Origin of the sequence: Bradyrhizobium sp. MOS001, from assembly GCF_004634465.1 — a bacterium.
Taxonomy (GTDB): Bacteria; Pseudomonadota; Alphaproteobacteria; order Rhizobiales; family Xanthobacteraceae; genus Bradyrhizobium; species Bradyrhizobium barranii.
Map to the genome: position 1 here is coordinate 446901 of NZ_SPVJ01000001.1, position 55502 is coordinate 502402.

The 55502-nt window shown below is 64.0% G+C and carries 57 protein-coding genes (2 of these 57 cut by a window edge); 35 read left to right on the forward strand and 22 right to left on the reverse strand.

From position 1 onward, the window contains the following. The 5 genes from solA to CT676_RS02175 form a co-directional block, all read left to right on the forward strand. Positions 1 to 829 carry the 3' portion of an N-methyl-L-tryptophan oxidase gene (solA, locus tag CT676_RS02155; RefSeq protein WP_135213697.1) on the forward strand. Its footprint begins 341 nt before the window's first position, so 829 of the gene's 1170 nt are visible here — the last part of the coding sequence; the start codon falls outside the window, past its left edge; its stop codon occupies positions 827 to 829. 76 nt (positions 830 to 905) lie between these two features. Continuing rightward, positions 906 to 1718 (forward strand): transporter substrate-binding domain-containing protein, encoded by an 813-nt coding sequence (locus tag CT676_RS02160; RefSeq protein WP_135213698.1) that lies wholly within the window; start codon positions 906 to 908, stop codon positions 1716 to 1718. Between the two features lie 98 nt (positions 1719 to 1816). Continuing rightward, positions 1817 to 2560: an amino acid ABC transporter permease gene (locus CT676_RS02165; protein WP_085404709.1), complete on the forward strand. Its 744-nt coding sequence runs from the start codon at positions 1817 to 1819 to the stop codon at positions 2558 to 2560. Further along, positions 2557 to 3399 (forward strand): ABC transporter permease subunit, encoded by an 843-nt coding sequence (locus CT676_RS02170; protein ID WP_085404708.1) that lies wholly within the window; start codon positions 2557 to 2559, stop codon positions 3397 to 3399. The genes CT676_RS02165 and CT676_RS02170 overlap by 4 nt, the downstream gene beginning before the upstream one ends. 11 nt (positions 3400 to 3410) lie before the next feature. Continuing rightward, positions 3411 to 4163: an amino acid ABC transporter ATP-binding protein gene (locus tag CT676_RS02175; protein ID WP_085404707.1), complete on the forward strand. Its 753-nt coding sequence runs from the start codon at positions 3411 to 3413 to the stop codon at positions 4161 to 4163. A 42-nt stretch (positions 4164 to 4205) separates the two neighbouring features. On the opposite strand, the gene CT676_RS02180 is transcribed toward CT676_RS02175, so the two are convergent. Both CT676_RS02180 and cysK read right to left on the reverse strand, forming a co-directional pair. Then, complete coding sequence (locus CT676_RS02180) at positions 4206 to 4445, reverse strand: BrnA antitoxin family protein (RefSeq protein ID WP_028152108.1); 240 nt, start codon at positions 4443 to 4445, stop codon at positions 4206 to 4208. 3 nt (positions 4446 to 4448) lie between these two features. Next, positions 4449 to 5426, reverse strand: coding sequence for a cysteine synthase A (cysK, locus tag CT676_RS02185; protein ID WP_085404706.1), 978 nt, complete (start codon positions 5424 to 5426; stop codon positions 4449 to 4451). Between the two features lie 224 nt (positions 5427 to 5650). Here cysK and CT676_RS02190 point away from each other — a divergent pair, with 224 nt between their 5' ends. Next, complete coding sequence (locus CT676_RS02190; protein ID WP_085404705.1) at positions 5651 to 5869, forward strand: hypothetical protein; 219 nt, start codon at positions 5651 to 5653, stop codon at positions 5867 to 5869. Here the strand turns inward: CT676_RS02190 and tgt are convergent, their stop codons facing one another. Next, a complete protein-coding gene (tgt, locus tag CT676_RS02195) occupies positions 5870 to 7018 on the reverse strand; it encodes a tRNA guanosine(34) transglycosylase Tgt (protein WP_085404704.1) in 1149 nt (382 codons plus the stop codon). Positions 7019 to 7261: 243 nt separating this feature from the next. Between tgt and CT676_RS02200 the strand changes: the two genes are divergently transcribed. The 4 genes from CT676_RS02200 to CT676_RS02215 all read left to right on the forward strand — a co-directional run bounded on the left by CT676_RS02200 (position 7262) and on the right by CT676_RS02215 (position 11408). Continuing rightward, positions 7262 to 8416 carry a patatin-like phospholipase family protein gene (locus CT676_RS02200; RefSeq protein WP_167767903.1) on the forward strand — a complete coding sequence of 385 codons (1155 nt, stop codon included), beginning with the start codon at positions 7262 to 7264 and terminating at the stop codon, positions 8414 to 8416. Positions 8417 to 8551: 135 nt separating this feature from the next. Continuing rightward, positions 8552 to 9298, forward strand: coding sequence for a TetR/AcrR family transcriptional regulator (locus CT676_RS02205; protein WP_135213700.1), 747 nt, complete (start codon positions 8552 to 8554; stop codon positions 9296 to 9298). Between the two features lie 251 nt (positions 9299 to 9549). Next, a complete protein-coding gene (locus CT676_RS02210) occupies positions 9550 to 10152 on the forward strand; it encodes a PepSY domain-containing protein (RefSeq protein WP_167767904.1) in 603 nt (200 codons plus the stop codon). A gap of 218 nt (positions 10153 to 10370) precedes the next feature. Beyond that, entirely contained in the window at positions 10371 to 11408 is a 1038-nt protein-coding gene (locus CT676_RS02215; protein ID WP_135213702.1) for an aspartate-semialdehyde dehydrogenase, read from the forward strand. Between the two features lie 114 nt (positions 11409 to 11522). Here the strand turns inward: CT676_RS02215 and queA are convergent, their stop codons facing one another. The 5 genes from queA to coaD form a co-directional block, all read right to left on the reverse strand. Next, positions 11523 to 12596 carry a tRNA preQ1(34) S-adenosylmethionine ribosyltransferase-isomerase QueA gene (queA, locus tag CT676_RS02220; RefSeq protein ID WP_135213703.1) on the reverse strand — a complete coding sequence of 358 codons (1074 nt, stop codon included), beginning with the start codon at positions 12594 to 12596 and terminating at the stop codon, positions 11523 to 11525. 143 nt (positions 12597 to 12739) lie between these two features. Continuing rightward, complete coding sequence (locus tag CT676_RS02225) at positions 12740 to 13204, reverse strand: peptidylprolyl isomerase (protein WP_129271760.1); 465 nt, start codon at positions 13202 to 13204, stop codon at positions 12740 to 12742. Beyond that, positions 13201 to 13611, reverse strand: coding sequence for a hypothetical protein (locus CT676_RS02230; protein WP_135213704.1), 411 nt, complete (start codon positions 13609 to 13611; stop codon positions 13201 to 13203). Before CT676_RS02230 ends, CT676_RS02225 begins: the two co-directional genes overlap by 4 nt. A gap of 9 nt (positions 13612 to 13620) precedes the next feature. Next, entirely contained in the window at positions 13621 to 14196 is a 576-nt protein-coding gene (locus tag CT676_RS02235) for a peptidylprolyl isomerase (RefSeq protein ID WP_135213705.1), read from the reverse strand. A 37-nt stretch (positions 14197 to 14233) separates the two neighbouring features. Beyond that, on the reverse strand, positions 14234 to 14731 hold the full coding sequence (gene coaD / locus CT676_RS02240; RefSeq protein WP_085404698.1) for a pantetheine-phosphate adenylyltransferase: 498 nt from the start codon (positions 14729 to 14731) through the stop codon (positions 14234 to 14236). Between the two features lie 249 nt (positions 14732 to 14980). Between coaD and CT676_RS02245 the strand changes: the two genes are divergently transcribed. From CT676_RS02245 to CT676_RS02265, 5 genes are all read left to right on the forward strand, one after another. Next, positions 14981 to 15238 carry a hypothetical protein gene (locus CT676_RS02245; protein ID WP_135213706.1) on the forward strand — a complete coding sequence of 86 codons (258 nt, stop codon included), beginning with the start codon at positions 14981 to 14983 and terminating at the stop codon, positions 15236 to 15238. 192 nt (positions 15239 to 15430) lie between these two features. Continuing rightward, positions 15431 to 17284, forward strand: coding sequence for a KUP/HAK/KT family potassium transporter (locus CT676_RS02250; RefSeq protein WP_135213707.1), 1854 nt, complete (start codon positions 15431 to 15433; stop codon positions 17282 to 17284). A 468-nt stretch (positions 17285 to 17752) separates the two neighbouring features. Further along, entirely contained in the window at positions 17753 to 20056 is a 2304-nt protein-coding gene (locus CT676_RS02255; RefSeq protein WP_167767905.1) for a TonB-dependent siderophore receptor, read from the forward strand. 4 nt (positions 20057 to 20060) lie between these two features. After that, a complete protein-coding gene (locus tag CT676_RS02260) occupies positions 20061 to 21224 on the forward strand; it encodes a PepSY-associated TM helix domain-containing protein (RefSeq protein ID WP_135213709.1) in 1164 nt (387 codons plus the stop codon). Further along, on the forward strand, positions 21221 to 21415 hold the full coding sequence (locus tag CT676_RS02265; RefSeq protein ID WP_071913707.1) for a hypothetical protein: 195 nt from the start codon (positions 21221 to 21223) through the stop codon (positions 21413 to 21415). Before CT676_RS02260 ends, CT676_RS02265 begins: the two co-directional genes overlap by 4 nt. A gap of 88 nt (positions 21416 to 21503) precedes the next feature. On the opposite strand, the gene gyrA is transcribed toward CT676_RS02265, so the two are convergent. The 3 genes from gyrA to CT676_RS02280 form a co-directional block, all read right to left on the reverse strand. After that, on the reverse strand, positions 21504 to 24245 hold the full coding sequence (gene gyrA / locus CT676_RS02270) for a DNA gyrase subunit A (RefSeq protein WP_135213710.1): 2742 nt from the start codon (positions 24243 to 24245) through the stop codon (positions 21504 to 21506). A 168-nt stretch (positions 24246 to 24413) separates the two neighbouring features. After that, complete coding sequence (locus CT676_RS02275; RefSeq protein WP_085404692.1) at positions 24414 to 24812, reverse strand: DUF2306 domain-containing protein; 399 nt, start codon at positions 24810 to 24812, stop codon at positions 24414 to 24416. A 201-nt stretch (positions 24813 to 25013) separates the two neighbouring features. Next, positions 25014 to 25511, reverse strand: coding sequence for a single-stranded DNA-binding protein (locus CT676_RS02280; protein ID WP_028153432.1), 498 nt, complete (start codon positions 25509 to 25511; stop codon positions 25014 to 25016). Positions 25512 to 25961: 450 nt separating this feature from the next. Here CT676_RS02280 and CT676_RS02285 point away from each other — a divergent pair, with 450 nt between their 5' ends. The 9 genes from CT676_RS02285 (at position 25962) to CT676_RS02325 (ending at position 35888) form a co-directional block, all read left to right on the forward strand. Continuing rightward, the gene (locus CT676_RS02285; protein ID WP_085404690.1) at positions 25962 to 26723 is read left to right on the forward strand and encodes an outer membrane beta-barrel protein; all 762 of its coding nucleotides are present in this window, start codon (positions 25962 to 25964) and stop codon (positions 26721 to 26723) included. A 233-nt stretch (positions 26724 to 26956) separates the two neighbouring features. Beyond that, positions 26957 to 27646: an outer membrane protein gene (locus tag CT676_RS02290; RefSeq protein WP_085404689.1), complete on the forward strand. Its 690-nt coding sequence runs from the start codon at positions 26957 to 26959 to the stop codon at positions 27644 to 27646. 223 nt (positions 27647 to 27869) lie between these two features. Beyond that, positions 27870 to 28616 carry an outer membrane beta-barrel protein gene (locus CT676_RS02295; protein WP_085404688.1) on the forward strand — a complete coding sequence of 249 codons (747 nt, stop codon included), beginning with the start codon at positions 27870 to 27872 and terminating at the stop codon, positions 28614 to 28616. A gap of 188 nt (positions 28617 to 28804) precedes the next feature. Continuing rightward, the gene (locus tag CT676_RS02300; RefSeq protein WP_085404687.1) at positions 28805 to 29569 is read left to right on the forward strand and encodes an outer membrane beta-barrel protein; all 765 of its coding nucleotides are present in this window, start codon (positions 28805 to 28807) and stop codon (positions 29567 to 29569) included. Positions 29570 to 29714: 145 nt separating this feature from the next. Continuing rightward, complete coding sequence (locus CT676_RS02305; protein ID WP_085404686.1) at positions 29715 to 30470, forward strand: outer membrane beta-barrel protein; 756 nt, start codon at positions 29715 to 29717, stop codon at positions 30468 to 30470. Positions 30471 to 30773: 303 nt separating this feature from the next. Further along, positions 30774 to 33752 carry an excinuclease ABC subunit UvrA gene (gene uvrA / locus CT676_RS02310; protein ID WP_135213711.1) on the forward strand — a complete coding sequence of 993 codons (2979 nt, stop codon included), beginning with the start codon at positions 30774 to 30776 and terminating at the stop codon, positions 33750 to 33752. A gap of 45 nt (positions 33753 to 33797) precedes the next feature. Continuing rightward, entirely contained in the window at positions 33798 to 34130 is a 333-nt protein-coding gene (locus CT676_RS02315; RefSeq protein ID WP_135213712.1) for a hypothetical protein, read from the forward strand. A gap of 144 nt (positions 34131 to 34274) precedes the next feature. Then, positions 34275 to 34916: an HAD-IA family hydrolase gene (locus CT676_RS02320; protein WP_135213713.1), complete on the forward strand. Its 642-nt coding sequence runs from the start codon at positions 34275 to 34277 to the stop codon at positions 34914 to 34916. A gap of 36 nt (positions 34917 to 34952) precedes the next feature. After that, positions 34953 to 35888, forward strand: a complete 936-nt coding sequence (locus CT676_RS02325) for a nucleoside hydrolase (RefSeq protein ID WP_135213714.1) — start codon at positions 34953 to 34955, stop codon at positions 35886 to 35888. 82 nt (positions 35889 to 35970) lie between these two features. Here CT676_RS02325 and CT676_RS02330 read toward each other — a convergent pair whose 3' ends face one another. The 3 genes from CT676_RS02330 to CT676_RS02350 all read right to left on the reverse strand — a co-directional run bounded on the left by CT676_RS02330 (position 35971) and on the right by CT676_RS02350 (position 39218). Continuing rightward, positions 35971 to 36924, reverse strand: a complete 954-nt coding sequence (locus CT676_RS02330) for a cytochrome D1 domain-containing protein (protein ID WP_135213715.1) — start codon at positions 36922 to 36924, stop codon at positions 35971 to 35973. 2 nt (positions 36925 to 36926) lie between these two features. Beyond that, positions 36927 to 37496 (reverse strand): SRPBCC family protein, encoded by a 570-nt coding sequence (locus tag CT676_RS02335; protein WP_063983150.1) that lies wholly within the window; start codon positions 37494 to 37496, stop codon positions 36927 to 36929. Between the two features lie 954 nt (positions 37497 to 38450). After that, on the reverse strand, positions 38451 to 39218 hold the full coding sequence (locus tag CT676_RS02350) for an AAA family ATPase (RefSeq protein WP_135213716.1): 768 nt from the start codon (positions 39216 to 39218) through the stop codon (positions 38451 to 38453). A 265-nt stretch (positions 39219 to 39483) separates the two neighbouring features. Between CT676_RS02350 and CT676_RS02355 the strand changes: the two genes are divergently transcribed. Next, positions 39484 to 41556: a DUF1217 domain-containing protein gene (locus CT676_RS02355; protein WP_135213717.1), complete on the forward strand. Its 2073-nt coding sequence runs from the start codon at positions 39484 to 39486 to the stop codon at positions 41554 to 41556. Between the two features lie 16 nt (positions 41557 to 41572). Here the strand turns inward: CT676_RS02355 and CT676_RS02360 are convergent, their stop codons facing one another. The 3 genes from CT676_RS02360 to CT676_RS02370 form a co-directional block, all read right to left on the reverse strand. Beyond that, the gene (locus CT676_RS02360; protein ID WP_135213718.1) at positions 41573 to 42433 is read right to left on the reverse strand and encodes a DUF296 domain-containing protein; all 861 of its coding nucleotides are present in this window, start codon (positions 42431 to 42433) and stop codon (positions 41573 to 41575) included. A gap of 9 nt (positions 42434 to 42442) precedes the next feature. Further along, on the reverse strand, positions 42443 to 44050 hold the full coding sequence (locus tag CT676_RS02365; protein ID WP_167767906.1) for an acyl-CoA synthetase: 1608 nt from the start codon (positions 44048 to 44050) through the stop codon (positions 42443 to 42445). Between the two features lie 105 nt (positions 44051 to 44155). Then, positions 44156 to 44653 carry a hypothetical protein gene (locus CT676_RS02370; RefSeq protein WP_135213720.1) on the reverse strand — a complete coding sequence of 166 codons (498 nt, stop codon included), beginning with the start codon at positions 44651 to 44653 and terminating at the stop codon, positions 44156 to 44158. 94 nt (positions 44654 to 44747) lie between these two features. On the opposite strand from CT676_RS02370, the gene CT676_RS02375 reads away from it, so the two are divergent. The 3 genes from CT676_RS02375 (at position 44748) to CT676_RS02385 (ending at position 46005) form a co-directional block, all read left to right on the forward strand. Then, positions 44748 to 45110 (forward strand): hypothetical protein, encoded by a 363-nt coding sequence (locus CT676_RS02375; RefSeq protein ID WP_135213721.1) that lies wholly within the window; start codon positions 44748 to 44750, stop codon positions 45108 to 45110. Positions 45111 to 45202: 92 nt separating this feature from the next. Next, on the forward strand, positions 45203 to 45718 hold the full coding sequence (locus tag CT676_RS02380; protein ID WP_135213722.1) for a DUF3828 domain-containing protein: 516 nt from the start codon (positions 45203 to 45205) through the stop codon (positions 45716 to 45718). Between the two features lie 11 nt (positions 45719 to 45729). Next, entirely contained in the window at positions 45730 to 46005 is a 276-nt protein-coding gene (locus tag CT676_RS02385) for a GNAT family N-acetyltransferase (RefSeq protein WP_135213723.1), read from the forward strand. A gap of 47 nt (positions 46006 to 46052) precedes the next feature. Here the strand turns inward: CT676_RS02385 and CT676_RS02390 are convergent, their stop codons facing one another. Both CT676_RS02390 and CT676_RS02395 read right to left on the reverse strand, forming a co-directional pair. Beyond that, positions 46053 to 46451, reverse strand: a complete 399-nt coding sequence (locus tag CT676_RS02390) for an SPW repeat protein (protein ID WP_135213724.1) — start codon at positions 46449 to 46451, stop codon at positions 46053 to 46055. A gap of 202 nt (positions 46452 to 46653) precedes the next feature. Beyond that, on the reverse strand, positions 46654 to 47589 hold the full coding sequence (locus CT676_RS02395; protein WP_135213725.1) for a tetratricopeptide repeat protein: 936 nt from the start codon (positions 47587 to 47589) through the stop codon (positions 46654 to 46656). A gap of 104 nt (positions 47590 to 47693) precedes the next feature. On the opposite strand from CT676_RS02395, the gene CT676_RS02400 reads away from it, so the two are divergent. After that, positions 47694 to 47963, forward strand: a complete 270-nt coding sequence (locus CT676_RS02400) for a GNAT family N-acetyltransferase (RefSeq protein ID WP_135213726.1) — start codon at positions 47694 to 47696, stop codon at positions 47961 to 47963. A 53-nt stretch (positions 47964 to 48016) separates the two neighbouring features. Here CT676_RS02400 and CT676_RS02405 read toward each other — a convergent pair whose 3' ends face one another. After that, the gene (locus CT676_RS02405) at positions 48017 to 48415 is read right to left on the reverse strand and encodes a DUF3597 domain-containing protein (protein ID WP_028156132.1); all 399 of its coding nucleotides are present in this window, start codon (positions 48413 to 48415) and stop codon (positions 48017 to 48019) included. 332 nt (positions 48416 to 48747) lie between these two features. Here CT676_RS02405 and CT676_RS02410 point away from each other — a divergent pair, with 332 nt between their 5' ends. Together CT676_RS02410 and CT676_RS02415 are read left to right on the forward strand one after the other, a co-directional pair. Beyond that, a complete protein-coding gene (locus tag CT676_RS02410; RefSeq protein ID WP_166341915.1) occupies positions 48748 to 49656 on the forward strand; it encodes a DUF2189 domain-containing protein in 909 nt (302 codons plus the stop codon). A gap of 135 nt (positions 49657 to 49791) precedes the next feature. Continuing rightward, positions 49792 to 50616 carry a lytic murein transglycosylase gene (locus tag CT676_RS02415; protein ID WP_063983140.1) on the forward strand — a complete coding sequence of 275 codons (825 nt, stop codon included), beginning with the start codon at positions 49792 to 49794 and terminating at the stop codon, positions 50614 to 50616. A gap of 60 nt (positions 50617 to 50676) precedes the next feature. Here the strand turns inward: CT676_RS02415 and CT676_RS02420 are convergent, their stop codons facing one another. Next, positions 50677 to 51003 (reverse strand): hypothetical protein, encoded by a 327-nt coding sequence (locus CT676_RS02420; RefSeq protein WP_028152352.1) that lies wholly within the window; start codon positions 51001 to 51003, stop codon positions 50677 to 50679. Positions 51004 to 51643: 640 nt separating this feature from the next. Between CT676_RS02420 and CT676_RS02425 the strand changes: the two genes are divergently transcribed. The 4 genes from CT676_RS02425 to CT676_RS02440 all read left to right on the forward strand — a co-directional run bounded on the left by CT676_RS02425 (position 51644) and on the right by CT676_RS02440 (position 55108). Next, complete coding sequence (locus CT676_RS02425) at positions 51644 to 51796, forward strand: DUF1127 domain-containing protein (RefSeq protein ID WP_007590701.1); 153 nt, start codon at positions 51644 to 51646, stop codon at positions 51794 to 51796. Between the two features lie 126 nt (positions 51797 to 51922). Next, on the forward strand, positions 51923 to 53350 hold the full coding sequence (trmFO, locus tag CT676_RS02430; RefSeq protein WP_135213730.1) for a methylenetetrahydrofolate--tRNA-(uracil(54)-C(5))-methyltransferase (FADH(2)-oxidizing) TrmFO: 1428 nt from the start codon (positions 51923 to 51925) through the stop codon (positions 53348 to 53350). Between the two features lie 8 nt (positions 53351 to 53358). After that, complete coding sequence (locus CT676_RS02435) at positions 53359 to 54453, forward strand: serine/threonine protein kinase (protein WP_135213731.1); 1095 nt, start codon at positions 53359 to 53361, stop codon at positions 54451 to 54453. A gap of 91 nt (positions 54454 to 54544) precedes the next feature. After that, entirely contained in the window at positions 54545 to 55108 is a 564-nt protein-coding gene (locus CT676_RS02440) for a CAP domain-containing protein (RefSeq protein WP_135213865.1), read from the forward strand. A gap of 12 nt (positions 55109 to 55120) precedes the next feature. Here the strand turns inward: CT676_RS02440 and CT676_RS02445 are convergent, their stop codons facing one another. After that, a protein-coding gene (locus tag CT676_RS02445) for a VOC family protein (protein ID WP_038933037.1) crosses the window boundary here: on the reverse strand, positions 55121 to 55502 show its 3' portion. It continues 92 nt past the right edge of the window; 382 of the gene's 474 nt are visible here — the last part of the coding sequence; its start codon lies beyond the right edge, outside the window — the gene reads right to left on this strand; the stop codon is at positions 55121 to 55123.

Sequence of the window (55502 nt, forward strand, 5' to 3'; positions counted from 1 at the left end):
GGCCGCGCGTGACTTCGGCATCGCGCATGAAGTGATCGACGGGCGAGAGGTGGCTCATCGCTTCCCGCAGTTCCTGAATCTCCAGGGCAACGAGAAGGCCTATTACGAACCCGGCGGAGGGTACGTTTTTCCGGAGCGCTGCATCAAGGCGCAGCTGACGCGCGCGGAGCAGCTCGGCGCAACGATCCGCACGGGAGTCGAGGTTCTCTCGATCGCGCAGCGCGGCCCCGCCGTTCGGGTGGAAACGTCCTCGGGCACATTCGAGGCGGACCAGGTGGTGGTGTCGGCAGGCGGCTGGAATTCCCACCTGCTCGGCGCGCCGTTTGATCGCGTGCTCACGGTGAAGCGGCAGGTGCTGCATTGGTACGAGCTCGACGATACCAGCGCGTATCGCGCCGACGCCCCTGTGTTCATCTGGATGCATGGCGCGACGGATGTCGACTACCTCTACGGCTTCCCGCCGCTGCCTGGCGATCGTCGTCTCAAGGTCGCGACCGAGCAGTACGAGACCAACACGACGGCCGACGCCATCGACCGCACCGTCGATCCCGCGGAATCGGTTGAAATGTACCGGAAGCACGTCGCGGGGCGGCTCGCCGGCGCCACGCCGCGCGTCGCGCAGGCGGCTGCCTGCATCTACACGGTGACGCCCGATCGGGGCTTCATCATCGACCGCCATCCCGACCAGGACCGGATTTGTGTCGTCTCGGCGTGCTCGGGCCACGGCTTCAAGCACTCGGCAGGTATCGGCAACGTCGTCGCCGGGATGGTGACCGGCGGTCGAAGCGCGATCGACCTCAGCCCATTCTCCATCTCCCGTTTTTCGTGACGTTTGGCACGAGCCTTGTATCTTGAACAAGCGCGCTCAACGCGCGTCGTGATCACAATCCTGGAGGCGTCATCCGATGAGAGACATTGTCCGTTCCATGATGACAGGCATCGCGGCGCTGCTGATGCTTGGCAGTGCCCAAGCCGCCGATGGCGTCGATGCCATCAAGCAGCGCGGCACGTTGAATGTCGGCGTCAAGGCTGACTACAAGCCCTTCGGCTTCCGCGATCCCACGGGAAACGTGGTCGGCATCGAGCCGGATCTCGCCGCAGACATTGCCAAACGCCTCGGCGTCAAACTCGAACTCGTTCCGGTCGCGGCCTCCAACAGGATCGAATTTCTTCAGCAGGGAAAGGTCGACCTGCTGATCGCGACCATGTCGGACAGGCCGGAACGCCGTCGCGTGGTTCAAGCCATCGAGCCGCTGTACTATTCGGACTATGTGAACATCCTTCTCAACAAGAAGTCCGGCATCAAGGACTGGGCCGAGCTCAAGGGAAAACCCGTCTGTGCAACGTCGGGGGCCTGGTACAACAAGGACGTTGCCAAATCCTACGGCCCCGAAATCGTTGCGTTTGACGGCTCGGAGAAGCCTCTGTTCGCCATGAAGCAGGGCAACTGCATCGGCTATGTCTACGATCAGACCTTCCTGCAAGGCAAGCTGCTCGAGGACGAGTGGAAGGCGGACTACGACTTGCCCCTGAAAGGTATTTTGCCATCGCCATGGATGATCGCTGTCGCGCTCGATAATTCCAGCCTTCAGAAGCTGCTCGAAGATATGACAAAGGACTGGATGAAGACCGGCTTCATCGTGGCAGCGGAAAAGAAGTGGGGCATTACGCCGACCGAGTATTCGCTGCTCATGCACGAGCAATACAAGGACAAATAGACGCGCAGAGCGGAGCGCCAGATCCGTCTTGCGCTCCGAACAGGTCGAGCCAATGCACTGATACGAGGCATCGCCTCAACAGTTTGGTGTCGCGCAAAATGCACGAAATCGGCGACTGGTTTCAACGGCTCTACGAAACGACGGGGCTGAATTTCTCCGTATTCTACGATGCCTACGATTGGGACCGCTATTTCGGCGGGCTCAAGATGACGTTGCTTCTGAGCGTCACGACCATCCTGCTGAGCCTCATCATCGGCGCGGTCGGCGCCTTGCTGCAGGGCAGTCCGTCCATGCTGCTGCGGTTGCCCGTCAACGCTTTCGTGGTGGTGTTCCGCAACACGCCGCCGCTGGTCCAGATCTTCTTTTTCTATTTCGGCCTCGGCACCATGCTCCCGGCGGTCGAGGCGGCGGGCATGCGCGTTCCGCTGCTGAGCAACGTCCAATGGGCCATCATTTCGCTGTCGCTGTTCGCGGGCGCCTTCAACGTCGAAATCTTCCGCTCCGGCATCGAGGCGGTGCCGAGGACGACGCTGGAAGCCGCGGAGGCGCTCGGATACACGCGCCTCAAGGCTTACGTCCATATCGTCCTTCCGCTGGCCATTCGCGTCTGCCTTCCCGCACTGAACAACAACCTCGTCAACCTGCTCAAGACGACCACCCTCGCCTACGCGATCGCCGTTCCCGAGACGCTGTATGCGGTCAAGCAGATCTGGTCGGAATCGCAGAACGTCTTCGAAATGATGGTCGTATTGCTGGCGACCTACGGCATCCTTGTCGGCGTCCTCGTCTGGCTGATGCATCGCTGGGAGCGGGCGATGCGCATCCCGGGATACGCCCGATGAAAGGCGCCCAGCCCGAGCACAGGCTTGCCGTCCTTCTGCCGTATCGTCCCGTGCCGACCCGGATGTCCGTTCGGATCGGCCCGCTGGCCGCCGCGATCCTCGGTTTCTGCGCCATCATGGCCGCGTCCACCGCGTGGGCGCAGACCGGACCGGCGGTGCTGTCCCCGCTGCAAGTCATTGTGAAGTGGTCGCCGCTGCTGCTGCGCGGGTTCGCCTTCAACATCCTGATCTCCCTGCTGGCCATGCTGCTGGGGACCGTCGCCGGGCTTGGCCTGGGTCTGGGGTTGTTGTCGGAGTTTCGACCGCTCGCCGCCGTCAGCTGGCTCCTGACTCAATTCTTCCGCAACGCGCCCTGGCTGGTGCTGCTGTTCTTCGTCATGTTTCTGGTGCCCTTCCAGGTCACCCTCTTCAAGACCACCATCCCGTTACCGGACTGGATCAAGGCAACGGTCGGCTTCGCATTGCCTGTCATGGCGAATGTCGCCGAGGTCGTGCGCGGTGCCGTCCGCTCCATTCCGTCGACGCAATGGGAGGCGGCGGAATCGCTCTCGTTCACACGGCGCCAGACGATGTGGCTGATCATGCTGCCACAGTGCATCAAGCGCATGCTGCCGCCCTGGATGAACGTCTATGCGCTGGTCGCGATGTCGACGGTGCTGGCATCGATCGTCGGTGTTTCGGAAATGCTCACCCTGACTGCGCAGGTGCATGCCGCCGAAGGCGGCAGGCCGGAGCTGTTCGCGCCGCTCTACGGTTTCGCGCTGCTGTGTTTCTTTCTCTACTGTTATCCGATCAACCTCTGGACCGCGCGTCTCGAGCGTCGGTTCCGCATACGCTGAGGAAGCAGTGCATGGCCACGAGCTGGACTCCGGATCAGCCCATCGTCCAATGCGTCGACGTCAGAAAGTCGTTCGGAGCTCTCGAGGTCCTGAAAGGCATCAGCCTGTCGGTCAAAAAGAGCGAGGTGATCTGTATCATCGGCCCGTCCGGATCAGGGAAATCCACGCTGATCCGCTGCATTAATGCGCTCCAGCCGATCACGTCCGGCAGCATTCAGATCGAAGGCATCGAGGTGTCCGATCCCAGGCTCGACAAGCTGGCGCTGCGCCGCAAGGTCGGGATGGTGTTTCAGCAGTACAATCTTTTCCCGCACAAGACCGCGCTCCAGAACGTGATGATGGCGCCGATCCATGTTCTCGGCCAGAAACGTGCCGAGGTCGAAGCGCGCGCCCGGGCGCTGCTTGCCAAGGTTCGGCTCGCGGGGAAGGAGGATACCTATCCCGGTGAGCTCTCCGGCGGACAGCAGCAGCGCGTGGCCATCGCCCGCTCGCTGGCGATGCGACCGGACATCATGCTGTTCGACGAAGTTACGGCCGCCCTCGATCCGGAAACGGTCAAGGAGGTCCTGGTCACCATCCGGGAGCTGGCCGAGGATGGCATGACATGCCTCCTCGTCACCCATGAGATGAACTTCGCGCGTGAGGTCGCCGATCACGTCTACTTCACCGACCGCGGTGTGATCGTCGAGCACGGGCCGCCGGAAGCCTTGTTTACGGCGGCCAAGGACGAACGAACGCAGCGGTTTCTGTCGCAGGTCCTCTGAGTTCGCCGGCGCGCCGCCCTTCGGCGCCCCCGGCAGGAGGCGCTACTTCCCCGCCGCCTTGCGCAGCGCCTCGTTGATGCGGTCCTGCCAGCCGGGACCGCCCTGCTGGAAGAACTCCAGCACGTCCTGGTCGATGCGCAGCGTGACCTGCTCCTTGATTCCCGGCGCCACGTTCGGCTTCGGTGGCGCCACGGCGACCTTGGCGGTCACCTTCTTGAACGCCGCTTCGGCCTCCGACCGCGCATCGCCAAGCGTGCGCGGCCGCCTCGGTTGATCCGTCATGTCCTAGATTCCCTCAAACAGAGCCGTCGAAAGATACCGCTCGGAGAAGGACGGCACTATAGCCAGAATGGTTTTTCCCGCAGCTTCCGGCCGCTTGCCGATCTGGAGCGCCGCCGCGATCGCCGCGCCCGAGGAGATGCCGCCGGGAATGCCCTCATGCCGCGCCAGCGCCCGGGTGGTCTCGATTGCGGTCGTCGAGTTGATCTTCACGATCTCGTCAATCACCGAGCGGTCGAGGATGTCGGGCACGAAGCCGGCGCCGATGCCCTGGATCTTGTGCGGCGTGTGCTGGCCGCCTGAGAGCACCGGGCTTTCCTCCGGCTCGACCGCCACGACCCGCAGGGACGGCTTGCGCGGCTTGAGCACCTGGCCGACGCCGGTGATGGTGCCGCCGGTACCGACGCCGGCGACGAAGAAATCGACGTTGCCGCCGGTGTCGTTCCAGATCTCCTCGGCGGTGGTGCGGCGGTGCACCTCGGGATTGGCGAGGTTCTTGAACTGCTGCGGCATGACCGAATTCGGCGTCGTCTTCAGGAGCTCCTCGGCGGTCGCGATCGCGCCCTTCATGCCCTGCGCTGCCGGCGTCAGCACCAGCTCTGCGCCGAGAAAGGCCAGCATCTTGCGCCGCTCGATCGACATCGATTCCGGCATCACCAGCTTGAGCCGGTAACCACGCGAGGCCGCGACGAAGGCGAGCGCGATGCCGGTGTTGCCCGAGGTCGGCTCGATCAGCACGGTGTCAGGCTTGACGATGCCGGCCTTCTCCATCGCGATGATCATGGCCGCGCCGATGCGGTCCTTCACGCTCGCGGCGGGATTGAAATATTCAAGTTTTGCCAAAATCGTCGCGTTGACGCCGTGCATGCCCGGCAGCCGCTGCAAGCGCACGATCGGCGTGTCGCCAAAGGCCTCGACGATCGAAGAGTAGATCCGGCCGCGGCCGGGCTGGTGCGCTGCACCCGTGTTGGACGATGCGTCCATGATGAACTCCCTGTGACGACAATTTCTGTTTCTGCAGCGTCTCTTGTGCAGTAACGGACAGCTTGGGACGACACGCAAGCGACAATGCGGCACATGTTAAATACGCTGCATCGCAAAATCGCGTGAGCTGTAATTATCAGAAAACCAACGCATTTGTGTTGCGACCTCGTCAACTGATTCGGTCTATGTTAGGCTTAGGTCTCAAAGCCAGAGAGGTCACCACGATGTCAGCAGTCGCTGAAGTGTTGTCGACCGTCGCACATCACCGCGCCCCGCGTTGCAGCGAGTTGCCGACCTGCCCGGTCTGCGCCGACTCGATGGTCGCCGCCGAAGCATCCGCCTACATCTCTGACCATATGATCAGCTATCTCTGGACCTGCGACAATTGCGGCTATGGCTTCGTGACCAAGCACGCCGTCAAGCAGCGGATCGTCTGCAACTGACTAGCGCGGGGCGATGTCGCCCCTCGCCCAGTCTTGGCGCGTACGCTGGTAGAACTCGTCGAACGTCCCGTGTGCGATCGCGTCCCTGATGCCCTGCATCAGGAACTGGTAGTAGGCGATATTGATCTCGGAGAGCAGCATGGCGCCCAGCGTCTCGCCCGCCTTGACGAGATGATGCAGGTAGGCGCGCGCGTAGTTGCGCGCCGACGGCCAGGAACTCGCTTCGTCGAGCGGACGCGGATCGTCGGCGTGGCGCGCGTTGCGCAAATTGACCTGGCCGAAGCGCGTGAAGGCAACGCCATGACGGCCATTGCGCGTCGGCATCACGCAATCGAACATGTCGATGCCGCGCTTGACCGCTTCGAGGATGTCGTCGGGCGTGCCGACGCCCATCAGGTAGCGCGGCCGCTCTCTCGGCAGCATCGGTGCGGTCTCGTCGATCATCGCCAGCATCACCGCCTGCGGCTCGCCGACGGCAAGTCCGCCGATCGCATAGCCGTGGAAGCCGATTGCGACGAGGCCTTCGGCGCTGGCGTGACGAAGCTGCGGCACGTCGCCGCCCTGCACGATGCCGAACAGCATGTAACCGTCGGGCGCACTCTCGAATGCGCGCTTGCTTCGCTCGGCCCAGCGCAGCGACAGCCGCATCGCCCGTTCGATGTCGTCCCGCTCGGCCGGCAGCCGTACGCATTCGTCCATCTGCATGGCAATGTCGGAGCCTAGGAAGCGCTGCACCTCGATCGAGCGCTCCGGTGACAGCTCGACCTTGGCGCCGTCGATATGCGAACGGAATGTGACGGCGTTCTCGGTGACCTTGCGCAGGTCCGACAGCGACATCACCTGGAAGCCGCCGGAATCCGTCAGCATCGGCCCGTTCCAGCCGGTGAACCGCTGCAGGCCGCCGAGCGCCGAGATCCGCTCGGCGCCGGGACGCAGCATCAGATGATAGGTGTTGCCGAGCACGATGTCGGCGCCGGCCTCGCGCACCTCGCGCCAGTGCATGCCCTTCATGGCGCCGGCGGTTCCGACCGGCATGAAGGCCGGCGTCCGCACCACGCCATGCGGCGTGGTCAGGCGCCCGGTGCGCGCGGCGCCATCGGTGGCGAGCAGCTCGAAGTGATTGGGTAGACCGGTGTCAGGAAGATTCATGGTCGTGCTTATTGCGTGTCGGAAGAGGCTGATCAACCCGCTCGGACCACGCCAGAGCCGGCTTGTGGCTCAGAGCGGGACACATTTGACGCCGACTTGATCGCCCGGCGCGCTTGCCAAACAAAACGATACAGTGTAGTTTTTGCGCGGGGCTGGACGAGATGCCGCGGTGAATTTTGCCGGCGGCAGTATTTGTGTGATCGCCAGCCACCGACAATGCCCTCCGCTTCATGTTCGACCGAAATGTCCGGCCCCTCGCGCGGCTGGATCAGACAGACAGGCGTCCGCCTGACCGGATTCCTGGTTCTGGTATGCAGCTTGGCACTCGGCGCCTGCACCTCCCTGCCCCGCACGCCCTATACGGCCGCTGAGGCCAGCACGTCGCGCGTGCTCGATATCGACGGCTTGCGCCGCTACGCCGACGAGCCCGTCACGAAATTCAGCTTCGAGAAGGACACCAGCACCGCGACGAAGTCCTATCTGGCGCTTTCCGGCGGCGGCGCCGATGGCGCCTATGGCGTCGGCGTGCTGAGCGGCTGGACCGCTGCCAGAACCCGTCCCACCTTCTCGGTCGTCTCGGGCGTGAGCACCGGCGGCCTGATCGCGCCCTTTGCGTTCCTCGGCTCGCAGTATGATGACACGCTGAGGGAGGTCTACACCAGCGGCATCGCGGAGAGCCTCCTGAACGATCCCAGCATCATGCGTGTGCTGTTCGGGTCCGGCCTGTTCGGCAACACGCGGCTGCGCGAGCTCGTCGCCCGCTATGTCGGGCCGGAGATCATGGCGCAGGTCGCGCGTGAAAATGCCAAGGGCCGAAAGCTGCTGGTGGTGACCACCGATCTCGACACCCAGCGGACCGCCATCTGGGACATGGGCAAGATCGCAGCGGTCGGAACACCCGAGGCGCTAAAACTGTTTCGCGACGTGATGGCGGCTTCCGCCAGCATTCCCCTGGTGTTTCCGCCCATCATGATCGACGCCGAAGGCCAGGGCCGCAGATTTCAGGAGATGCATGTCGACGGCGGCGTGACCGCGCCGGTGCTGACGCTGCCGGAAGCCCTGCTCTCCCAGGACCGCCTGCCCGGCAACGCGCGGATGAACATCTACATCCTCGTCAACAAGAAGATCGAACGCAATTTCGAGCTCGTGTCCAACAGCACCATCGACGTCGCCTCGCGCAGCCTGTCGTCGATCACCCAGTCGCAGACGCGCTCGATCATCTTCTCGACCTATGATTTCGCCAAGCGCAACAATCTCGGCTTCCACCTCTCCTACATCGCGCGCGATTACCCCGCGCCGCCTTCGGAAGGGTTCGACACCGCCTATATGCGGGCGCTGTATCAGTACGGATACGAGAAGGCTGCCTCCGGCCAGGCCTGGACTTCGAAGCTGCCGTGATCTCTCGTGACGGAACGAGACCGTGCCGAAACCGTTGACGATACGGCCAATTCGGCCAGATTCGCGATGACGCCCCCGCTCCTGCGCGATATAGAGCGAATGACGACGATTAGAAGCGCGCAGGAATCATTGGGCATGGGATTGACTGCGACCAGGACAAAGCCGGCAACGCCACGGCGCGAGGTGCCGAAATCACGCGGCGGCCGCCCGACGAAAACCGCTGCGATCGAGCGCGATCAGCGGCTGATCGAGGTCGCCACCCGCCTGTTCCTGGATCGCGGCTTCGACGCGACCTCGCTCGACGCGGTCGCGGAAGCCGCTCGGGTCAGCAAACCCACCGTCTATTCCCGTTACGGGGACAAGCGCGGCCTGTTTGCCGCCGTGCTGAGGCGCGAAATCGCGCGCTGGCTTGCGCCGCTATCGGCAGCCGCCGAGACGCAGCTCTCCAGCGCCTCGGACATTTCCGTCGAGCAGCGGCTGGTCGAGATCGGGCGCGAGATGCTGACCTTCACCTGCGGGCCCGATGCCGTCGCATTCAGCCGTATGATGACGTCGCAGGCCATCAACTTCCCCGACATCGCCAAGCTCGGCAAGGAGGAAGGCTGGCTGAAGGCCGTCGCCACCACGGCCCGCTTCTTCGACCGTCTGGTGGCGCAGGGCGCACTCGACGTCGACGACACCACGATCGCGGCAGAGGTGTTCCTCGACGTCGTCGTCGGTCACACCCACCGCCTGGCGACGTTCGGCACGGCGCTGGAATTGAAGGCCGCCGAGAAGCGCATGCGCGCGGCGATCAAGCTGTTCCTGGCCGGCGCGCTGGGACCCGCGGACCGCATCCAGAGCGCCGCAAAGGGCACACAGCGGCGGCGCCCGTCCCGCTGACAATTCCGTGAGGTTGCGACGTTTCCCCCTGGAGGTTACGCCCGCGTCGTTGACCAAAACAAAACGATACGGTATGGTTTAGTTATAAGCGATACGGACCGCTTTTTCACCAGCCCCAAAGGGGTCCGTACCGCCCAAGATCGCCGTGCCGGGTCCAGCCCGCTGCGACGCTCCGCGGCCGGCCGATGCCCAAGGTCGGCCGCGAATTCTTTACGATCATCCGGCACACTCGCTGGCCGAGGGTTTCGAGCATGACGACAGCCAAACGATTGACCTTGCGATTACTTGCGATCGCCTTGCCCGCGCTGCTTCTTGCCGCGCCGGCGCGGGCCATCGTCACCACGGGCACGCCGACCGCGCTTCACGGCGACACAGATGGTGATGCCGAGGCAGACCGCCAAGCGGTCAGCCGCGAAATCGAACGATTCCGCAGCTCGTCGATCTCGATCAGCCAGGCCATGGCGATTGCGGAAGCCCGTCATGCCGGCGCCACGACGGCGGATGTGAGTTTCGACGGAGCCTCCGGCGTGCCGGTTTACCGGGTGAAGACCCTGCACAACGACCGCATCTGGCGCCACACCATCAACGCCGCAACCGGCGAGCTCGTCGGCGGCGAAGCCGCCCTCCCCCTCGCCGAACTCGATCTCGACGACCGCAGCAACCTCGCAGCGCTCGGTGCCATCAAGCACCGCCTTGCGGATGCCGTGCACGTCGCCGAACGTGCGGCCTCGGGCAAGGCGATCAGCGGCGGACTGGTGCGCGAACGCGGCCGGCTGAATTTCGCGATCGTCGTCATCAGCGGCGACAACCTCAAGGAGGTCATCCTGGAGCCGCCGGGCGCCCGGACGAAATAGCGGCGGCCACAATCCCGCCGAAAAGCCATTGACGGGCGCGAAACTCTCCCGCATAAGTCGCCGCCATGTTCACGACCACCAAACGCACGACTAAAACCACCACGGCCTTCGGGGCCCGGGGAGGCGTGCGCGCGTAGGTCGTCGACTTAAACGCAATCCACTCTACCGAAGCTCCGACCTCTGGTCCGGGGCTTTTTTGTTGTCTTCAGCTCAATGCAATGGAGGAGAATGTGAGTAACGATCCCGTCGTCGCGATTGTCGGCGTCACCGGTGCGGTGGGCGCCGAATTCATCGCCACCATGGACAAGCGCGGCTTTCGCGTCGGCAAGCTCAAGGCGCTCGCAAGCGCCCGCTCGGCCGGCAAGACGGTGTCGTTCCGCGGGCAGGACGTCGTCATCGAGGAATTGACCGAGCGCGCTTTCGAGGGCGTCGACATCGCGCTGTTCTCCGCCGGCGGCAGCATCTCCAAGAAGTTCGCGCCTGTAGCGGTCAAGGCCGGCGCCGTCGTGGTCGACAACTCGTCGGCCTTCCGCATGGACCCCAACGTGCCGCTGGTGATCCCCGAGATCAACGCCAACCGCATCCGCGACCACAAGGGCATCATCGCGAACCCGAACTGCGCCGCCATCACCGCGCTGGTGCCGCTCTGGCCGATCCACCAGAAGAACGGCATCAAGCGCGTCATCATCTCGACCTACCAGGCGGCCTCCGGCGCCGGCGCCGCCGCGATGGACGAGCTCGTCGAGTCCACCCGCGCCAATCTCAACGGGCAGGTCTATACGCCCAAGGTCATGCCGCACCCCTACGCCTTCAATCTCTTCAACCACAACACGGCCGTCGATCCTGAAACCGGCTACAACGACGAAGAGACCAAGGTCATCAAGGAAACCCGCAAGATCTTCGAGGACGAGAAGATCGCGATCGGCGTCACCTGCGTCCGCGTGCCGGTGCTGCGCGCCCATTGCGAGGCCATCACCTTCGAATGCGAGAAGCCGATCAGCGAGGACCAGGTCCGTGCCATCATGGCGCAGGCGCCCGGCGTGAAGCTCGTCGACGACCGCGTGAAGAACTACTTCCCGATGCCGATCGACGCTTCGGGCCAAGACGACGTCCTGGTCGGCCGCATCCGCAAGGATCTCAGCGATCCCTCAGGGCATTCGATCTCGATGTTCGTGGCGGCGGACCAGCTGCTCAAGGGCGCCGCGCTGAACGCAGTGCAGATCGCGGAGCTCTTGCCGCAGCGCGTGATGGCGTAACGCAAGGTGCCGTAGGGTGGGCAAAGGCGCGCAAGCGCCGTGCCCACCACTTCTCTCGCGCATTTAAGAAAGATGGTGGGCACGCTTCGCTTTGCCCACCCTACGGCGCCGAAATTAGTCGCGCGCCCGAAACAACAAGCACGCATCCCCGTACGAATAGAACCGGTATCCTTTCGCGATCGCGTGCGCGTAAGCCCGCTGCATCGCCTCGAGCCCGGAGAACGCCGACACCAGCATGAACAGCGTCGACTTCGGCAAATGGAAATTGGTCAGCAGGATATCGACGGCACGGAAGCGATAGCCGGGGGTGATGAAGATCGACGTCTCGGCCGCGAACGGCTGGATGGTGCCGTCCTCGCCGGCCGCGCTTTCGAGCAGCCGTAGTGACGTCGTGCCGACGGCGATGATGCGCCCGCCATTCTGCCGTGCGGTGTTGAGCCGCTCCGCCGTCTCGGCCGAGATCGTCCCCCACTCAGCATGCATCTTGTGGCCTTCGGTGTCGTCCACCTTCACCGGCAGAAACGTTCCGGCACCGACGTGCAGCGTGACGCGGTTGATGCCGACGCCGCGGTCGCGCAGCGCCTGCTCCAGCGCCGGGGTGAAATGCAGGCCCGCGGTAGGCGCGGCGACGGCGCCTTCGTTCGCAGCAAACATGGTCTGGTAGTCCGCGAGATCCTGATCGTCGGGCGTGCGCTTCGAAGCGATATAGGGCGGCAGCGGCGGGCTGCCGAGATCTTCGATCGCCTGATCCAGCGCCGGGCCGTGAAACGAGAATGACAGTGTCACTTCACCATCGGTGCCCTTGGCCTCGACCTCGGCGTCGAGATGGCCGAGCAGGCAAACCTTGCCCTCGTTGCCGAAGCGGATGCGGTCGCCTGCCACGAGCTTTTTTGCCGGCTTGACCAGTGCCTGCCAGCGCGAGCCGTCGAGGCGCTTGATCAGCGTCGCCTCGATCTTGGGCTCGGTCTCGCGGCCGATGCGGCGGCCCTTGAGCTGCGCCGCGATCACCTTGGTGTCGTTGACGACGAGCTGGTCGCCCGCCTTCAGCCATTGCGGCAGCTCGGAAATGAGCTGGTCGCGCAGCGCGCCACCTTCCACGACCAGCATCTTCGCGGAGTCGCGTGGGCTCGCCGGGCGCAACGCGATGCGCTCGGCGGGCAGATCGAAATCGAAGAGATCAGTGCGCATGTCGGGCTCAGCGCCACGCAGTCAGACCCTCATGGTGAGGAGGCGCGTAGCGCCGTCTCGAACCATGAAGGCCGAGCCGCAACAGCGGGGCCTTCATCCTTCGAGGCGCGCGTTCCGCGCTCCTCAGGATGAGGGTTGAGCGGTTACTCCGCGTCCGCGGCCATCCGCGCCTTGACGATCTTGTCGGGGTTCTGGACGGGCTCGCCGCGCTTGATCTTGTCGACGTTCTCCATGCCCTCGGTGACCTTGCCCCACACCGTGTACTGGTTGTCGAGGAAGCGGGCGTCGTCGAAGACGATGAAGAACTGGCTGTCGCCGGAATCGGGGCTGGCGGCGCGGGCCATCGAGGTGACGCCGCGCACGTGCGGTTCCTTGTTGAACTCGGCCTTCAGCTTCTTGCCGGAGCCGCCGGTGCCGGTGCCCTGCGGGCAGCCGGTCTGCGCCATGAAGCCCTCGATCACGCGGTGGAACACGATGCCGTCGTAAAAGCCCTCGCGGACCAGTTCCTTGATGCGCGCGACGTGGCCAGGCGCGAGATCGGGCCGCATCTCGATGGTAACGGGGCCCTGCGTGGTCTCGAGGATCAGGGTGTTTTCGGTGACGCTCATGCTCGTCTCTCTTGCGTTGGGGGTGAAGTCTTCCGGTTACGGAACTGGATCGCGAATGGACGTCCCGCGGCGGCGCCAGCCATTGCATCGGTAAATGGCATCGGCGTGCAGCGTTGCAGCGCCTCCATCACCGCGACCCGGTATTGCAGCCGGTCATTGTCGGAGGCCTCCGCGGATTCATAGGTAATCCTCGGATGGCCCAGAATGTTTCCGGCCCGGTTAAAGCTCACGACGACGGTGATGTCGATAGGGCGAGCCTTGCTGGGCGGCGGCGGCTTCCAGCAGGTCCGCAAGTGCAGGAAGATGTCCTGGATGGTGTTGACCTCTGCGTCTCCGGCGGCCGCGCCGGAAACGCCTGAAAGCAGCAGCGCGGCAGCCAGCAGAAGCCTATTGCCACAGCGCGCCATGGCCCCATCCTATTTGATGTCGGAAGCGACTTGGACCTTCACCATCTTGTCGGGATCGGTGACGGCACCGCCGGCCGAACCGGGCGGTGCCTTCTTCAGCTTGTCGACGACGTCCATGCCCTGCACGACCTCGCCGATCACGGTGTACTGGTTATCCAGGCTGCCGCCGTCCGCGAACATGATGAAGAACTGCGAGTTGGCGCTGTCGACGCTGTCGCCGCGCCGCGCCATCCCGACGATACCGCGGGCGAAATGAACCTTGGAGAATTCCTGCTTCAGGTTCGGATATTTCGAGCCGCCGGTGCCGTTGAATTTCTCGCCATCGCCGGTCTGGGCCATGAAGCCGTCCATCACGCGATGGAAGGGCACGTTGTTGTAATAGCCCTCGCGCGCGAGCTGCTTGATGCGCTCGGCATGCTGGGGCGCAATGTCGTTCCGCAGCTTGATGACGATGCGGCCCTTGGTGGTATCGATGACGATGGCGTTGGCCTTGTCGAGGTTCGCTGGCAGCTGCTGCGCCACCGCCGGGACCGCACTGAAGAGCGCGGCAAAGATCGTGGCAAGAATTGCGAGACGACGGATCATGAGAACTCCGGATCAGGTAGGACGAAGAATTGCGCCGTTATCCGGCGAATTTGGCCTTGAGCAGGTTGGCGACGAGCGGCGGCACGAAGGTCGAGATATCTCCGCCCATGGCCGCGATTTGACGCACCAACGTGCCGGTAATTGGGCGGACGGCCGGAGAGGCCGGCAGGAACACGGTTTGGACGTCGGGCGCCATGGCGCCGTTCATCCCGGCGAGTTGCATCTCGTAGTCGAGGTCGGTGCCATCGCGCAGACCCCGAATCATGACAGTCGCGCCGTGCCTGCGTGCCGCGGTGACCGCAAGATCGTCGTAGGTCACGGCCTCGAGCGTGCAGCCGACCTGGGCCGCAACCGGCCCGCAGACGTCATGGAGCATCTTGAGCCGCTCCTCGGTTGAGAACAGCGGCTTCTTGCCGGGATGGACCCCGATCGCGACCACGAGCCGATCGCACAGGGGGACACTGTTCCGGACCACGTCCAGATGGCCGTTGGTGATGGGGTCAAAGGAACCCGGATAGAAGGCGATACGCGGCATGTCCCCGTCCTACCGCGCCCGGCCCGGCCCGGCAAGCCAGACGGGTTCCCTGCCGGTTTTTCGGCGGCGCCGAGTCGGAATTCCCCGAATTGTTTCGTCCTCGGGACGGCCATGAAACAAAACGAAGTGCGAACGAAACCATTTCGGGCGTCCGCGAAGACGTCCGGAAACTGGCCATGGTTACTAATCCACCCAACGAATGACGGGCCGCACAACTGGGCGTAGCGGCCGCATCACAGGGGACCGTCAATGATCAAGACCATCTCGGCCGTCGCTATTGCTGCGTTTGTTGCCGCCGCTCTCACCGTCCTTCCCGGTTTCGCTCCGTCCGTCGAAGCGAGCGTCCCGCAGCCGCTGGCCAAGAGCGACCGCCTCGATATCCGCACCGTCGGCAAGGACTGCTCGCAGCAGGCCTGGCCGAACTTCGAGGCGTCCTGCCTGCGCCAGGCCGGCACCAAGGCCAACATCCGCGAGGCCCGCCTCGTGACCGCCGACCGGACCCCGTAGTCGAACCTGTCAGCTTCGCGTCATATAAACCCCGAGATAAATCCCATGGATATTTGCGACGTCCCGTCGCAGACTGTCTGATATTCGCGCCCGTCGGAATGGCCCGGCGGGCGCGATCCCATCGGGGGGTCGACCTTGTCCAGTACGCCCGCAGTCGTTTCCGGCCATCACCCTGACCCTCTGCCAATTGCCATGACCATGGGCGCCCTCGGGGTGGTCTATGGCGATATCGGCACCAGCCCCCTCTACGCCCTGAAGGAAGCCGCCAAGGCGGCCGCCCATGGCGCTACGCTGACTCCCGAAGCTGTCCTGGGCGTTGCCTCGCTGATCCTCTGGGCCCTGCTGCTGATCATCTCGCTGAAATATGCGCTTCTGATCCTGCGCGCGGACAATCGCGGCGAAGGCGGCATCGTCGCGCTGCTGGCGCTGCTCCACGCCCGCCACGCCCAGTCCGGCACCTGGCGCGCGCATCTCCTGGTGGTCGGCCTCGTCGGCGCCGCCCTACTCTATGGCGACGGCGCGATCACCCCGGCCATCTCGGTGCTCTCAGCCATCGAAGGCCTCAAGGTCGATGCGCCCTCGCTCGCGCCGGTCGTCGTGCCCATCACCGTCGCCATCCTGATCGGGCTGTTCATGATCCAGAAGCAGGGCACGGGCTTCATCGGCCGCATCTTCGGGCCGGTGATGCTGGCCTGGTTCTTCGTGCTGGCCGCGCTCGGCGTCCACGGCATCGTCAAGGCCCCGGCCGTGCTCGCGGCACTGAGCCCGCTCTATGCCTTCAACTTCCTGATCCACCAGGACTTCCACATCTCCTTCGCGATCCTCGGCGCCGCCTTCCTGGCGGTGACCGGCGGCGAAGCCATGTACGCCGACATGGGGCATTTCGGCCGCTTCCCGATCCGGCTCGCCTGGTTCGCGATCTGCCTGCCCGCGTTGGTGCTGAACTATTTTGGGCAGGCCGCGCTGCTGATCACCGATCCCGCGATGATCGAGAACCCCTTCTTTCAGCTCTGCCCGGACGCCCTGCACTATCCGCTGGTCGCCTTCTCGGCGCTCGCGACCGTGATCGCCTCGCAGGCGATCATCTCCGGCGTGTTCTCGCTGACCCAGCAATCGATCCAGCTCGGCTTCCTGCCGCGCATGCAGATCCGCCACACCACGAGCCATGCGATGGGCCAGATCTACGTGCCGCTGGTGAACTGGCTGCTCGCTGCCGCAACGCTCGGCGCGGTCCTGAGCTTCGGCACCTCGGAAGCGCTCGCCGGCGCCTACGGCATCGCGGTGTCGCTGCTGATGGCGATCACCACGCTGCTCGCGGCCCTGGTCGCGATCCAGTGGGGCTATTCGCCGTGGATCGTGGTCGCCGTCAACGGCTTCTTCTTCGTGATCGACGTGATCTTCTTCTCCGCCAATTCGATCAAGCTGTTCGAGGGCGGCTGGTTTCCGCTGCTGCTCGCGGCCCTCGTCGCCTTCATGATGCTGACCTGGCGCAGCGGCGTGAAGCTGGTCGAAGCGGCGCGCGCGAAGCTGCGCCAGCCCGAGGAGGACCTGATCGAGACCGCGGTCAACAAGTGCCGCGCCAGACTGCCCGGGACCGCCGTCTTCCTGGCATCCGCGCCGCGCGGCGTGCCGCTGGCGCTGACGCAATTCGTCAAGCACAACCACGTGCTGCATGAGCGCATCGTCCTCGTCACCGTGCTGATCGAGGAATCCCCGCACATCACCGATGAAGACCGCGCCGAGGTGATCGAGATCATCCCCGGTATCACTCGCGTGGTCCTGCATTACGGTTTCATGCAGAATCCGACGATCTATGCCGGCCTGACGCTCGCCTGCCGCCAGGGCAAGCTGCCCGGCATCGACCTCTCCGACATCACCTACTATGTCGGCCGCGAGACCATTATCCCTAGCGAGGACATCCCGGGCATGTGGGTCTGGCGCGAAGGCCTGTTCGCCTTCCTCCAGCGCAACGCCGAACGCTCCGCCGCGTTCTTCGGCGTGCCGACCAGGCAGGTGGTGGAGTTCGGGACCGAGCTGGAGATCTGATCGTCGTGCGGATCGCCCGTTCAGGGCAAGGCAGGCTTCGCACCACGCGTCTCGATGAGATGCCGATCACCGACAGGTAGAGCTCGTCACGCCCGCTTACCCGGGAGTGTGCGACATTCGCGCGCACCTCAATCTTGTCTGGCCCATCACCAGACATACGCAGCAACAAATTCCAATGTTTTGTCGATCAGTTAGCTTCGCTTTTTTAGAAGTTCTAAGAATGCCTCCAATTATGACGTTTCGAGTGATTCAAAATTTGTCCAACTCGACGCTCGCAATCTCGCCATCTAACACGCGCGAGGGTGCGAAGTCGCGTGAGGTCAGAAGGATCATCCCGCCGGCGCGGCGATCGCCGGATGGGGCGCTGACATGGAATGCGATGGACACGGCCTGCGTGGTCGTGCGGACTATTTTTTAAGGAACACTTTCAAGAGCACAGCCAGCGCACTCACACTGGGCTGCTTGCTGATGGCCGTCACGCCGGTGAACGCGCAGAACACTGGCCAATCCGGTGCATCCGCGTTGCCGCCGGTGACGGTCGACGCACCCGTTCAGCGCGCGCAACGTCCGGTCCAGGTCCGGCGCAACGCATCGGCGCGGCGCAGTGCGAGCCAGCGGTCCGCTCAACAGGCCAACCGTTCGACAGTACAGCCGGAGCCCCAAGCGCTGGTGGGAACAGCAGCGCGCGTCAACGCCGGCACCAACGGGTTCGTCGCCACCCGCGCCTCCGGCGCCACCAAGACGGATGCGCCGATCATGTCGACGCCGGCATCGATCGCCGTCATCACTCGCGACGAAATGAATGTGCGGCGCGCCCAGAGCGTCCGCGACCTCTTGCGCTACGCGCCAGGAATCTATTTCAGCAACGATACCGATTTCCGCTTTCAGAACGTCAGCGCGCGCGGCTTCAGCCTCGAAACATATCTGGACGGGCTGCGGCTCCAGGGCGGACCGTTCGGTGCGCCGCGGGTCGATCCCTATTTGCTCGAGCGCGCCGAGGTGATCACCGGGCCGGCATCAATTCTCTACGGCGCCGCCTCGCCCGGCGGCATCCTCAACCTCGTCAGCAAGCGCCCGACTGAAAATCCGTTCGGAGAAGTCTCCCTGCAAACCGGCTCGTTCAACCGGATCCAGGGCGCCTTCGATGTCGGCGGCCCCGTCGACAAGGACAAGACGCTGCTCTACCGCGTCACCGGTATCGGCCTCAACGCCGACACCCAGGTCGACAATATCGGCGAGCAAAGATTTTCGATCGCGCCGGCCTGGACGTGGCGTCCGAGTATCGACACCACCATCACCTTCCTGACGAGCTACCGGCAGGACCCGAAGGGTGGTGCCTTCGCGCTCTTGCCGATCCAGGGCACGCTGGTGCCGGGGACGTTCGGGCAGATCCCGCGCAATTTCTTTGCCGGCGATCTCAACTACGAGACTCTCAAATACAAGCAGGCAACCGCCGGCTACGAGTTCGAGCATCGTTTCGACGACGTCTTCACGGTGCGCCAGAACGTACGCTACCTGCACAATGAGCTCAGCTATGTCGAAGTGCAGCCCGGCGGGTTCACGACGACGGGCGCGGGCGGCACGCTCCGGCTGGTCGACGGCCGCACGATCAACCGGAGCTACTTCTCGACCAACGAGAACCTCGACACATTCGCTGCCGACAACCAGCTCCAGGCCAAGTTCAACATGGGACCGTTGCAGCACACGGTGCTTGCCGGCCTCGACTACCAGCGGTTCGACTTCAACAATCTCGCCCGTTTCGCGGCCACCAACACGCTCGACATCCTGGCGCCGAATTACACGCAGAACATCGCCGTCCCCACGGCGCTCTTCCAGAACCTCGACCAGCACCTGTCGCAGCGCGGCCTCTACGTCCAGGACGAGGCCAGGCTCGGCCGGCTCACCGTCCTCGGCGGAGTCCGCTACGACTGGGCCGAGGGTAATACCTTGGCGCAGAACACCGGCGTTCGCGTCCTGAACGACGACCAGAAGCCAACCGGCCGCATTGGCGCGATCTACAATTTCGACAACGGCATTGCGCCCTATGTCAGCTACTCGACCTCGTTCCAGCCGACCTCGGTCGGCACGCTGCTGAACGGCCAACCGTTCAAGCCGACCACCGGCGAGCAGTATGAAGGCGGCGTGAAGTATCAGCCGGTCGGGACCAATCTGATGTTCACTGCCGCGGTCTACGATCTCAAGCAGCAGAACGTGGCAACGGTCATCAGCGGCCCCGGCATTCCCGCCAACACCACGGCGCAGGTTGGCGAGGTCAGCTCGCGCGGGTTCGAAGGATCCGTCGTCGGCAGCCCCCTGCCCGGCCTGAGCCTGCGCGGGCAGTACTCCTATCTCGACAACCGGATCAGCTCGCCCCAGGACGTGAATTTCGGCAAGCGGCTCGCCAACGTCCCGATGCACACCGCCTCGCTCTGGGCCAACTATCTGGTGCAGGGCGGTCCGGCGACCGGTTTCGGCTTCGGCGGCGGCGTCCGCTACGTCCACGACATGTACACGACCAACGCCAACAATCTGACGGTTCCGACCATCGTGCCGGGCGTCTTCCTGCCCGCCGCCACCGTTCCGTCCAGCACGGTGTTCGATGCGGTGCTGTCCTATGATTTCGGGATGCGGTATCAGCAGTGGAAGGGCCTCAGTGCGGCGGTGAACGTCAACAACGTGTTCGACAAGACCTATGTCTCGTTATGCACGGCCGGCGGCTGCCGCTGGGCGCTGGGGCGCACGGTGCTGGCGACGCTGACCTACCGGTGGTGAGGGGATGACAGCACAGTCAGTCAAATGGTGTTCGCTGGTCCACAAATGGACCAGCCTGGTCTGCACGCTATTCCTCCTGATGCTTTGCATCACCGGGCTCCCACTGATCTTTCATGACGAGATCGACGAGCTCTTCAAGTCAGAAGCCTCGGCCCGAGAGCTCCCGGCGGATACTCCGCAGGCTCCGCTAAGCCGGCTGGTCGACGCCGCCAAGGCGCGCTATCCGCAGCGCTATCTCCAGGTGCTCGGCTGGGACGACGATCGCGCTAACGTCGTCAACGTATTCCTCTCGGCTACGCCCGAAGCTCCCCCCGGCCAACGTTTCCTGAAGCTGTCATTCGATTCCAGAACCGCCGAATTGATCGGCGAAGACACGCAGCAGGGCGGCCTGATGAGCGCCATCCGCATGTTCCACCGCGACATGTTCTTGGGGTTGCCGGGTGAACTGTTTCTCGGCGTCATGGGCCTGCTGTTTGTCATCGCGATCGTTTCCGGCATCATGCTCTACGCGCCCTTCATGCGCCGGCTCAACTTCGGCACGGTGCGTCGTATCGGCGCGTCGCGGGTCAAATGGCTCGACCTGCACAATCTGATCGGCGGAGTGACTCTCATATGGCTGCTTGCCGTCGGCGTCACCGGTGTCATCAACACGATATCGTTGCCGCTGTTCTCCGCCTGGCGCGCGGACGTGATGCCGGAGCTGATCGCGCCGCACTTGGGCAAGCCGCCGCTTGCGAAATGGGCCGACGTCGACGACGTCACGGCCGCAGCACGTCGGGCGCTCGACGGCAACACGCCGGCCAGCATCATCTTTCCGACGGTCGCACGGTTCGGGACACCACGGCACTTCATCGTCTGGACCAAGGGCACGACGCCGATCACCTCGCGCCTGTTCACGCCCGCGATGCTCGACGCCGAAACCGGGCAGCTCGTCACCGCGCGTGGCCTGCCGTGGTATCTCAGGGCGTTGCAGGTATCGCGCCCGCTTCATTTCGGGGACTACGGCAGCCTGCCGCTGAAGATCATCTGGGCGCTGTTCGATCTTGCCGCCATCGTCGTGCTTGCCAGCGGCGTCTATCTCTGGCTCGGCAAGCGCAAATCACCTCGCTTCACCACGCGCGCGCAGGACGGGCCGCCTGTCGTAGCGACATCCGGGATCCGTCCATGAAGCGCGAGCGCCACACCATGGACGAGATCTTTCGCTGGCCGCTCCTGCTCGGGGGGCTCATCCTTGTCGGGCTGGCGTCGGCGCTGTTCGGCGACGATGGCTGGGACGCGCTGTCCTGGGCAGCACTGGCAATTCCGCTGGCCGTGCTCGGCTGGAAGGCATCGCGCCAGCCGCATCTTCCAGGATCATAGGCCGGACACCGGCGCGTTGTGCCGTGCCGGACCTATCCGGTTGATTGCAACCGTCAACGGAGACGACACCTGACGGGATCGGCTCGATCTACGAACCGTTCCCATTCTCGCCGTTCCCGCTATCGGCCTCTTCCGTGATGTGCTCGACCGAGACGACGTGCTCGTCCTCGGCGGTGTCGAACACGATCACGCCCTGGGTCGAGCGGCCGGCGACGCGGATGCCTTCGACCGGGCAGCGGATCAGCTGGCCCTTGTCCGTGACCAGCATGATCTGGTCGGCGTCTTCCACCGGGAACGAGGCCACCAGGTTGCCGTTGCGGTTGTTGACGCTCATGGCGACGATGCCTTTGCCGCCGCGGCCAGTGGTGCGGTACTCGTAGGACGAGGTCCGCTTGCCGTAGCCGTTGACGGAGACGGTGAGCACGACCTGCTCGGCCGCCGACATCTCGACATAGCGCTCCTGCGGGAGCTGGAAGCTGCCGGAGGTCGTCTCTTCGGCCTCGGCATCCGCCGGAGCCTCGTCGACCACGGCTTCGCCGGCCACCGCACGGCGCATCTTCAAATAGGCCGAACGTTCGTCCGAGGTGGTCTCCATGTGGCGCAAGATGGCCAGCGAGATCACCTTGTCGCCCTCGGCAAGCGCAATGCCGCGCACGCCCATGGAAGTGCGGCCGGTAAACACGCGCACGTCGGGCACGGGGAAGCGGATGCACTGGCCGCCGGCGCCGGTCAAAAGCACGTCGTCGCGCTCGGTGCAGATCTGCACGTCCACGATCGCTTCATTCTCGTCCAGCTTCATGGCGATGATGCCGGAGCGGCGGACGTCGACGAAGTCGGACAGCTTGTTGCGCCGGACGTTGCCGCCGGTGGTGGCGAACATCACGTCGAGGTTGCCCCAGGTCGATTCATCCTCCGGCAGCGGCATGATGGTGGTGATGCGCTCGCCCTGCTCCAGCGGCAGGATGTTGATCAGCGCCTTGCCGCGCGCGTTCGGCGCGGCCATCGGCAGGCGCCACACCTTCTCCTTGTAGACCTGGCCGCGCGACGAGAAGAACAGCACCGGTGTGTGCGTCGACGCCACGAACAGGCGGCTGACGAAATCCTCGTCGCGGGTCTGCATGCCGGCGCGACCCTTGCCGCCGCGGCGCTGCGCCCGGTAGGCCGACAGCGGCACGCGCTTGACGTAGCCGGCGTGGGAGACGGTGACGACCATATCCTCGCGCTGGATCAGGTCCTCGTCCTCGACCTCGCCCTCCTGCTCGATGATCACGGTGCGGCGCGGGGTCGCGAACTCGGCCTTCACCTCGGCGAGCTCGGTCTTGATGATGCCCAGCACGCGGGCGCGCGAGCGCAGGATGTCGAGATAGTCGGCGATCTCGCCGGCGAGCTTGTCGAGCTCGTCGCGGATTTCGTCGCGGCCGAGCGCGGTGAGGCGCTGAAGGCGCAGGTCGAGAATGGCCCTCGCCTGCTCCATCGACAGCCGGATCGTGCCGTCCTCGCTGATGCGGTGACGCGGATCGTCGATCAGCGTCAGCATGTCCTCGACGTCCCGTGCCGGCCAGTCGCGCGCCATCAGGGTGTCGCGGGCAGTGGTCGGGTCGGGCGAGGTCCGGATGACGCGGATCATCTCGTCGATATTGGCGACCGCGATCGCCAGACCGACCAGGATGTGGGCGCGATCGCGCGCCTTGGCGAGCAGGAACTTGGTGCGCCGCGTGACGACCCGCTCGCGGAAATCGACGAAGATCGCCAGCAGGTCCTTCAGATGCATGATCCGCGGACGTCCGCTGTCGAGCGCCACCATGTTGACGCCGAAGCTCGTCTGCAGCGGCGTGAACCTGTACAGCTGGTTCAGCACCACATCCGGCACGGCGTCGCGCTTCAATTCGATGACGACACGGTAGCCGTCGCGGTCGGATTCATCGCGCAGGTCGCCGATGCCCTCGATCTTCTTTTCCTTGACCAGCTCGGCGATGCGCTCGACCATCGTCGCCTTGTTCACCTGGTAGGGAATCTCGGTGATGATGATCGCCTCGCGCTCCTTGCGGATGGTCTCGATCGCGACCTTGCCGCGCATGACGATGGAGCCGCGGCCGAGGTGGTAGGCGGCGCGGATGCCCGCGCGTCCGAGAATGACGCCGCCGGTCGGGAAATCCGGTCCCGGAACGATGTTGATGAGTTCCTCGATGGTGAGCGCAGGATTATCGATCAACGCGACGCAGGCGTCGATGACCTCACCGAGATTGTGCGGCGGGATGTTGGTGGCCATGCCGACCGCGATGCCGCCCGCCCCGTTGACCAGGAGGTTCGGGAACTTGGCCGGCAGGACCGACGGCTCGGTTTCGTTGTTGTCGTAGTTCGGCTGGAAGTCGACGGTGTCCTTGTCGATGTCGGCCAGCAGAGCCAACGCCACCTTCGTCAGTCGCGCTTCGGTGTACCGATAGGCGGCCGGGGGATCGCCGTCGACCGAGCCGAAATTGCCCTGGCCGTCGATGAGCGGCACGCGCATCGAGAAGTCCTGCGCCATCCGGACCATGGCGTCGTAGATCGACTGGTCGCCATGCGGATGATATTTACCGATGACGTCACCGACCACGCGCGCCGACTTGACGTACTTCTTGTCGGGCGTGTGCCCCTGCTCGTTCATCGAGTAGAGGATGCGACGATGAACCGGCTTCAACCCGTCGCGCGCATCGGGCAGCGCACGCGCCACGATCACGCTCATCGCGTAATCGAGGTAGGACTTCTTCATCTCCTCGTAGATGGAAACGGGACGAATGTCCGAGGGTTGCGCCGGCTGGTCGCCGGGCTTGTTGTCGTCGTCAGCCAAGGGGAAATCCGGTGAGATTTTATCTGGGAATCATATAGCGCATCGCCCCCCTGATAACCACCCTTGCGAGGTCTGGGGAAGCGGTTTTTCCGACTGTTTTTCCAGAGACTTACGAGCTCAGCACCACTGCCTCGAGCGAAGCCGGAATGAGCCGCCGGGAACCACGTCCTAGGCTCCGAAAATCACCCGGTGCATGATCCGTCCAGGCACAAGCGTGAACAGCCCGGCAATCACGAGCGCGCCGATGAACGTCATGATCATGATACGCCGGTGATCGGCGACCCGATGGGTATGCGCCCGCCACACCGCGAGCGGTAGCATCACCAGCGTGAAGATCGACAGGAGATGGATCGGGCTGAACGGCCCGATCAGACGGATCTGGTGGATCCAGAACGACGAGGCCGCCACCACCGCCATCAGCGCCACCCAGATCCAGCCGATCGTCCGGTGCGGCAGCGTTCCCTTGGGGGCAGCAAACTGGACAAGGCCGAGCACGAAGGCGGCCATGGCGGCAAAGGCATGCAGCGGGATCGCTGGAGCAGCCTCAAGCAGCGGCGCAACGCTCATGCAGGGCTTTCTCCGATCGACGGCCGACCAACGTGAATAGAATTAACATCAAGTTAATATCATTCACATCACGCCTCGTCAAAGGCCTGAGGCAGCACATGAGGCAAGCCCGGAAAAACCGAGCTTTGCCCGCCAATTGGTAAGGAATCCTGTCTCTCTACGCGAGCAAGGTGACATCAGGGGCGAAGCGCCCCGCCCGTCTCAGAACGGGATGTCGTCGTCCATGTCGCTGTTGCGGCCACCGCCGCCGCCGGCGGCAACGGCACGGCGCGGCGCGCTGCTGACGGGACCGGAGGAGCCGAAATCGCCGCCCGGCTCGTCGCCGAAGCTGCCGCCTCCACCGCCGCCGCGGCCGTCGAGCATCGTCAGGGTCGAGTTGAAGCCCTGGAGCACGACCTCGGTGGAGTACTTCTCGGCGCCGCTCTGGTCGGTCCATTTGCGGGTCTGGAGCGCGCCCTCGATGTAAACCTTCGCGCCCTTCTTCAGGTACTGCTCGGCGACCTTGCAGAGCCCTTCATTGAAGATCACGACGCGATGCCACTCGGTCTTTTCCTTGCGCTCGCCGCTATTCTTGTCGCGCCAGGTCTCCGAGGTGGCGATGCTCAAATTCGCGATCGGCCGCCCGTCCTGGGTGCGGCGGATTTCGGGATCCTTGCCGAGATTTCCAACCAGAATGACCTTGTTGACGCTTCCCGCCATCGCCGCTCTCCACTCCGAATGCCACTGAATTTTAGAAGGCCCGGGACGCGCCCGCGTCCTCTGCAACCTGTTGACGCGACCCTATACGCTTGCGCGGACGGATCGGCCCGTCACCCCTCCACTTATCCCCACATATAGCACCCCTGGCCGGTTCGTTCCAGATTTGTTCTTATGACTCCCCTCACCTTGTTGCGCTGGCAAGACGACACCGCGCTGCACAAAGACGGCCTGCGCCAAATGGAATTTCCCCGAATTCCTGAGAACGGCGAAAACAGCTTAACATTCATCAAGTTAGAGGCAGTTCAGATGCCGCCCGACTGTTGCATTCCGGAGACGGACTCCGCCGCCCGCCTAAGCTACGCTTGCCGCGGAATTAGATTCTTATAGGCGTCGCGCCTGATCAGCCGCTTCGGGGACTTCGAAAAGCGGTCAGAAACTGGGGGGACTGCAATGAATAAGATTTTGATTGGTACTATTGGTGCAATCGCGTTGGGGCTGTCGGCTCCCGCAAGCGCGGCAGATCTCGCTGCGCGTCCCTACACCAAGGCTCCGGCACCGATGATCGCGACCATCTACGACTGGAGCGGCTTCTACATCGGTATCAACGGCGGCGGCGGCACCAGCCACAAGTGCTGGGACGTCGATATCGGCGGTGGCGTTCTCGTAGGCGAAGGCTGCCACAACGCGACCGGCGGCACGGTCGGCGGCCAGGTCGGCTACCGCTGGCAGTCAGCCAACTGGGTGTTCGGCTTCGAAGGCCAGGGCAACTGGGCCGATTTCTCGGGTGACAACATCAGTGCGATCAGCGGCCTGCGCGATCGTTCGAAGATCAACGCCTTCGGCCTGATTACCGGTCAGGTCGGTTACGCCTGGAACAACGTCCTGGTCTACGTGAAGGGCGGCGGCGCCGTCGTCAGCGATCGCTACCGCAGCTTCGACGTCGCCAGCGGCCTCGAGTTCGACCGGGCCAACGAGACCCGTTGGGGCGGCACCGTGGGTGCGGGCGTCGAGTTCGGATTCGCCCCGAACTGGACCGTGGGCTTCGAGTACGACCACATCTTCCTCGGCAACCGCACCATCGGCTTCACCGGATCCGGCAATTTCGCCCCGCTCGGCGTTGCCACACGCTCCGATCGCATCAGCCAGGACGTCGATATCGGCCTCGTCCGCGTGAACTATCGCTGGGGCGGTCCGATGATCGCAAGATACTGACATCCCTCTGAAATCGCTTGGAGATCAAAAGCCGGCCTCGCGCCGGCCTTTTTGCGTGGGCAACGGGAATTATAGGTCAGTCACCGTTACGTTTTGCGATTATTGTGGCTTTTGGGAGACGCAACTTGCGGCTTTGCTCGTGTAAGCACGACATCAGTTGGACCACGGCGTCCGATGTCCTTCCGAACGCACGGAAGGCAAAAACAGAAACCGGGACTGGGATTAGTTTGAAAATGAAGAAGGTTTTGTTGGCTTCGGCCTGTTTGTTCGCTCTCGCTGCTCCGGCTTCGGCCGCTGATCTCGCGGCGCGCCCCTACACCAAGGCTCCGGTGGCGGTGGCCTCGGTCTACAACTGGACCGGCTTCTACCTCGGTATCGTCGGCGGCGGCGCCTGGGAAAACGGTTCCGGCGACCCGAAGATGAAGGGTGGCTTCGTCGGCGGCACCGCCGGCTACAACTGGCAGACCGGCAACGTCGTGTTCGGCGTCGAGGCTGATGGTTCCTGGGCTGACGTCAGCGCTTCGGCGACCGGCGCCACTGTTGTTCCCGGATTCGGCGTTGTGACCGCAACGGCGAGCTCGAAGACCGATGCCATGGGCACCGTGCGCGGCCGTATCGGCTACGCCGTCAATCAGGTCCTGTTCTACGGCACCGGCGGCTACGCCTGGATCGACAACAAGATCACCCTCTCCGCTCTCGGCCTGACCGCATCGGACAGCAAGTGGCACTCCGGCTGGACCGTCGGCGCGGGCGTCGAGGCGTTCTTCGCTCCGCAGTGGTCGGTCAAGGGCGAGTACCTCTATCGCAGCCTCGGCGGCGAGACCTACTTCTCGGGCGCCCTGCCCACCGGCACGCTCAACTTCCACACCGTGCAGGTCGGCGTGAACTATCACTTCGGGGGCCCGGTGGTCGCGAAGTACTGAGCTTCGCTTCCAACGCACCGCGTTACGAAAGGCCGGCCTTGCGCCGGCCTTTTTGTTTTCGCGCGTCCAGATCCAGGCCAACCGATTCCCAACGTTTTCGGGGAAAGCTGTGGTATCCCGGTGACACAACCTTCGGCTTCAATGGTGTAGAGCAATGACATCGGTTGGGTCATTGGGTCGGCCGTTTTTGGTCGACAAAGAGAAACGAAACTGGGGAATTGAAATGAAGAAGGTTTTGCTGGCCTCGGCCAGTCTGTTCGCACTCAGCGCGTTGGCTCCCGCCTCGGCGGCCGATTTGGCGGCCCGCCCCTACACCAAGGCGCCCATTGCTGTGGCCTCGATCTACAACTGGAGCGGGTTCTACCTCGGCATCAACGGCGGCGGCGCTTCGAGCCGCAACTGCTGGGATGTCAACAATATCTTCGGCGTTGCGGGTCCGGACACGGCTGAAGGCTGTCACAATGCGACAGGCGGCGTCGTCGGTGGCCAGGTCGGTTATCGCTGGCAGTCGGCCAGCTGGGTGTTCGGCCTTGAAGCCCAGGGCGACTGGGCCAATCTGAAGGGCTCGAATACGAGCGTGGCGCTTGCTCCGCTGGTCAACGAGACCAAGATCGACGCGATCGGCCTGTTCACCGGCCAGGTCGGCTATGCCTGGAACAATGTGCTCTGGTACGTGAAGGGTGGCGCGGCGGTCACGCATGCCAAGTACAACGGCACGGTCGTCGGCGTGGTCCTCGACAGCGCAAGCGAGACGCGCTGGGGCGGCGCGGTCGGCACCGGCCTCGAATTCGGCTTCGCGCCGAACTGGTCCGTTGCCATCGAATACGACCATCTGTTCATGGGCAAGCGCAACAACTCGTTCACGTTTCTCGGCATCAACGACCGCATCGACCGTATCAAGCAGGACGTCGACATGGGCACGGTCCGCGTGAACTACACCTTCGGCGGCCCGGTCGTGGCGAAGTACTAACCGTCGCCTCCGACGCCATCGCGTTACGAAAGGCCGGCCTTGCGCCGGCCTTTTTGTTTTCGCGCGTACGGCATGAGCGTTTGCGGACAAGTTCCATTTTCGGCGCGCTGTGACCCTCCGGTGACAGACTGTCACACCTCAAAGGTTGTATCGAAGATCGCAACAACTTCGGCCGTGGGGGGTCCGTCTTGAACAAGTTTATGCTTGCCGCCGCCGGCATAGTCGCGATGACCACGTCCGTTTCGGCGGCCGATCTGGCGGCGAGGCCCTACACCAAAGCTCCTGCCCCGATGATCGCCGCGGTCTACGATTGGAGCGGCTTCTACATCGGCGCCAACGGTGGTGGCGGCTGGAGCCATAATTGCTGGGACATCGTTACCAACATCCTCGGTGCGCCGGTCACTCCCCCCGCATCGGAGGGCTGCCACACCGCGACCGGCGGCGTGGCCGGCGGCCAGGCCGGCTTTCGCTGGCAAAGCGCGTCGTGGGTGTTCGGCGTGGAAGGCCAGGGCGACTGGGCTCACCTTAGCGGCTCCAATGGACCGAGCCTGGCTGCCGGCGGCGTCGGCTCAGACCGCTCGAAGATCAACGCCTTCGGTCTCGTGACCGGCCAGGTCGGCTACGCCTGGAGCAATGTGCTGTTCTACGCGAAGGGTGGTGCGATGGTTGTGAGCGACAAATACGAAGGCTTAACCACTGCCACCGGCTTCGTGTTCGACAGGGCGAATGAAACGCGCTGGGGCGGAGCGGTTGGTGCTGGCCTCGATTTCGGCGTAACGCCCAACATCGTGGTCGGCGTCGATTATGTGCACGGCTTCATGGGATCGCGCGACAACCGCTTTACGTTCAACAACGGCACGTTCTCGCGCGCCGATCGGATCCGCCAGGACGTTGACATTGCAACGGCCCGCGTCAGTTACAGGTTCGGCGGCCCCCTCATCGCCAAATACTGATCTTCGCCTCCGACGCCATCGCGTTACGAAAGGCCGGCCTTGTGCCGGCCTTTTTGTTTTCGCGCGAGGGTGCACCCAACCGTCTTGGAGTCGTGAGGCGCGCGCAAGGCGTCCGCGAATGGCTTTGACGAGTTGGGGACGTGACATGAAGACGTGGATGCTGGCTGCGGTCAGCCTGTTCGCAGTCGGCGCGGTCGCGCCGGCTACCGCCGCCGATCTACCGATCTACAAGGCACCGGCGGCCGCCGTTCCCCTCTACGACTGGAGCGGCATCTATGTCGGCATCAACGGCGGCGGCGGGCTGGCCCATGCATGCTGGGGCGTGACCCGCGCGCTCGGCGTCGCTGTCGATCCGGCCGTTGGCGAAGGCTGTCACAATGCGGGCGGTGGCACGATCGGCGGACAACTCGGCTATCGCTGGCAGAAGTCGCGCTGGGTGTTCGGCATCGAGGGCCAGGGCAACTGGGCCGACTTCAAGGGCAGCAATGTCAGCGTGGCGCTGCCGCTGTTCACCAACCAGACCAAGATCGACAGCTTCGGCCTGTTCACTGGCCAGATGGGCTACGCCGTCAACAACCTGCTCTTCTATGGCAAGGCTGGCGCCGCGGTGGCGCACGACAAGTACGACACCTTCGTCCCCGGCGTCCCGGCGGCGGTGTTCAACAGCGTCAACCAGACCCGCTGGGGCTACACCATCGGCATCGGCGTGGAATGGGGCTTTGCCGAGAACTGGTCGGTCGGCGGCGAGTACAACCATGTCTTCCTCGGCCATCACAGCGCCGACTTCGCAACGCTCGTCGGCGGCTTCGCCCCGCGCACCGACCGGATCGGCCAGGATATCGACATGGGCCTGATCCGCATCAATTACCGCTGGGGCGGCCCGGTCGTCGCCAAATACTGAGACAAAGCTCCCTCAGGAACCTCCAAGTCCTGATCATGTGCGGATTGCCCCAAATCCGCATTCAAACGCGAACGAAGGGCTGGCCTCGCGCCGGCCCTTCGCATGTTCCGGGGGGCCTGCTCCTGCCAGATGCCGCCAGCGCGCCAACAATCCGTTGACGATTCGCACACGCCACTGGAAATCTGCTCCCGTTCTTCCTACGTTCGCTGCCATACCCATCGGCGCCGATCCCGGTTCCGGGCGACGCGCGCCTTTTTTGTTGGCGCGATCGCGCACCTTTGGGATTCCTTGAGGGCAACTCGGATGGATGAAGTGATCAAGGCGAAGCGCCAACAGCAGAACGCGGGATCCAGCCTGCGCGCAATTACGATCCGTGGCGCGCGCGAGCACAACCTCAAGAATGTCGACGTCGAGATCCCCCGCGACAAGCTGGTGGTGTTCACCGGGCTGTCAGGCTCCGGCAAATCCTCGCTCGCCTTCGACACCATCTATGCGGAGGGCCAGCGCCGCTACGTCGAATCGCTGTCGGCCTATGCGCGCCAGTTCCTGGAGATGATGCAGAAGCCTGATGTCGACCAGATCGACGGCCTGTCGCCGGCGATCTCGATCGAGCAGAAGACGACCTCGAAGAACCCGCGCTCGACCGTCGGCACCGTCACCGAGATCTACGACTACATGCGCCTGCTCTGGGCGCGCGTCGGCGTGCCCTATTCGCCCGCCACGGGTCTGCCGATCGAGAGCCAGACCGTCTCGCAGATGGTCGACCGCGTGCTGGCGCTGCCCGAAGGCACCCGCCTCTATCTGCTCGCCCCGGTCGTGCGCGGCCGCAAGGGCGAGTACCGCAAGGAACTCGCCGAATGGCTCAAGAAGGGTTTTCAGCGCGTCAAGATCGACGGCACCTTCCATGAGCTCGCGGAGGCGCCGACGCTCGACAAGAAATTTCCGCACGACATCGACGTCGTGGTCGACCGCATCGTGGTGCGCGCCGACATCGGCCAGCGCCTCGCCGAAAGCTTTGAGACCGCGCTGAAGCTCGCGGAGGGCCTCGCCGTCGTCGAGTTCGCCGATGCGCCTGCAGCGGCTGCGCCCGTCGAGGAGAAGAAGAAGACCGCAAAAATCCACGACAAGAGCGGGCCTGAGCGCATCCTGTTCTCGGAAAAATTCGCTTGCCCCGTCACCGGCTTCACGATTCCGGAGATCGAGCCGCGCCTATTCTCGTTCAACAATCCCTACGGCGCCTGCCCGGCCTGCGGCGGCCTCGGCGTCGAGCAGCATGTCGACGAGGACCTCGTCATCCCCGACAAGGAGCTCGCCATCGGCAAGGGCGCGATCGCGCCCTGGGCCAAGTCGTCATCGCCTTACTATATTCAGACGCTGACGGCGCTCGGCAAGCACTACAAGTTCACCCTGACCACCAAATGGAAGGATCTGCCGAAGAAGACGCAGAACGCGATCCTCCTTGGCTCGGGCGAGGACGAGATCAAGTTCTCCTACGAGGACGGCGTCCGCTCCTACGACACCAAGAAGCCGTTCGAGGGCGTCATCACCAACATCAACCGCCGCTATCGCGAGACCGAGAGCGAGTGGGCGCGCGAGGAGCTCGCAAAATATTTCCACGACGTCCCCTGCGAAGGCTGCAAGGGTTTCCGGCTGAAGCCCGAGGCGCTCTGCGTCAAGATCGGCGGCAAGCATATCGGCGAGATCTCGGAGCTGTCGGTCAGGAAGGCCGGCGAATGGTTCGAGACCGTGCCCGAGGCGCTGAACACGCAGCAGAACGAGATCGCCGGCCGCATCCTCAAGGAGATTCGCGAGCGCCTCACCTTCCTGCTCGACGTCGGCCTCAACTACCTCACTCTGTCCCGCTCCTCCGGCACGCTGTCCGGCGGCGAGAGCCAGCGCATCCGCCTCGCCTCGCAGATCGGCTCGGGACTGACTGGCGTGCTCTACGTGCTGGACGAGCCCTCGATCGGCCTGCACCAGCGCGACAACGCCCGCCTGCTCGATACGCTGAAGCGCCTGCGCGACCTCGGCAACACCGTGATCGTGGTCGAGCATGACGAGGACGCGATCCTGCTTGCCGACTACGTCCTCGACATCGGGCCCGGCGCCGGCATGCATGGCGGCAACATCGTCGCCGAAGGCACGCCCGCCGAGATCATGCGCAACCCGAAATCGCTCACCGGCAAATATCTCACCGGCGAGCTCGAGGTCGAGGTGCCGGAGCGGCGCCCGCCGAACCATCGCCGCACCATCAAGGTGGTCAACGCGCGCGGCAACAACCTTAAGAACGTCACGGCCGAGATTCCGCTGGGCCTGTTCACGGCCGTCACCGGCGTCTCCGGCGGCGGCAAGTCGACGCTGCTGATCGACACGCTCTACAAGGCCATCGCCCGCAAGCTGAACAACGCTAGCGAAGGCGCCGCACCCCACGATCGCATCGAGGGCCTCGAGCACATCGACAAGATCATCGACATCGACCAGTCGCCGATCGGCCGCACCCCGCGCTCGAACCCCGCGACCTATACCGGCGCCTTCACGCCGATCCGCGAATGGTTCGCCGGCCTGCCCGAAGCGAAGGCGCGCGGCTACGAGCCCGGCCGCTTCTCCTTCAACGTCAAGGGCGGCCGCTGCGAGGCCTGCCAGGGCGACGGCGTCATCAAGATCGAGATGCACTTCCTGCCCGACGTCTACGTCACCTGCGACGTCTGCAAGGGCAAGCGTTACAACCGCGAGACGCTGGAGGTCCTGTTCAAGGGCAAGAGCATCGCCGACGTGCTCGACATGACCGTCGAGGAAGCCGCCGACTTCTTCAAGGCGGTGCCGCGCGTGCGCGAGACCTTCCAGACCCTGCACCGCGTCGGGCTCGATTACATCCATGTCGGCCAGCAGGCGACGACCCTGTCGGGCGGCGAAGCCCAGCGCGTCAAGCTCGCGAAGGAGCTGTCGAAGCGCGCCACCGGCCGCACGCTCTACATCCTGGACGAGCCGACCACCGGCCTGCACTTCCACGACGTCAAGAAGCTGCTTGAGGTGCTGCACGAGCTCGTCGCACAGGGCAACACGGTCGTCGTCATCGAGCACAATCTCGAAGTCATCAAGACGGCCGACTGGGTCATCGACCTCGGCCCCGAAGGCGGCGACGGCGGCGGCGAGATCGTCGCCTGGGGCCCGCCGGAGGACATCGCGAAAGCGCCGCGGAGCTACACGGGGAAGTTTCTGGAGCCGGTGCTGAAGAAGGCACGGAAGCCGAAGCGGAGGAGCACGAGCGAGGCGGCGGAGTAGAGTTCATTCCGCCTCGTCCGCGGGATCATCGGGGAAAGGCTGCAAGTGTCCGCGATGCCCAGCCGCACCTACATGCTCTTCCGCAAGGCAATCCTCGCCGAGCAGCAGGTAACCTGCATCTACGAGGGGCGTTATCGCGAGCTCTGCCCCCACATCATCGGCACCAACAAGATGGGTGAGGAAGCCGTCCTCGCCTGGCAATTTGGCGGCGAGAGCAGCGGACCGCTGCCGCAATGGCGATGCCTGAAGCTCGCCAATATCACCAACGCCCGCACGCGCGATGGCCCCTGGCACGAGGGCGGCTCTCACCGGACTACTCAGACCTGCGTCAGCAACATCGATCTCGACATCAATGTTCACGTGCGCAGGTTGCGGTGACGCACATGCGTCCCACGGCTGACGGGCTTGCCGGCCATGATCGCAGGGTTGATTTCAATGCGCTCGTGTCGCATGGGTGTCCTCGAATTCTTCTAAATAATAGCCGCCACGTCTCGTTTGTCAGCGAACTCCAAAACCTCCTCCATGCACTACTCCCTCGCCATCTTCGATCTCGACGGCACACTGGCCGACAGCTTTCCGTGGTTCCTGCGCACCATCAACGATGTCGCCGATCGCTTCAATTTTCGCCGCGTCGCGGATGACGAAATCGAAGCGCTGCGACATGCCTCGTCGCGCGAGATCCTCGCCCGGCTCGAGGTGCCGCTGTGGAAGCTGCCGGCGATCGCGCGGCATGCGCGGCGGCTGAAGGCGGAGGCGGCGGCGGAGATTCCCCTATTCGCCGGCGTCGAGACGATGCTGCAGACGCTGGCCGGGAACGGCGTGCAGCTCGCGCTGGTGACGTCGGATAGCGAAGCCAATGCGCGCGAGAAGCTCGGCGAGTCCGCCGCCCTGTTCGCGCATTTCGACTGCGCGGCGTCGCTGTTCGGCAAGCCCGCGAAATTCCGCCGCGTGATCCGGCGCGCGGGCGTGGAGCCAGGCCGCGTGATCGCGATCGGCGACGAGGTCCGCGACATCGAGGCGGCGCGCGCGGTAGGGATTGCCTGCGGCGCGGTGAGTTGGGGCTACGCCGCGCCGGCGGCGCTGCGGGCGCTTGCGCCCGATCACATGTTCGCGCAGATGGATGAGATCGCAGACGTGGTCTGCCGGATTTCGCTCAAGGCCTGATCCGCAATCGGCCCCCCCCGGCCCAAGGAGACGGTGATGACACTCTCGGACGCAGCCCGCCTCAAACTCCTGGAGCCGCCGGTCGGCAAGGTGCGCGTGGTGCTCGACACCGACACCTACAACGAGATCGACGATCAGTTCGCGCTGGTGCAGATGCTGCTGTCGAAGGACCGGTTCGACGTCGAGGCGATCTACGCCGCGCCGTTCTTCAACACACGCGCCGACAGTCCCGGCCACGGCATGGAGCTGAGCTACCAGGAAATCCTTCGCCTGCTGGAGCGCCTCAACGTCGCGCCGGACGGCCTCGTCCATCGCGGCGTCACCGACTATGTCGGTCCCGGCAAGACGGCGCAGGCGGCCCCCGCCGTCAACGACCTCGTGGCCCGGGCGCGCGCAGGCTCCCCTGACAATCCGCTCTACGTCATTGCCATCGGCGCCATCAGCAATGTCGCCTCGGCACTGCTCGAGGCCCCCGACATCATCGACCGCGTGGTGGTGGTCTGGCTTGGCGGTCACGCGCTGGAATGGCCGCACACGATCGAGTTCAACCTCAGGCAGGACGTCGGCGGCGCGCAGGTGCTGTTCGACAGCGGCGTGCCGCTCGTGCTCGTGCCATGCAAGGGCGTCACCTCGCACCTTCACAGCACGGTGCCGGAGATCGAGCGCTACGTCGAACCGCATGGCAGCATCGGCGCGTTCCTCGCCATGCGCTTCAAGGACTATTCGTCCGACCATCTGGGCTGGGCCAAGGAGATCTGGGACATGGCGCCGGTCGGCTGGCTTCTCAATCCCGATTGGGCGCCGAGCGTGATCGTGCCGGCTCCGGTTCTCACGGATCAGATCACGTGGAGCATCGATCGCCGGCGGCATCCGATCCGCTACGTGACCTATGTGGATCGCAACCCGATCCTGAAGGACTTTTTCCTGAAGTTGAAGGCGTTTGCCGGATCTAAGAGTGGTTTAGCGCCGTAGCCCGGATGGAGCGAAGCGCAATCCGGGAAAGTGTCCCCGCATTCCGCTTCGCTCCATGCAGGCTACAGATGCTCCGCGCCCCCTACTCCGTCCTACGCAGGAACGCCCCGAACGCGCGCGGGCCGTCGCCGGTCTTGACCTCGCCGATCACCTTCAGCTCGGTGGCATCGATGATGCTCAATGTGTTGCTCTCCCAGCAGGCGACGATGACGCGCTTGCCGTCGGCGGTCACATTGATGCCTTCGGGATAGTCGCCGACATTGATCCGCTTGACCGGCTTCAGCGTCGCCAGGTCGAACACGCTGACGGTGCCGCCATATTGGTCGGTGACGAAGCCGCGCCCTTGCGTCAGCGCCACCGCATAAGGACGCATCCCGACCGGCACGCGGCCGATCTCTTGGCTCGCGGCGATGTCGATCACCGAGACGTCGTTGGAGCCGACATTGGCGGTGTAGGCGCGTTTTCCCTCGGCATCGATGGTGACGCCGAACGGACGGGTCCCGACCTTGATGGTCGCCCTGCGCTCACGCGTCGCGGTATCGACCACCGAGACGCTGTCGTCGTCGCGGTCCGCCGAGAGCAGCAGCCTGCCATCAGGCGTCACCGCGAGGCCGGACGGGGATGCGCCGACCGCGATGCTGGCCGTGATACTGCGCGAGGCCGTATCGATCACCCGCACTGCCGCCGCATACCAGTCCGCGACGTAGACCGTCTTGCCATCGGGCGTCACGGCAATGCCGAGCGGCCCGCCGCCGACCTCGATCCGCCCCGAGACCTGCCGCGTTGCGGCGTCGACCACGGTCACCGCCTTGGCGTCGGGGCTCGTGACATAGGCAAAGCGCCCATCCGCGCTGACGGCCACGCCGGCCGGCTTGCCGCCGATCGGGATGGTCGCGACGCTGCGCGATGTCGCGAGGTCCACGACCATCAGATCGTCGCTGAGCTGGTTGGTGACGAACGCCTCTTCGGCGGACGCGCTGCCAATACTGGCAGCGCAAAGGCTGGCGGCGAGCGCCGCCAGGATCCGCGCCCGCACGGTCAGCTTCCGCTCTCGATCTTCTTCTTCAGCGCTTCGAGGCCGGCCTGATAGAGCCCCTTCACCGCCTTCACCGCGGCCTCGTCGCTGAGCTCCGGCGGCGGATCGTTGTTGGGGAAGCCGCGGTAGAACGCGCCCGCCCATTCCAGCGTCGCGCCCTTGCCGTCGGCGCTCGGCGTCACCGTCAGCGTCGAGGAATAATTGGTGACCGGCAGCACCTTCACGTCCACCTTGGTGATCCGGTAGGAATAGGTCATCGCGGCAGCGTCGAACTTGTAGAGTTCCTCATCGACGGTGGCGCCTCCCGTCAGGGTCAGCCGCCGCGTCGCTTCGATCTCATTGCCCTTCTCGCCCTCGGTCTTGGTGACAGGCGGCAGCCAGCTCATGTCCTGGAAATTGCCGATCGCGGCCCACACCTTGGCCGGCGGCGCGTTGATCTCGATGGATTCGCGCACCTTCTGCCGGGTCGGCCCATGTGCCCAAGCCGGGCCAAACGCCGCCGTCAAAGCCACCGCGCCCGCGGCAGTCAGCACCGCGCCCATGACCATGCGCCGTCCAATCGTCACCCTCATCTCGTTTCCTCATGCGTCTCGTGGATCGTGCGCGACTTGAGGCGCGCTGCGATCATGGTAGCGCATTTTGCGGCCGTGGGGAGACCTGTTCATGGCGGCGTTGCGGCGCGCGCTCGCGCGTCCCACAACCCCTTGCGCCGCCCGTCGGGCAAAACACCCAATGGGCGGGTCAACCGCACCACGCAGAAATAATTCTCTTTATCCGCATTTCGGATTATCATATAGAAAGCCATCCCACCCCGGGCCGAGGGGCGTTATCGCGATCGTCACGACACGCGGGGTGGGACGTGGTGGACGCAGGCGGCGTCGGCGCGAAGGTGGTTTGCAGGGCGGGCAACCGTGAGCGAACGCCGCGCGCACACGACCGGTGCAGCCTGTGTACGGTAAAACCGTGCCGTCCTGGCGCCCGGAGCCTGTGCGCCAAGTCTTGCGGTGATGTGGCGGCCCGACCGGGCCCGCACATCAGTCATCCGCAAGGCGACGGGGGCAATAGTGCATCGCTCCCCGGGGAGAGCTCGGCATAAGCCGTAAAACCACTGCGCAGGGAAGGCCGGATGTTTGGCTTCACCTGTATGCCACTGTGCAAACTTCGTAGCGCAATTTCCGCACAGTGGACCGCGGGTGCCAGCCGGCACCCGGCCTTCCCCGCGCCCTCGGCACTTTTGGGGGCGATGAATACAGCAGAGCTCGGGCAGATCTTGCCGCGAGGATGCGAATCCGTGCGTGCGATTTGAATTCGAATGCAAAGATAGAAGCTGCTCGCGTGCCCCGGACGCAGCGCAGCGCTTCCCTGGCGATGCGCAGCATCGTCCAGTGCGGCGGTGCGCTGCAGAGCCGGGGCCCATGCATCAGCGAGCGTGTGACTGCGTGAGTCCCTGCTCTGCGCCGCACCGCTACGCGCTGCAGCGCGTCCGGGACACGAGAAGAGCGAGTGCCGTGGGAGCGCGCCCTCGCCTACTCCGCCAGTGTCGCCTCCACGAACCCGCGCGGATCGTCACAGAACTCGCGCATCACCCGGTAATGATCGGTTTGCTCCACCGTCGTCGGCTCCAGGCCGTATTTGCCCAACCGCAACAGTCTCGCGTTTGGATAGGCCATCAGCAGAGGCGCATGGGTTGCCATGATGACCTGGCAGATGCGGGACTCGTCCATGCGTCGCAAGAGCTTCAGGAATTCGATCTGACGCGCCGGCGACAGCGCCGATTCCGGCTCGTCGAAGATGAAGATGCCCTGGCGCTGGCAGCGCTCCTCGAAGAAGCGCAGAAAACCTTCGCCATGGGAATGCGACAGGAAGTCGGGGCCGGCCTGGCCGGCATCACGTGCGGCCTCGTCGAGATATCGCGCGACCGAGAAAAAACTCTCGGCGCGAAAAAACCAGCCGTTGGCGATCTTCGGCAGCCAGCTTGCGCGCAAGGCCCTGGAAAGCTGGCCGCCCATCTTCTCCCGCGCTTCGGAATGGTCGACGGGCATGTAGCCCTTGCCTCCACCCGCATCGTCGTAGCCGGCAAGCGCTGCGATACCCTCGAGGATCGTCGACTTCCCGGTGCCATTCTCTCCGACGATGATCGTGATGGCGGCGTCGAAGTTGAGCTCGAAATCATCCGGGAAGATGGGCAGGCAAAACGGATATGCCTCGCGATCGTGAACTCGCGACGGATCGAGCCAGACCCGCTTCAGATACGGCGCCGGCAGGTTGATGGTGCGATTGCTTCGTCGGCTCATGCTCTGCTTCCAACCCACTCCGGTCGATATTTCGACTGGAACATATCAGGAACACAATCCTCGCGAAAGCAGCACCTGAGAAACATACAGCAACAAAACCCGGCATGCGTCACTTGGACGCAAATTAAAACCTAAGATTGCAGCGAAGAATCGCCTTAAGAAAACGTTGCTGCGAGACAGCTTGCTGGCATGAGGCCAGCCCCCACCCCGCGACCCGGCAATGATTGACGGAAGTCCAGGACCGTAGAGCCGCGAGGAATGCGCGATGGTATCAACGTATTTCAGCTACAACTACATTGCGCACCATCTCAAGCAGTCCCTGACGCGGGTTGAACAGCAACCCGATGTCGCGCGAGAATCCGCCTATTACAAAGCCAACATCGGCAAGGTGCGGACCGTCGATGATCTTATGAAAGATTATCGCCTGTATCATTATGCGATGAAGGCATATGGCCTGGAAGACATGGCCTACGCCAAGGCTTTCATGAAGAAGGTGCTGGAGAGCGACCTCTCCGACCCAAAGAGCTTCGTCAACAAGTTGGTAGACAAGCGCTACCGGGAGTTTGCCGCGGCATTCTCCTTCAATGGCAGTGCCACGCCAGTTGCGCATTCGGGAGACCAGACCGACGAGATGATCGGTCTGTACACGACGACCAAGAAGAGCCAGGTCGATGCGCTTGCCGCAGACTCGAATTACTACAGCGCTGAAATCGGCAAGATCAGCAGTGCAGACCAACTCCTGAACAACGACCGTCTTCGCAACTATGTCTACTCGGCATACGGGATCGATCAAAGCAAGTGGCCGGGTGACACGATAAGTCAGGTCTTGCGCAGCGATCCGTCCGATCCAAATAGCTACGTCAACACCACCTTCGCTTCTCAGTTGACCGGCCTCAACGCCCAGCTTGCTCAAGCCAAATCGGACGCCAGCGCCGCTGATCTAAAGATAACCGGTTACAAGGCCCAACTATCGCAACCGGGCGCCGACGTGACCCAGTTGAACATCCAGATCCTGGTCGAAAAAAGTCACCTGGAGTCATATACGAAAAGCATTTCCAGCCTCAGTGACCAGATAGCGACGATTGGCGGGTTTGTAGACCTGGCCGGCGCGTTCGAGTTCTCGCCCGACGGGTCGCTTCCGTCAGGCGTGTCCGCCCAGACTGCCGCAAATGTCGCGATCACGAAAAAGCGGTTCGACGACAGCAAGGCCGCCGTCTATTCGGCGGCAAGCCCGATATACGAAGCTTTGGCGATCAAGCAATTCAGAACGGACCTCAGCAAGATCAATTCAGTCCAGGCGTTCGTATCGACACCTGGCGTGTATGATTTTGCGCTGGGCGCCGTCGGCCTCGATCCCGGAATGGTCTCGAAGGCGACGATCAAGGCAGTCCTCGAAAGCGACGTCAACGACCCCAAGAGCTACGTCTATACCCTCAAGGACAATCGGTATGTAGAGCTCGCACGCGCCTTCAACTTCGACGCAAAAGGCAATCTGACGACCCCCTTGGTGGCTCAAGACTCGGCTCAGGTCCTTCAGATCGCGAGAGAATACGTCGTTGCCGCGCTGAAACAGGCAAGCCCTCAGCAGGAGAAGGCAATTCGGGCACTAGCCACGAAAGATGCGACGGCTTATCAAGAGGCAATCGCAGGCATCGACAGCGTTTCCGAGCTTCTCGCAAACAGGCCGATGGTCGATTTCATTCTCTTGGCCAAGGGTTTGGACCCTAAGAAGGTCAGCACCGAATTTCTCAAGAAGATCTTCAGCTCCGACCTGAACAACCCAAAGAGCTTCGCGAACACGCAGAGCGATCCTCGCTTTGCCGAAATCGTTGCGTCGTTCAACTTCGACAGCAAGGGCAACGTCGCGCGCCTCCCGATGATGGGTCCTCAGAAGAGAGATCAATTCCGGGAAACACAGGCGAACTATCTCCAGCAAAGCCTGGAGCAGCAGCAGGGGGAGACGAATCCCGGCGTACGCCTTGCGCTCTATTTCCAGCGAAAGGCGGGAGAAATCACGTCCGCATACGACATCCTTGCCGACAAGGCTCTTTCAGAGGTGTTCAGAACCACCTTCGATTTGCCTGACTCGATGGCCTCGATGCAGATCGATCAGCAAGCCAAGGTCGTGGACAAATTCATGAAGATCAAGGATCTTTCCGATCCGGCGAAGGTTGAAAAACTGTTGAGCCGGTTCTCCGCCATGTATGACGTCAGAAACGGCGAGAGCATCGGCCAGGGTCAATCTCCCTTGCTCAACCTCTTTCAAGGATCGAGCTCGGGCATATCAGGGATAAGTGAATCCACGTTCTTGGCCATCGCCAAGCTACGTGCTCACTGATGATCGCTCGCCGATACTAGCCCAACACCTCGAGCGCCAGCTCCATGGTCATCAGCACGGGATTGTCCCCACGGATCAGACGGCCCTCAGCGATGCCGCCAGTGTAGTCGATCAGGGCAATGTCGAGCGCCGCCTCCGGTGCACCCGAACTGCCCTGTACAATCGTCCCCGCTGTCACAGCGAGCTCGGTCGCGAACGGTTCGGTCACGCCGCCATGGGTGAAGCGCGCGCCGATGGTCGAGCCGACGCCGCCGTGAATCTTCGCGCGTGCGATGCCATGCGCGCGGCAGAACGCTTCGAGGCAGCCGGCAAAATCCTGGTTGGGCCGCAGCCGAAGTGAGAAGGCGCGGCTCGTGGTGCGCGCGCCGGTGCTCACACCAGGCACCGGCCCGAACAGCTTGAAATTGGTCTCGGGATCGGGCTCCGCGGTGAACATCGCGCCGTCGATGCCGAACGCTTCGACCTCGAACGGCTCGGCGACAACCGTCTCGTCCGGGAGCATGTGGCCGCCGCTTGCCTTGCCGTCCGGCTCCGTCCAGAGCCCGTGGCAATGAAAGAACGGGGCGCCATCGCGCATACCGAGCGTCATGCTGCCGAGTTTCGTGCGCATCACGCCGCTGGGGCGAAAAGTGTCACTGTAGAACGCTGCGTTCTCACCTGTCTTCGACAGCGCCGGCATCACATATGCGAATGGTCCGAGCGCAGCGCTGCCAAAATTCAGCACGCCACTGGCAAACCCCTCCGCCGCAAAACCACGCCGAGCGGCTTCGAGCAGCGGCAGACCCGCTTCGAGCCTGAACGAGAACGCGCGCCCCCTCGCCTCGACCCATTGGATGCGTTCGGCGACAGGCGCGCCCGGCTGCTTGATACTTCGCATCGCGTATGCTCAGCCCGCCTGCTTGTTGTCGAGATCGAGCAGTCCGCGCGCCTCGAGCTCATCGCGCACCATGCGCTTCGGGATCTTGCCATAGCCGGACTTCGGCAACGCCTCCCAGAAGAAGAACCGCTTCGGCATCTTGTAGCGCGGCACCTTCGGCAGGAGGAACGCCGCCATCTCGGCTTCGCTCACCGGCTTCTCGCCTTCGCGCGCGACGCAGACGGCGACGCCGACCTCGCCCCAGGTCGCGTCGGGCACGCCGAGCACGGCGACCTCGCCGACCGCAGGATGCGTCAAGATCTTCTCCTCGATCTCGCGCGGATAGATGTTGGAGCCGCCGGAGATGTACATGTCGGAGGCGCGTCCCGTGATGTAGACGAACCCCTCCTCGTCCATGTGCCCGAGGTCGCCGGTGCGGAACCAGCCGTCGCGGAACGCCTTCGCATTGGCCTCGGGGTTGTCGTAGTAGCCGGCGAGCACTGCAGGCCCGATCACGCAGATCTCGCCGCTCTGGTTGACTGCCAGCTCGCGGCCCTCGTCGTCCTGGATCGAGACCTGCATGGCCGTGCGCTCGAAGCCGCAAGTGCCGATCTTCGCATAGGGCCCGTCCTCGGGATCATGCAGCGCCGCCGGCAGCACGGTGATGTTGCCGGTGACCTCGCCGAGGCCAAAATACTGCACGATGACCTTGCCGAGCTTCTTCAGCGCGGCCTTCTGGTCCTCGCGGTACATCGGCGCGCCGGCATAGATCACGTGACGCAGCGAGGAATGATCGTATTTGTCGGCGGCGGGATGCTCGACCATCATCTTCAGGATCGTCGGCACCGTGAAGAGATTGCTGACCCGATGCGCCTCGATCAGGCGGAACGCCTCGTCGATGTCGAATTTCTCCGTCGGCAGCAGCACGGTGCATACGCCGCGGGCGGTCTGCACCAGCTGATGGACGCCGGCGCCATGCGACAGCGGCGCCACCACCAGCGACGCATCCGCTTCCGTGACGCCGGGGGTGAGATCGGCGAGATGGTTGGTGACGACAAAACCCATCTGGCCGTGGGTCAGCACCGCGGCCTTGGAGCGGCCAGTGGTGCCGGAGGTGAAGAAGAACCAGCAGGGATCGTCGTGCTCGACGGCGACGTTCGCAACGCTTGCACCGGCCTGCGAGGCGATGGCTTCCGCCACCGAGCGCTCGCCGAACGAGCCCTTGCCGTCGACGCTCCAGGTGAACTCCAGCGCCCCCCCCTTCACGGCTGCAGCGTGCTCGGGAAAATCGACGTGGCACAGGAACGCCTTCGCGCCGGAGGCCTGCGCGAGATAGGTGACCTCATCCGGCATCAGGCGGAAATTGGTGGGCACCCAGACCGCACCGAGCCGGAACGCGGCGAACATCGAGAAGAACATCTCGTCGCCGTTCTTGGAATGGACGAGGATGCGGTCGCCCTTGGCGATGCCGCGCGCGGCGAGTGCGGCGGCCAGCGCCGAGACCTGCGCATCGATCTCGCGCCAGGTCCAGGATTTGTCCCCCCAGACGAAACCAGGACGCGACCCATGCCGCCGCGCATTCTGGGTCAGCATGTGAGCGAGATTCATGACGCGGCGGGACATGCGCAGGGGCTGCATCGGGCTTCCTCTTCGACGGCGGGCGGCGCACGAGCCGCCCGCTCCTTGCAGCCCATTTATCGCCATCGAATGCGGCGTAGCAAGGCCGCCGGTCGCGCATCTGCCCTACGGCTGCTTGAACGCAAACGGCGTCGCCGTGATGGCCTTCTCCTTCCAGCAGGCCTGCGCACCGAAACCGCCGCAATAGCTACCGTGCAGATCGAAGCGAATGGTGCGCGCCGCGCCACGCTTCATCGGCGGCGGCAAGATCTTGTAGCTGCGGACATAGCCGTCGAACACGGGGCGCACGCTGCCATCGGGCAGAGTCACCAGGACGTTCATGACGCAGCCGCCGGTTCCGCAATAGGTGGTCTCGCGCTCCCCGCATTTGGTGTCGCGGAAATCGACGATGTAATCCTCACGGCCGTCCCCGGTCAGGTCGATCTTGCGCACGGTGTCCGGCGCGAAGGTCACCAGTCCACCGTCCTGGCTGTCGCATTCCTCATTGGCGTAGCGCAGCGCCTGCTGCACGCCGGGCGGATAATCGGCCGGATTGAACGGTTTTGCATCATCGGCGCGCGCAGCGGTGGCGAGCAGTGTGAGCAGGAGGATCAGATAGCGCATTCGCGTTTGTCGCCAGCGCGGCCGCGACCGTTCAGGGAATTTTAAACACGATCGGCGCAACCTCGCTCAGTTCTCGCGTAAAGAGTGCCGCATCATGGTCAAAGCGCCCGCCTTCCTCCTGTTGTCGCTGGCGCTCGCCGGATGTGCCGTGGCGCCTCAGGCGCACCTCTCCGCCGACCCCGCCTTCAAGCCTGCGCGCTATGCCTGGGATGGCGCCGGCGAGGATCCCAACCAGCCACGTTCCGGGGCTCCGCGTGCCACGCGCGCCGACGCCGGCTCCGAGCACAACAGGTCGCAAGCCGGACTTCAGCCCTATTCGAAGGAATGGTGGCAGGCCCAGGACGGCATCGAGGCCGAGCAGGACGCCAAGGTCACCCGCTCCCTCGTCATCTGCCAGGGTTGCCTCCGCCCGCAGCCGCAATCTGAAGATTCCAGGCTCGCCAAAGCGACCGATTGAACCGAGCGGCCGCGCCATCGGTCTACAGAGATACGCGCTGACGCCGGCCGCTCCGGCCATGCGGTCGCACGTCATTATCTCAGGGACATTTCATGCTCACCCGTCGGACCTTCGTCGCCGCCTCTCTGCTTGCCACCGCCTCCCCGGCATTCGCCGTGATGCCTGCCTCCAGCGATCCCGTCGCGATCCTGACCGCCATCTACACGCGCGCAGCCAAGGGCAAAGGCGATAGTGGCGGCGCCTTCGTCATCGAGAACAAGGCGGCCAAAACAAAATATCTCTCGAGGGCGCTGGTCGCGCTGTGGGCCAAGGCGGATGCGCATACGCCGAAGGGCGACGTTGGTCCGGTCGATTTCGATCCCGTCACCAACTCGCAGGAACCGGACGTGAAATCCTTCAAGGTTGACGCAGAGAAGATGGAGGCCGACAAGGCGACGATCGCGGTGACCATCACCGGCCACCGCAACGACCGCAAACCCGCCGACCAGATCGTGCGTTATGACTTCGTGCGCGAGGCCAACAGCTGGCGGATCGACGACATCAAGGGCTCGTCCGACGGCGAGGCCTGGTCGATCCGCAAGATGCTGGCGGACTCGTTGAAGACCTGACGGGAGACACCATGAGCGACGTCATCGATAACAAGGCCGATCATCGCTTCGAGCTGGAGGTGGAGGGCCATCTCGCGACTGAACACTACAAGCTCGACGGCAACGTCATCACCTTCGAGCATACCGACGTGCCGAAAGAGCTCGGTGGCAAGGGCGTCGGCTCGAAGCTGGTGCAAGGCGCGCTCGACCGGGTCCGCGCGGCCGGCTTGAAACTGATCCCGCAATGCCCGTTCGTGAAGGCGTGGATCGAGAAACATCCGGAGTATGCGGATTTGGTGAAGAGATAGCGAGCGCAGGCCGCCGAGCGCGCGGCAGGCCTGCTCAAATCTACCGCCTATTGCCCATGCTTCAGCATATCCTGGTCACTCAGATCCCAGTCCTGCCACAGCTGGAGCACGCCGAGGATCACCGCTACCGCTCCCAGACTCGTATGGTAGATCCGGAGAAAACCTTCGCCGGAATAACCGAACACATAGGGCGAGACGATAAGCCACAGCCCGACCAGGATCGTCGCCACCTCCTGCCAGCGCTGCAACGCGACATATTCGAGCTGGCTCAGGCCAAATACGACGAGGCCGATTGCGACCGTGTTCAGGATCATCGTCTGGCGTTCGACGATCGACGAGTGATCCTGGATGGGGAACCACGGCGATGCGACAATCAGCGCGCCGAGCAGCATCCCGCACCAATCTTCCCATGTTCGATGAGTCTTGATGAAACTAAAGTCCGACATCGTACCCTCCTCCAAAAGAGGCATACGTCAGCGGCTGGCGATCATGACACTCCGAATGTCTAGCGACCGTGCCGGCCGCATTCGGGCGTATGTCCTGTAACGAGACGTGGGGAACCGGGTGCACGATTGCAAGACGGACTGATGTTTTTTGCCAGCGAGGCAGCATTAGCGAATTATGGCTCACGCGTTGATCGAACGCTCGCTACAGAGCCCCAAGCTTCTGCAGTGCATCATGCGCGGACGGCAGTCCTGGACGCAATTCCAGCGCCTTCCTGAAGTCGGCAATCGCGCCCTGCCTGTCGCCGAGGCGCAGCCTGGCCTGGCCGCGATTGTTCCAGGAGAACACGTCGGAGGGATCGTATTGCAGCGCCTTGTCGTAGTCGGCGAGGCCGCCCTTGTTGTCGCCCCGATAGAGCCGGATCATGCCGCGATTGCGCCAGCCGCGTGCGTCGGTCGGCGCGACGCGGATCGCCTCGCCGTAGTCGGCGGAGGCCCGGTCGAGCTGCTCGCTGTCGCGGTAGACGTTGCCGCGGTCGATATAGGCAATCAGATCCGGTGCAAGCTTGATCCGCATGCTGTAGTCGGCAAGCGCATGCGCCGTGTCGTGCTTGCGGGCGTAGACGAAGCCACGGTTGGCGTAGGCGGTGACATAGTTGGGATCGCGCTTGATCGCCGCGTCGAAATCGGCAAAGGCGCCGTCGAGGTCGCCCTTGTTGAAACGGGCCTCGCCGCGATTGCTGTAGGCCAGCACCAGCGACGGATCGAGCTTGATGGCCTGGTCGTATTCGGCGATGGCGCGATCGTAATCGCGCTTGAAGCTGTAGACGCGGCCGCGATTGTTGTAGGCGCAGGCATAGCCGGGATCGAGCCGGACTGCCTCGTCGAGATCGGACAGCGCGGCGTCGAGTTCGCGTTTCTCGGTGAGCCCATGGCCGCGATTGCAATAGGCGCCGGCGAGCCTCTGCCCGCTCTCGCTCCTGGTATCGATCACAGTCGAGCAGGCTTTGATCCGGGCGTCCGGCGTGCTGGTCAGCCCGACGCAGGCCTCCCAGGCCGGGGCGCCTTCGGCCGCAGCCGACACCGGCGCGGTCGAGACGAGCGCCGCAAGCAGCGCCAAGAGGCTGAGCGGGACACGCATTTTCCGGATATCTCCCCTGCGGCAACCTCCCTTGGTCGCACCTTGGCAAGGGCCGGTTCAGGCGCCTAGATCAGAGCACACGCAGCGCTTCGAAGGGATCTGGCATGGCGGTACGGGACAACAAGGACAGGAGTCGCTTCGAGCTCGATGCGGGCAACGAAATCGCCTTCGCCAATTACCGGCTGACGCCGTCGGCCGTGATCATCACCCATACCGAGACGCCGCACGCGCTACGCGGCCGCGGCATTGCATCCGAGCTGGTCAAGGGCGCGCTGGACTTGATCCGCCGTGACGGCAAGAAGGTGATCGCCGGCTGCGGCTTCGTCGTCGACTATCTCGACAGGCATCCGGAGGAAGCAGACCTCGTCGCCTGAACGCAAAAGGGCCCGCGAGATCGCGGGCCCCTGGCTTACGACCGAGCAATCGGTCAGTGCTTGATCTCCGGCGGCAGCTTGCCGCCATTGGCGGCCAGCTTGGACATCACCTGCTTGTGCAGCCAGACGTTCATGCTCGCCGAGTCGTTCATGTCACCGCTGTAGCCGAGCTCCTTGGCGAGGTCCTTACGCGCGGCAAGGCTGGAGTCGATGTCGAGCGCCTTCATGAGGTCGACGATCGAGGTGCGCCATTCCAGCTTCTCCTTCTGGGCAGCGACCAGCTTGTCGACGATGGCCGCAACGTCCACGGTTGCCATCGGCGCGGCAGCAGGCGCCGATCCGCCCGGCGCGGCGCTGGCGGGTGCGCTACCCGAGGGTGCGCCACCTGCGGGCGCGGCGGAAGCCGGATGGCTGCCGAAGATCGCGCCCATGATTTTCCCGAAAATGCTCATGTCTTCTCCCCGAAAAGGATCCGTTGGAAGGGCCTTGAGTGGCACTTATAGACGAAGTTACTGCGTTACGCCCGCGAAGTTCTGCGAACCGACAACCAGCATCAGCTTATCTGCGGCGAAATGACGACCGAATGACATCGTTGAGGTTGCGGTGCGGCATCGAATCTCAACCAAGCGTGTGGGACAGGACTCGGAAATGGGCGTACGCTCCACTTTCAGTTCGCGATGACGTCCGGAATTCGCGTCTGGCCGGAATCGCGAAACTCAGAAAAGCGGCCGCTTGCGCCGTTGCCGGCGCCGAATTCGGCTGCATGGCAAGGGAGCTAGCGACCATGGCCACACTCTACCCGGGCAATGTCCCCACTGTGGCCCAGCCCGCGGATGCGGCTGGACCGGTGATCCGAACCATCCAACTGTCCGATCTGCACGACGCGCTCAGGCGCGGCTGGGAAGATTTCAAGGCGGTGCCGAGCCACGCCATCATCCTCTGCGTGATCTATCCGGTGCTGGGCCTCGTGCTCGCCCGCGCGGTGATGGGCTATTCGGTGCTGCCGCTGTTGTTCCCACTGGCCGCAGGCTTCGCGCTGATCGGCCCGTTCGCCGCGCTCGGTCTCTATGAGCTCTCCAGCCGGCGGGAACGTTATGAGGAGGCCAGCGCCTGGAATGCCATGGAGGTACTGCGCTCGCCTTCGTTCGGCGCCATGCTCGGTCTCGGCACGCTGCTGCTCGCTCTGTTCGTGACCTGGGTTGCGACCGCTCAGGCGATCTATGTCGCGGCGTTCGGCTATGAGGGCGCGACCGGTATCTCTGATTTCATGACGCGCGTTCTGACGACCCAGCAAGGCTGGTGGCTGATCGTGGTCGGCTGCGGCACCGGCTTTCTGTTTGCGCTTGCCGCGCTCTGCATCAGCGCCGTGTCGTTCCCCTTGATGCTCGACCGCCATGCCGGCGCCTTCGAGGCGATGGTGACGTCGCTACGCGTCGTCGCCAAGAACCCGGTGCCGATGGCGGCTTGGGGCCTGATCGTGGCGGTGCTGCTAGCGCTCGGTACGATTCCGGCGTTCCTTGGCCTTGCCGTGGTGATCCCCCTGCTCGGCCATGCCACCTGGCACCTCTACCGCAAGGTGATCGTCTCGGAGCCCGGTGCACGTCCGGTGCCGCCCCCGCCGCATCGCCCGCGCAAGCCGGCCGCCGACTTCCCCGCCAACCTCTTCCCCTGGCGCAATCGGACGGACGCCTGACGATATCGTGACATGCGATCCTGCCCGGGCTCGGCTCGGGCAGGATTGCGTGCTGTCATACGCCTTGCTTTGGCCGCGGTTACAATCGAAATTGCCCCCGCCGGTCAGATCACTTCACGGAATCCATTTCATCTGATGACCCCGACGATTTCTCGTCTCGCTCTCGCAGCCCTCGCCCTCTCCGCGTCAATCCTAACCGCCCAGCCAGCCCTCGCCGCTGTTGCCTGCGGCTCGGGCAATTTCGACGCCTGGCTCGCGGACTTCAAAGCCGACGCCGCGGCCAAGGGCGTCTCGCAGCAGGCCGTTGCCGCCGGGCTTGCCGGCGTGACGCTCGATCAGAGCGTGCTCAACCGGGACCGCTCGCAAAAAGTCTTCACCCAGACCTTCGAGGAGTTCTCCGGCCGCATGGTGCCGCCGCGCATGCAGCGCGGCTCCAACATGATGAAGCAGTACGGCTCGGTGCTGTCCCGCATCGAACAGACTTATGGCGTGCCCGGCGAGGTGCTGGTCGCGATCTGGGGTCTCGAGACCGATTTCGGCGTCAACACCGGCAAGTTCGCCACCATCCGCTCGCTGGCAACGCTGGCCTATGATTGCCGTCGCTCCGACCAGTTTCGTGCCGAGCTGCTGGATGCGCTGCGCATCGTCCAGCGCGGCGACCTCGCCCCCGCCGACATGAAGGGCGCATGGGCCGGCGAGCTCGGTCAGACCCAGTTCATGCCGTCGTCCTGGATGAAATACGCCGTCGATTTCGACGGCAATGGCAAGCGCGACCTCTTGCACAACGCGCCCGACGTGCTCGCCTCCACCGCCAATTATCTCGCGGGCTACGGCTGGCAGCGCGGCAAGGACTGGCAGCCGGGCAGTCCGAATTTTGCGGTATTGCAGCAATGGAATAAGAGCGAAGTCTACTCCAAGACCGTCGCCTATTTCGCGACCCAGCTCGCACGCGCCCCTTAAATAGCGCCCGACAGGACGCGTAGGGCCGATCGCCCGGCGATCGGCCCTCTCTTGGTGCGTTTACTTCCCCATGGTGGCGTTCATCGCCTTGTTCAGGTGCGCGCCGCACACACCCATTTTGCCGTTGAGAAGCGCGTCCTGCGCAGCCGCGATCTCCTTCTGCGCCACGAACTTGCTGTCGCCGTCGGCCATGTTCTCGATCGCGGTCTCCGTCTTCTCCAGGTTGGCTGAGCTGCAACCGCCCATGGCGTGCTTGGCAGCCTGGGCCGGCGCGACGGCGAACGCGACGGCGGCAATTGCGATAACCCCGAGTAACTTCGTCATGATGTTACTTTCCTTCTCTTGTTCTTGTGACAGAACCAGCGACATTGCCAGAATCTGCGACATGACTTTCCTCCGGGCGCGGCAACTTGCCGCAATAAATTCCTCGCGAGAATTGCGTGATGTTGCGTGCGGCGCAGAGGCACCATGCAAAATTTCTGATTTTCATTACACCCTTGTAATGAACGCCACACGTTCGGCGTGTGTGCACCGCACCAGAGAGGCGGTTGCGGTCTGAAACGAGGCAGGGTGAGTTTCGGCAGGCTTCACGCCCGGCCGTCTGGTGATCCGCCAGCCCAAAGCGAGTTGGATCGTCGGGACCCGGTCGCATAGTGTCCCACATATGAATGGATTTATATTCATATCTATAGTTCCGCTATCATGCGATTCGCGCATGCGAGACTTGGGCGCAGGCGCTGACTGATCGCCTTGAGAACAGTTGGAACCCTACCTATTTCCATTTCACCGGTAACGAGAGTGGTTGCAGTAAACCCGTGAATTCACGGTGATTTATGGCAAAGCATTCCCTATTTCGCCTACCCTTTAGGCGAGAGTGCTCCCGGGTTAATCGTCCGTTACCACCGCTATGCACCTCGCGCTTAGCTGCATCGCAACATCGGAACTTTCGCACTGCACCACTCTCACCTATATTCATTTCAACGATGAGGCCCGGGCAAGGGCTGAATCGAACTACAGGAGACTACCAATGCTGCTCTCGCTCATCCGCATGATCCAGGCTTTCCGGGACTATCAGCGCAATGTTGCCGAGCTGTCCCAGCTCAGCGATCGCGAACTGGCCGACATCGGCCTCGATCGCTCGGACATCCCGCGCGTTGCCGCCGGTCAGTATCAGGGCTGATTTCGTTCAGCCCTTCACCGGACGAACCGATAGCGCTCGCCTCGTGCGGGCGTTGTCGTTTCTGATGGCAGAAAACTCCATCTCGGCGATTCCACTGACCGCCGAAAAGCGCTACCTGTCCGCCCCATGACAGGAACCCAATCCAACATTGTGCACGTGATCGGCGCCGGCCTTGCCGGTTCCGAAGCCGCCTGGCAGGTCGCCAAATCCGGCGTGCCCGTGGTGCTGCACGAGATGCGGCCGGACCGCATGACCGAAGCGCACCGCACCGATGGGCTCGCCGAGCTCGTCTGCTCCAATTCGTTCCGCTCGGACGACGCCGCCAACAACGCCGTCGGCCTGCTGCACGCCGAAATGCGCCGGCTCGGCTCGCTGATCATGCGCGCGGCCGACGCCAACCAGGTGCCCGCCGGCGGTGCGCTCGCGGTCGACCGCGACGGCTTCTCGGCGGCCGTCACCAAGGCGCTCAACGACCACCCCCTGATCGAGATCGCCCGTGGCGAGGTTTCCGGCCTGCCGCCGGCCGATTGGAGCAACGTGATCGTGGCGACCGGCCCCCTCACCTCCGCCCCGCTGGCCGACGCCATCCGCGAATTGACCGACGAGAACGCTCTCGCCTTCTTCGACGCGATCGCGCCAATCGTGCATCGCGAGTCCATCGACATGTCGGTCGCCTGGTTCCAGTCGCGCTATGACAAGGTCGGCCCCGGCGGCACCGGTGCCGACTACATCAACTGCCCCATGACCAAGGAGCAGTATGACGGCTTCGTCGCCGCGCTGATCGCAGGCGAGAAGACCGAGTTCAAGGAATGGGAAACCAACACGCCCTATTTCGACGGCTGCCTGCCGATCGAGGTGATGGCGGAGCGCGGCCCCGAGACGTTGCGCCACGGCCCGATGAAGCCGGTCGGCCTCACCAATCCGCACGATCCCACCACGAAGGCCTACGCGATCGTGCAGCTGCGCCAGGACAACAAGCTCGGCACGCTCTACAACATCGTCGGATTCCAGACGAAGCTGAAATACGGCGAGCAGCAACGCATCTTCCGCAGCATTCCGGGGCTGGAGAAGGCCGAATTCGCCCGCCTCGGCGGCCTGCATCGCAACACCTTCCTCAATTCGCCAAAGCTGCTCGACGGCCAGCTGCGCCTGCGCGCGCAGCCGCGGCTGCGCTTCGCCGGTCAGATGACCGGCTGCGAGGGCTATGTGGAATCCGCCAGCGTCGGCCTGATCGCCGGTCTCTATGCGGCGGCGGATGCGCGCGGCGAGACGCTGGCGAGCCCGCCCGCTACGACGGCACTGGGATCGCTGCTCGGTCACATCACCGGCGGCCATATCGAGACCATCGAGCCCGGTACACGCTCGTTCCAGCCGATGAACATCAATTTCGGCCTGTTCCCGCCGCTCGCGAGCGCGCCGACGAAGAAGCCCGACGGCACGCGCCTGCGCGGCAACGAAAAGACGGTGGCCAAGAAGCAGGCGATGAGCGCGCTGGCACTCGCCGATCTCGATCGCTGGATCGCCGATCACCTGCGCATCGCCGCAGCCGCGTGAGTTTTTCGATGAGTCTTCCCAAAGACGACGCCGCGACACTGTCGGCGCGCTGGACCGAGGGCGTGCTGCTCAAGCGCGACGTGTTCTCGACCGTCGAGCGCGGCCGCTTCCGCGGTGACAGCGGCGAGGTCGACGCCGTGCTGCGCCGGCTCGACGAAGTGCCGTGGTGGTCATTCCTCCTGGCCCGTCATCTGTTCGCGCGCGAGAAACACGCACTCGTTCTTGCAAAAGGCCTGAACGTCGGCCCCGAGTTGCTGTGGGCCGGACGCCGCGCCCTGGTACGCGGCTTTGTCGACGGCGTCGCGCTCCATCTCGCCAAGCCGCATGGCGACCTCGCCTATTTCCGCTCGGCCAAGGCGGCGCTACGCCGGCTGCGCCGCGCCGGCATCTGCCACAACGATCTCGCCAAGGAGCAGAACTGGCTGGTCGGCCGCGACGGCCGCGCCTATGTCACCGACTTCCAGCTCGCGGCCTGCTTCAACCGACGTGGCCGGCTCTACCGCATCCTCGCCTACGAGGACCTGCGGCATCTGCTCAAGCACAAGCGTTCCTATGCACCCGAGGCGCTGACGCCGCGCGAGCGAAAAATCCTGGCGAAGAAATCATTCGCCGCCAGCCTGTGGCTCGCGACCGGCAAGAAGGTCTATCGCGCGATCACGCGCGGCCTGTTCAACTTCACCGACCGCGAGGGCGGCGGCCGCCGGCTGGTCAACGACGCGCCGGTGCTGGCCGAGCTGATCCGCAAGAACCCGGCCGTGCGCGACACCGCCATCGTCGCCTTCGCCGACCGCCGCTCCGGCGTCGGGCTCTATGCCTTCGTCGAGGCCGATCAGGCCACGCTTGAAGGCGAGCTTCGCAGCGAACTTTCGGCCGCCAAGGGTCCAAAGCCGCCGGAGCACATCCAGGTCGTACACGCGCTGCCCCGCGATACCAGCGGCAAGCCGCGGACCGAGATCCTGCAACTGGTCGCCATGAACCAGCTCGACCTGATCGAGCCGATGATGAAGAACGACCAGGACCGCGCCTTCCTCAAGGACATCCTGGAACAGCGGAAGAACCTGCGGGACCGTTTCAATTTCGAGGCGGACCTGCCGGCGGGCTGACGGGCTGCTCGCGCCTTGAAGCGTCCACATTGGCGATAGAGAAGCGATCGGATCATTCGGGCGGCGGGTCATGGGCATTCGGAGGGTGATGATGCATGGTGTGGTTGGCGGCGTGATCGCTGGCCTTCTGCTGCTCGCAGCTGCGCCCGCGATGGCCGAATCCCCGGCCGAGCTGATCTCCGGCTTTCGCCTCAAGAACGGCGAAGTCCGCGTCGTCCGCGATTCAACCCTTGACCGCATCGCCATGGACCAGGCCCGCGCGATGGCGGCAAAGGACGACCTCAGCCACGACGCGCTCGGCCCGTTCAACCGGCGCGTCGCACCGGCCGGCGCGGGCCGCGCGGCCGAGAACATCGCCTACGGCTACGACAATTTCGAGAAGACGCTGGGACAGTGGATCGACTCGTCCGGGCATCGCAAGAACCTGCTGCTGCACAACGCCTCCCGCGTCGGTATCGCGAGCGCAAAAAATGCCAGCGGCAAGCGAACCTATTGGGCCATGGTGATCGCGGGCGACTACGAGCCGAAGGGCAAGGGCAAAGGTAAAGGCAAGAAGGACGAGGAGCCGCTGGTTGCCGTGAAGCGCGAGGCCGCGCCCGCCAGCAAGCCCAAATCCAGCGGCTGCCACGTCAAGCTGCTCGGCCTCTGTATCTGAGACGAGAAAATTTCAGCCGCGGCGCGCGGCCTCGATCGCGGCGACATCGATCTTCGTCATCCCCATCATCGCATCGAAGGCGCGCTTGGCCTCGGCACCGCCCGCCGCCAGTGCCTCAGTCAACACCCGCGGCGTGATCTGCCAGGAGAGGCCCCATCTGTCCTTGCACCAGCCGCAGGCGCTCTCCTGCCCGCCATTGCCGATGATGGCGTTCCAATAGCGGTCGGTCTCCTCCTGATCGTCGGTGGCGATCTGGAACGAGAAGGCCTCATTGTGCTTGAAGATCGGACCGCCGTTGAGGCCGAGACAGGCGACCCCGGCCACGGTGAACTCGACGGTGAGCACGTCGCCGGCCTTACCCGACGGGTAGTCGCTGGGCGCGCGGTGGATGGCG

Bases quoted from the DNA above. Each gene is read 5' to 3' on its own strand.
- CT676_RS02160 (WP_135213698.1), top strand. From the start codon at position 906: ATGAGAGACATTGTCCGTTCCATGATGACAGGCATCGCGGCGCTGCTG.
- CT676_RS02165 (WP_085404709.1), top strand. From the start codon at position 1,817: ATGCACGAAATCGGCGACTGGTTTCAACGGCTCTACGAAACGACGGGG.
- CT676_RS02170 (WP_085404708.1), top strand. From the start codon at position 2,557: ATGAAAGGCGCCCAGCCCGAGCACAGGCTTGCCGTCCTTCTGCCGTAT.
- CT676_RS02175 (WP_085404707.1), top strand. From the start codon at position 3,411: ATGGCCACGAGCTGGACTCCGGATCAGCCCATCGTCCAATGCGTCGAC.
- CT676_RS02180 (WP_028152108.1), bottom strand. From the start codon at position 4,445: ATGACGGATCAACCGAGGCGGCCGCGCACGCTTGGCGATGCGCGGTCG.
- cysK (WP_085404706.1), bottom strand. From the start codon at position 5,426: ATGGACGCATCGTCCAACACGGGTGCAGCGCACCAGCCCGGCCGCGGC.
- CT676_RS02190 (WP_085404705.1), top strand. From the start codon at position 5,651: ATGTCAGCAGTCGCTGAAGTGTTGTCGACCGTCGCACATCACCGCGCC.
- tgt (WP_085404704.1), bottom strand. From the start codon at position 7,018: ATGAATCTTCCTGACACCGGTCTACCCAATCACTTCGAGCTGCTCGCC.
- CT676_RS02200 (WP_167767903.1), top strand. From the start codon at position 7,262: ATGTCCGGCCCCTCGCGCGGCTGGATCAGACAGACAGGCGTCCGCCTG.
- CT676_RS02205 (WP_135213700.1), top strand. From the start codon at position 8,552: ATGGGATTGACTGCGACCAGGACAAAGCCGGCAACGCCACGGCGCGAG.
- CT676_RS02210 (WP_167767904.1), top strand. From the start codon at position 9,550: ATGACGACAGCCAAACGATTGACCTTGCGATTACTTGCGATCGCCTTG.
- CT676_RS02215 (WP_135213702.1), top strand. From the start codon at position 10,371: ATGGAGGAGAATGTGAGTAACGATCCCGTCGTCGCGATTGTCGGCGTC.
- queA (WP_135213703.1), bottom strand. From the start codon at position 12,596: ATGCGCACTGATCTCTTCGATTTCGATCTGCCCGCCGAGCGCATCGCG.
- CT676_RS02225 (WP_129271760.1), bottom strand. From the start codon at position 13,204: ATGAGCGTCACCGAAAACACCCTGATCCTCGAGACCACGCAGGGCCCC.
- CT676_RS02230 (WP_135213704.1), bottom strand. From the start codon at position 13,611: ATGGCGCGCTGTGGCAATAGGCTTCTGCTGGCTGCCGCGCTGCTGCTT.
- CT676_RS02235 (WP_135213705.1), bottom strand. From the start codon at position 14,196: ATGATCCGTCGTCTCGCAATTCTTGCCACGATCTTTGCCGCGCTCTTC.
- coaD (WP_085404698.1), bottom strand. From the start codon at position 14,731: ATGCCGCGTATCGCCTTCTATCCGGGTTCCTTTGACCCCATCACCAAC.
- CT676_RS02245 (WP_135213706.1), top strand. From the start codon at position 14,981: ATGATCAAGACCATCTCGGCCGTCGCTATTGCTGCGTTTGTTGCCGCC.
- CT676_RS02250 (WP_135213707.1), top strand. From the start codon at position 15,431: ATGACCATGGGCGCCCTCGGGGTGGTCTATGGCGATATCGGCACCAGC.
- CT676_RS02255 (WP_167767905.1), top strand. From the start codon at position 17,753: ATGGCCGTCACGCCGGTGAACGCGCAGAACACTGGCCAATCCGGTGCA.
- CT676_RS02260 (WP_135213709.1), top strand. From the start codon at position 20,061: ATGACAGCACAGTCAGTCAAATGGTGTTCGCTGGTCCACAAATGGACC.
- CT676_RS02265 (WP_071913707.1), top strand. From the start codon at position 21,221: ATGAAGCGCGAGCGCCACACCATGGACGAGATCTTTCGCTGGCCGCTC.
- CT676_RS02275 (WP_085404692.1), bottom strand. From the start codon at position 24,812: ATGAGCGTTGCGCCGCTGCTTGAGGCTGCTCCAGCGATCCCGCTGCAT.
- CT676_RS02280 (WP_028153432.1), bottom strand. From the start codon at position 25,511: ATGGCGGGAAGCGTCAACAAGGTCATTCTGGTTGGAAATCTCGGCAAG.
- CT676_RS02285 (WP_085404690.1), top strand. From the start codon at position 25,962: ATGAATAAGATTTTGATTGGTACTATTGGTGCAATCGCGTTGGGGCTG.
- CT676_RS02290 (WP_085404689.1), top strand. From the start codon at position 26,957: ATGAAGAAGGTTTTGTTGGCTTCGGCCTGTTTGTTCGCTCTCGCTGCT.
- CT676_RS02295 (WP_085404688.1), top strand. From the start codon at position 27,870: ATGAAGAAGGTTTTGCTGGCCTCGGCCAGTCTGTTCGCACTCAGCGCG.
- CT676_RS02305 (WP_085404686.1), top strand. From the start codon at position 29,715: ATGAAGACGTGGATGCTGGCTGCGGTCAGCCTGTTCGCAGTCGGCGCG.
- uvrA (WP_135213711.1), top strand. From the start codon at position 30,774: ATGGATGAAGTGATCAAGGCGAAGCGCCAACAGCAGAACGCGGGATCC.
- CT676_RS02320 (WP_135213713.1), top strand. From the start codon at position 34,275: ATGCACTACTCCCTCGCCATCTTCGATCTCGACGGCACACTGGCCGAC.
- CT676_RS02325 (WP_135213714.1), top strand. From the start codon at position 34,953: ATGACACTCTCGGACGCAGCCCGCCTCAAACTCCTGGAGCCGCCGGTC.
- CT676_RS02335 (WP_063983150.1), bottom strand. From the start codon at position 37,496: ATGAGGGTGACGATTGGACGGCGCATGGTCATGGGCGCGGTGCTGACT.
- CT676_RS02350 (WP_135213716.1), bottom strand. From the start codon at position 39,218: ATGAGCCGACGAAGCAATCGCACCATCAACCTGCCGGCGCCGTATCTG.
- CT676_RS02355 (WP_135213717.1), top strand. From the start codon at position 39,484: ATGGTATCAACGTATTTCAGCTACAACTACATTGCGCACCATCTCAAG.
- CT676_RS02360 (WP_135213718.1), bottom strand. From the start codon at position 42,433: ATGCGAAGTATCAAGCAGCCGGGCGCGCCTGTCGCCGAACGCATCCAA.
- CT676_RS02365 (WP_167767906.1), bottom strand. From the start codon at position 44,050: ATGCAGCCCCTGCGCATGTCCCGCCGCGTCATGAATCTCGCTCACATG.
- CT676_RS02370 (WP_135213720.1), bottom strand. From the start codon at position 44,653: ATGCGCTATCTGATCCTCCTGCTCACACTGCTCGCCACCGCTGCGCGC.
- CT676_RS02375 (WP_135213721.1), top strand. From the start codon at position 44,748: ATGGTCAAAGCGCCCGCCTTCCTCCTGTTGTCGCTGGCGCTCGCCGGA.
- CT676_RS02380 (WP_135213722.1), top strand. From the start codon at position 45,203: ATGCTCACCCGTCGGACCTTCGTCGCCGCCTCTCTGCTTGCCACCGCC.
- CT676_RS02385 (WP_135213723.1), top strand. From the start codon at position 45,730: ATGAGCGACGTCATCGATAACAAGGCCGATCATCGCTTCGAGCTGGAG.
- CT676_RS02390 (WP_135213724.1), bottom strand. From the start codon at position 46,451: ATGTCGGACTTTAGTTTCATCAAGACTCATCGAACATGGGAAGATTGG.
- CT676_RS02395 (WP_135213725.1), bottom strand. From the start codon at position 47,589: ATGCGTGTCCCGCTCAGCCTCTTGGCGCTGCTTGCGGCGCTCGTCTCG.
- CT676_RS02400 (WP_135213726.1), top strand. From the start codon at position 47,694: ATGGCGGTACGGGACAACAAGGACAGGAGTCGCTTCGAGCTCGATGCG.
- CT676_RS02405 (WP_028156132.1), bottom strand. From the start codon at position 48,415: ATGAGCATTTTCGGGAAAATCATGGGCGCGATCTTCGGCAGCCATCCG.
- CT676_RS02410 (WP_166341915.1), top strand. From the start codon at position 48,748: ATGGCCACACTCTACCCGGGCAATGTCCCCACTGTGGCCCAGCCCGCG.
- CT676_RS02415 (WP_063983140.1), top strand. From the start codon at position 49,792: ATGACCCCGACGATTTCTCGTCTCGCTCTCGCAGCCCTCGCCCTCTCC.
- CT676_RS02420 (WP_028152352.1), bottom strand. From the start codon at position 51,003: ATGTCGCAGATTCTGGCAATGTCGCTGGTTCTGTCACAAGAACAAGAG.
- CT676_RS02425 (WP_007590701.1), top strand. From the start codon at position 51,644: ATGCTGCTCTCGCTCATCCGCATGATCCAGGCTTTCCGGGACTATCAG.
- trmFO (WP_135213730.1), top strand. From the start codon at position 51,923: ATGACAGGAACCCAATCCAACATTGTGCACGTGATCGGCGCCGGCCTT.
- CT676_RS02435 (WP_135213731.1), top strand. From the start codon at position 53,359: ATGAGTCTTCCCAAAGACGACGCCGCGACACTGTCGGCGCGCTGGACC.
- CT676_RS02440 (WP_135213865.1), top strand. From the start codon at position 54,545: ATGCATGGTGTGGTTGGCGGCGTGATCGCTGGCCTTCTGCTGCTCGCA.